At 71.6% G+C, this 40,929-nt stretch carries 39 protein-coding genes, 1 tRNA gene and 1 pseudogene; 22 read left to right on the forward strand and 19 right to left on the reverse strand.

The window, feature by feature from the left end; translation table 11 throughout:
• Nucleotides 1-323 precede the first annotated feature (323 nt).
• The 4 genes from nhaA (at nt 324) to AC069T_RS30760 (ending at nt 3,591) form a co-directional block, all read left to right on the forward strand.
• Nucleotides 324-1,778 (forward strand): Na+/H+ antiporter NhaA, encoded by a 1,455-nt coding sequence (gene nhaA / locus AC069T_RS30745; RefSeq protein WP_478785856.1) that lies wholly within the window; start codon nt 324-326, stop codon nt 1,776-1,778.
• Between the two features lie 43 nt (nt 1,779-1,821).
• Nucleotides 1,822-2,310 carry a phage holin family protein gene (locus AC069T_RS30750; protein WP_478785857.1) on the forward strand — a complete coding sequence of 163 codons (489 nt, stop codon included), beginning with the start codon at nt 1,822-1,824 and terminating at the stop codon, nt 2,308-2,310.
• On the forward strand, nt 2,307-3,257 hold the full coding sequence (locus AC069T_RS30755) for an alpha/beta fold hydrolase (RefSeq protein WP_478785858.1): 951 nt from the start codon (nt 2,307-2,309) through the stop codon (nt 3,255-3,257). The genes AC069T_RS30750 and AC069T_RS30755 overlap by 4 nt, the downstream gene beginning before the upstream one ends.
• Nucleotides 3,258-3,411: 154 nt before the next feature.
• Nucleotides 3,412-3,591, forward strand: a complete 180-nt coding sequence (locus AC069T_RS30760; RefSeq protein WP_358852898.1) for a hypothetical protein — start codon at nt 3,412-3,414, stop codon at nt 3,589-3,591.
• A 57-nt stretch (nt 3,592-3,648) separates the two neighbouring features.
• On the opposite strand, the gene AC069T_RS30765 is transcribed toward AC069T_RS30760, so the two are convergent.
• The 3 genes from AC069T_RS30765 to nth form a co-directional block, all read right to left on the reverse strand.
• Nucleotides 3,649-4,848, reverse strand: coding sequence for a MarP family serine protease (locus AC069T_RS30765; RefSeq protein WP_478785859.1), 1,200 nt, complete (start codon nt 4,846-4,848; stop codon nt 3,649-3,651).
• A gap of 13 nt (nt 4,849-4,861) precedes the next feature.
• Complete coding sequence (locus AC069T_RS30770; RefSeq protein ID WP_478785860.1) at nt 4,862-5,629, reverse strand: NUDIX hydrolase; 768 nt, start codon at nt 5,627-5,629, stop codon at nt 4,862-4,864.
• A gap of 61 nt (nt 5,630-5,690) precedes the next feature.
• A complete protein-coding gene (nth, locus tag AC069T_RS30775) occupies nt 5,691-6,779 on the reverse strand; it encodes an endonuclease III (RefSeq protein WP_478785920.1) in 1,089 nt (362 codons plus the stop codon).
• 386 nt (nt 6,780-7,165) lie between these two features.
• On the opposite strand from nth, the gene AC069T_RS30780 reads away from it, so the two are divergent.
• Nucleotides 7,166-7,840, forward strand: coding sequence for a Crp/Fnr family transcriptional regulator (locus AC069T_RS30780; RefSeq protein ID WP_016642758.1), 675 nt, complete (start codon nt 7,166-7,168; stop codon nt 7,838-7,840).
• Nucleotides 7,841-8,051: 211 nt separating this feature from the next.
• Nucleotides 8,052-8,828 (forward strand): nucleotidyltransferase domain-containing protein, encoded by a 777-nt coding sequence (locus AC069T_RS30785; protein ID WP_478785921.1) that lies wholly within the window; start codon nt 8,052-8,054, stop codon nt 8,826-8,828.
• A 30-nt stretch (nt 8,829-8,858) separates the two neighbouring features.
• On the opposite strand, the gene AC069T_RS30790 is transcribed toward AC069T_RS30785, so the two are convergent.
• The 4 genes from AC069T_RS30790 to AC069T_RS30805 form a co-directional block, all read right to left on the reverse strand.
• Entirely contained in the window at nt 8,859-9,689 is an 831-nt protein-coding gene (locus AC069T_RS30790) for an MBL fold metallo-hydrolase (protein ID WP_478785861.1), read from the reverse strand.
• A complete protein-coding gene (locus tag AC069T_RS30795; RefSeq protein ID WP_478785862.1) occupies nt 9,686-10,555 on the reverse strand; it encodes an NUDIX hydrolase in 870 nt (289 codons plus the stop codon). Before AC069T_RS30795 ends, AC069T_RS30790 begins: the two co-directional genes overlap by 4 nt.
• A 282-nt stretch (nt 10,556-10,837) precedes the next feature.
• On the reverse strand, nt 10,838-11,305 hold the full coding sequence (locus AC069T_RS30800) for a RidA family protein (protein WP_478785863.1): 468 nt from the start codon (nt 11,303-11,305) through the stop codon (nt 10,838-10,840).
• Nucleotides 11,302-11,463 carry a Sp36 family protein gene (locus AC069T_RS30805; protein ID WP_003975360.1) on the reverse strand — a complete coding sequence of 54 codons (162 nt, stop codon included), beginning with the start codon at nt 11,461-11,463 and terminating at the stop codon, nt 11,302-11,304. The genes AC069T_RS30800 and AC069T_RS30805 overlap by 4 nt, the downstream gene beginning before the upstream one ends.
• Nucleotides 11,464-11,535: 72 nt before the next feature.
• Here AC069T_RS30805 and bagA point away from each other — a divergent pair, with 72 nt between their 5' ends.
• On the forward strand, nt 11,536-12,513 hold the full coding sequence (bagA, locus tag AC069T_RS30810) for an ATPase BagA (protein WP_478785864.1): 978 nt from the start codon (nt 11,536-11,538) through the stop codon (nt 12,511-12,513).
• Nucleotides 12,510-14,063 carry an ATPase BagB gene (gene bagB, locus AC069T_RS30815; protein WP_478785865.1) on the forward strand — a complete coding sequence of 518 codons (1,554 nt, stop codon included), beginning with the start codon at nt 12,510-12,512 and terminating at the stop codon, nt 14,061-14,063. The genes bagA and bagB overlap by 4 nt, the downstream gene beginning before the upstream one ends.
• 368 nt (nt 14,064-14,431) lie before the next feature.
• Here bagB and wblA read toward each other — a convergent pair whose 3' ends face one another.
• A complete protein-coding gene (wblA, locus tag AC069T_RS30820; RefSeq protein WP_059133594.1) occupies nt 14,432-14,770 on the reverse strand; it encodes a transcriptional regulator WblA in 339 nt (112 codons plus the stop codon).
• Between the two features lie 409 nt (nt 14,771-15,179).
• On the opposite strand from wblA, the gene AC069T_RS30825 reads away from it, so the two are divergent.
• A complete protein-coding gene (locus AC069T_RS30825; RefSeq protein WP_478785866.1) occupies nt 15,180-17,522 on the forward strand; it encodes a transglycosylase domain-containing protein in 2,343 nt (780 codons plus the stop codon).
• Nucleotides 17,523-17,698: 176 nt separating this feature from the next.
• Here AC069T_RS30825 and AC069T_RS30830 read toward each other — a convergent pair whose 3' ends face one another.
• On the reverse strand, nt 17,699-18,166 hold the full coding sequence (locus AC069T_RS30830) for a GatB/YqeY domain-containing protein (RefSeq protein WP_476753711.1): 468 nt from the start codon (nt 18,164-18,166) through the stop codon (nt 17,699-17,701).
• A 164-nt stretch (nt 18,167-18,330) separates the two neighbouring features.
• On the opposite strand from AC069T_RS30830, the gene AC069T_RS30835 reads away from it, so the two are divergent.
• The 9 genes and pseudogenes from AC069T_RS30835 to AC069T_RS30875 all read left to right on the forward strand — a co-directional run bounded on the left by AC069T_RS30835 (nt 18,331) and on the right by AC069T_RS30875 (nt 24,932).
• The gene (locus tag AC069T_RS30835; RefSeq protein ID WP_478785867.1) at nt 18,331-19,257 is read left to right on the forward strand and encodes a metallophosphoesterase; all 927 of its coding nucleotides are present in this window, start codon (nt 18,331-18,333) and stop codon (nt 19,255-19,257) included.
• Between the two features lie 181 nt (nt 19,258-19,438).
• A complete protein-coding gene (locus AC069T_RS30840; RefSeq protein WP_478785868.1) occupies nt 19,439-20,218 on the forward strand; it encodes a Pr6Pr family membrane protein in 780 nt (259 codons plus the stop codon).
• Between the two features lie 33 nt (nt 20,219-20,251).
• Nucleotides 20,252-20,325 (forward strand) — tRNA-Pro (locus tag AC069T_RS30845).
• Nucleotides 20,326-20,614: 289 nt separating this feature from the next.
• A pseudogene (locus AC069T_RS30850) lies at nt 20,615-20,969 on the forward strand (TetR/AcrR family transcriptional regulator); the annotation flags it as partial.
• Nucleotides 20,970-21,073: 104 nt separating this feature from the next.
• Complete coding sequence (locus AC069T_RS30855) at nt 21,074-21,673, forward strand: RNA polymerase sigma factor (RefSeq protein ID WP_478785869.1); 600 nt, start codon at nt 21,074-21,076, stop codon at nt 21,671-21,673.
• Nucleotides 21,670-22,650, forward strand: coding sequence for a CU044_5270 family protein (locus AC069T_RS30860; protein WP_478785870.1), 981 nt, complete (start codon nt 21,670-21,672; stop codon nt 22,648-22,650). Before AC069T_RS30855 ends, AC069T_RS30860 begins: the two co-directional genes overlap by 4 nt.
• Nucleotides 22,651-23,271: 621 nt before the next feature.
• Entirely contained in the window at nt 23,272-24,168 is an 897-nt protein-coding gene (locus AC069T_RS30865; RefSeq protein ID WP_478785871.1) for a phosphorothioated DNA-binding restriction endonuclease, read from the forward strand.
• Between the two features lie 63 nt (nt 24,169-24,231).
• Nucleotides 24,232-24,510 (forward strand): CopG family transcriptional regulator, encoded by a 279-nt coding sequence (locus tag AC069T_RS30870; protein WP_478785872.1) that lies wholly within the window; start codon nt 24,232-24,234, stop codon nt 24,508-24,510.
• Nucleotides 24,507-24,932: a PIN domain-containing protein gene (locus AC069T_RS30875; RefSeq protein ID WP_478785873.1), complete on the forward strand. Its 426-nt coding sequence runs from the start codon at nt 24,507-24,509 to the stop codon at nt 24,930-24,932. Before AC069T_RS30870 ends, AC069T_RS30875 begins: the two co-directional genes overlap by 4 nt.
• 394 nt (nt 24,933-25,326) lie before the next feature.
• Here the strand turns inward: AC069T_RS30875 and AC069T_RS30880 are convergent, their stop codons facing one another.
• A complete protein-coding gene (locus AC069T_RS30880; protein ID WP_478785874.1) occupies nt 25,327-25,779 on the reverse strand; it encodes a hypothetical protein in 453 nt (150 codons plus the stop codon).
• Nucleotides 25,780-26,145: 366 nt separating this feature from the next.
• Complete coding sequence (locus AC069T_RS30885; RefSeq protein WP_478785875.1) at nt 26,146-26,556, reverse strand: hypothetical protein; 411 nt, start codon at nt 26,554-26,556, stop codon at nt 26,146-26,148.
• 369 nt (nt 26,557-26,925) lie between these two features.
• Between AC069T_RS30885 and AC069T_RS30890 the strand changes: the two genes are divergently transcribed.
• Nucleotides 26,926-27,336, forward strand: coding sequence for a (2Fe-2S) ferredoxin domain-containing protein (locus tag AC069T_RS30890; protein ID WP_478785876.1), 411 nt, complete (start codon nt 26,926-26,928; stop codon nt 27,334-27,336).
• Nucleotides 27,337-27,720: 384 nt separating this feature from the next.
• Nucleotides 27,721-29,811 (forward strand): NAD-binding protein, encoded by a 2,091-nt coding sequence (locus AC069T_RS30895; protein ID WP_478785922.1) that lies wholly within the window; start codon nt 27,721-27,723, stop codon nt 29,809-29,811.
• Nucleotides 29,812-30,098: 287 nt separating this feature from the next.
• On the opposite strand, the gene AC069T_RS30900 is transcribed toward AC069T_RS30895, so the two are convergent.
• On the reverse strand, nt 30,099-31,925 hold the full coding sequence (locus AC069T_RS30900) for a S9 family peptidase (protein WP_478785877.1): 1,827 nt from the start codon (nt 31,923-31,925) through the stop codon (nt 30,099-30,101).
• A gap of 143 nt (nt 31,926-32,068) precedes the next feature.
• Between AC069T_RS30900 and AC069T_RS30905 the strand changes: the two genes are divergently transcribed.
• Nucleotides 32,069-32,875, forward strand: a complete 807-nt coding sequence (locus AC069T_RS30905) for an SURF1 family protein (protein WP_478785878.1) — start codon at nt 32,069-32,071, stop codon at nt 32,873-32,875.
• Here the strand turns inward: AC069T_RS30905 and AC069T_RS30910 are convergent.
• From AC069T_RS30910 to AC069T_RS30940, 7 genes are all read right to left on the reverse strand, one after another.
• Nucleotides 32,845-33,918 (reverse strand): hypothetical protein, encoded by a 1,074-nt coding sequence (locus tag AC069T_RS30910; protein ID WP_478785879.1) that lies wholly within the window; start codon nt 33,916-33,918, stop codon nt 32,845-32,847. The two genes, AC069T_RS30905 and AC069T_RS30910, sit on opposite strands and share 31 nt — an antisense overlap.
• Nucleotides 33,915-34,583 carry a SigE family RNA polymerase sigma factor gene (locus tag AC069T_RS30915; protein ID WP_478785880.1) on the reverse strand — a complete coding sequence of 223 codons (669 nt, stop codon included), beginning with the start codon at nt 34,581-34,583 and terminating at the stop codon, nt 33,915-33,917. The genes AC069T_RS30910 and AC069T_RS30915 overlap by 4 nt, the downstream gene beginning before the upstream one ends.
• A gap of 400 nt (nt 34,584-34,983) precedes the next feature.
• A complete protein-coding gene (locus AC069T_RS30920; protein ID WP_478785881.1) occupies nt 34,984-36,060 on the reverse strand; it encodes an aspartate-semialdehyde dehydrogenase in 1,077 nt (358 codons plus the stop codon).
• On the reverse strand, nt 36,060-37,334 hold the full coding sequence (locus AC069T_RS30925; protein ID WP_358852928.1) for an aspartate kinase: 1,275 nt from the start codon (nt 37,332-37,334) through the stop codon (nt 36,060-36,062). The genes AC069T_RS30920 and AC069T_RS30925 overlap by 1 nt, the downstream gene beginning before the upstream one ends.
• A gap of 311 nt (nt 37,335-37,645) precedes the next feature.
• Nucleotides 37,646-38,305 (reverse strand): DUF5063 domain-containing protein, encoded by a 660-nt coding sequence (locus AC069T_RS30930; RefSeq protein WP_478785882.1) that lies wholly within the window; start codon nt 38,303-38,305, stop codon nt 37,646-37,648.
• Complete coding sequence (gene recR / locus AC069T_RS30935) at nt 38,298-38,897, reverse strand: recombination mediator RecR (RefSeq protein WP_356133870.1); 600 nt, start codon at nt 38,895-38,897, stop codon at nt 38,298-38,300. The genes AC069T_RS30930 and recR overlap by 8 nt, the downstream gene beginning before the upstream one ends.
• 123 nt (nt 38,898-39,020) lie before the next feature.
• Nucleotides 39,021-39,365, reverse strand: coding sequence for a YbaB/EbfC family nucleoid-associated protein (locus tag AC069T_RS30940; protein ID WP_358852930.1), 345 nt, complete (start codon nt 39,363-39,365; stop codon nt 39,021-39,023).
• A gap of 268 nt (nt 39,366-39,633) precedes the next feature.
• On the opposite strand from AC069T_RS30940, the gene AC069T_RS30945 reads away from it, so the two are divergent.
• Nucleotides 39,634-40,377, forward strand: a complete 744-nt coding sequence (locus tag AC069T_RS30945; protein ID WP_478785883.1) for an SLATT domain-containing protein — start codon at nt 39,634-39,636, stop codon at nt 40,375-40,377.
• Nucleotides 40,378-40,929: the final 552 nt, after the last annotated feature.

Consider the following 40,929-nt stretch of genomic DNA (forward strand, 5'->3'; position numbering starts at 1 on the left):
CTGCGTGACGTCGCGGAGAACCGCGAGCTCGGCGACGTCACCACGCTCACCGACTCCACGGTGATGGACCTCATCCAGGAGAAGCTGCCGGCGGCGCCCAGCGAGGACTGAGGTCACGGCCGAGAGGCCTGAGCATGCCCCCGAGGGCACCCGGCGCCGCGCCGGGTGCCCTCTTTGTGTTTAATGTGAAGATCACCGGATCCGTCCCGCAGCACCTTAGGTAAGCTAAGGAACGCATCAACAACGTCATACGTGGACCCAAGGTGCGCCGGGAAGTCTGGTCGGCATGTGCTCAGCCCTGCCCACCGACCGGAGGTCGCCCCGTGACCGCGCCCAGCACCGCCACCCGCAAGTTCCTCGGCCGGCTCTCGCTGCCCGAGCGGAACTTCGTCGCGAACGCGCTGCGCGCCGAGACCGTCGGCGGCATCCTGCTGCTCGTCGCCGCGATCGCCGCGTTGATCTGGGCGAACGTACCCGCGCTGCACGACAGCTACGAGAGCGTCCGCGACTTCCGCCTCGGCCCCGCCGCGCTCGGACTCGACCTGTCCGTCGAGCACTGGGCGGCCGACGGCCTCCTCGCCGTCTTCTTCTTCGTCGCCGGCATCGAACTCAAGCGGGAACTGGTCGCGGGCGACCTGCGGGATCCGAAGGCCGCGCTGCTGCCGGTCGTCGCCGCGCTCTGCGGCATGGCCGTACCGGCGCTCGTCTACACCCTCGTCAACGTCACCGGCGGCGGCTCCCTCCAGGGCTGGGCGGTCCCGACCGCGACCGACATCGCCTTCGCGCTGGCCGTCCTCGCCGTCCTCGGCACGTCCCTGCCCTCGGCCCTGCGCGCCTTCCTGCTCACGCTCGCCGTCGTCGACGACCTGTTCGCCATCCTGATCATCGCGGTGTTCTTCACCGACCGGCTGAACTTCCCGGCGCTCGGCGGCGCCGTCGTGGGCCTCGCCGTCTTCTGGCTGCTGCTGCGCAAGGGGGTACACGGCTGGTACGTGTACGTCCCGCTGGCCCTCGTCATCTGGGGGCTGATGTACAACAGCGGCATCCACGCCACCATCGCCGGTGTCGCGATGGGCCTGATGCTGCGCTGCCACCGGGTGGAGGGCGCGGGACCGGACGGCAAGCCCGAGGAGCAGTCCCCCGGCGAGCGCGTCGAACACCTGGTGCGCCCTGTGTCGGCAGGACTCGCCGTTCCGCTGTTCGCCCTGTTCAGCGCGGGTGTCGCGATGTCCGGCGGCGCCCTGGGCGCCGTCTTCACCCGGCCCGAGACGCTCGGTGTGATCCTCGGCCTGGTCGTCGGCAAGACGGTCGGTATCTTCGGCGGGACCTGGCTGACGGCCCGTTTCACCCGGGCCTCCCTGAGCGAGGACCTCGCCTGGCCGGACGTCCTCGCGGTCTCCTCCCTCGCCGGCATCGGCTTCACCGTCTCGCTGCTCATCGACGAACTGGCCTTCGCGGGTGACCCGGTGCTCGCCGACGAGGTCAAGGCCGCCGTCCTCATCGGCTCCCTGATCGCGGCCGTACTCGCCGGGACGCTGCTGAAGGTACGGAACGCCAAGTACCGCCACCTGTGCGAGGCCGAGGAGCGCGACGAGGACAGCGACGGCATCCCCGACATCTACGAACTGGACAACCCGGCGTACCACTTGCGCATGGCCGACATCTACGAGAAGAAGGCGGCCGAGCACCGCAGGCTGGCCGCGGAAAAGGCGGCCGAGCGACGCGCGCTTGCCGAAGTGAAGGGCGGGGCAGGCGAGGAGAACGCCGGTCCGGCATGATCTGACGGGACCGCACCATTCCATGCAGAAGAGGGAGATCGCGATGAGCGCACCCGACGGCAGCCCGGTCGGCGCCGAACGCAGCATCGGCCAGTTGTTCGCCTCGGCGACGACCGAGATGTCCGCGCTGGTGCACGACGAGATCGCGCTGGCGAAGGCGCAGCTCAGGCAGGACGTCAAGCGCGGGGCGGTCAGCGGGGGCGCGTTCTCCGCGGCCGGCGCGGTGCTGATCTTCTCCCTGCCGATGCTGAGCTTCGCCCTGGCGTACGCCATCCGGACCTGGAGCGACTGGAACCTCGCCGTCTGCTTCCTGCTCTCCTTCGCCGCGAACGTGCTGGTCGCCGGGGTGCTCGCGCTGATCGGTGTCGTCTTCGCGAAGAAGGCCAAGAAGGGCAAGGGCCCGCAGAAGGTCGCCGCCTCGATGAAGGAGTCGGCGGGCGTCCTGCAGAACGCCAGGCCGCACCCGCGTGAGGTGACCGCCCACGAGCGTGTCCCGGAGGCCATCGAGGCTGTGGCACGCTCATCCTCATGACCGACCCCGCCACACCTTCGGCTCCACCCGCTTCAGTCGTACGGCTCGACGTGCCCGGCGGGAAAGAGGTCGTCCACCGGGACGTCGCGGCCAACGGCGCGCGCTTCCACATCGCCGAGATGGGCGACGGGCCGCTCGTTCTCCTGCTGCACGGCTTCCCGCAGTTCTGGTGGGCCTGGCGGCATCAGATGGCGGCTCTCGCCGACGCGGGTTTCCGCGCGGTGGCCATGGACCTGCGGGGCGTCGGCGGCAGCGACCGCACCCCGCGCGGCTACGACCCGGCGAACCTCGCCCTCGACATCACCGGGGTCGTCCGGTCACTAGGCGAGCCCGACGCCGCGCTCGTCGGCCACGACCTGGGCGGCTACCTGGCGTGGACGGCCGCCGTGATGCGCCCGAAGCTCGTCCGCCGGCTGGCGGTGTCCTCGATGCCCCACCCCCGCCGCTGGCGCTCGGCCATGCTCTCGGACGTCAAGCAGACGACCGCGGGTTCCTACATCTGGGGGTTCCAGCGGCCGTGGATCCCCGAGCGTCAACTCGTCGCCGACGACGCCGCTCTGGTGGGCCGTCTGATGCGGGACTGGTCGGGTCCGCGCCTGCCGGACGACGAGGCCGTGGAGACGTACCGGCGCGCCATGTGCATCCCGTCGACGGCGCACTGCGCGATCGAGCCGTACCGCTGGATGGTGCGTTCGATGGCGCGCCCGGACGGCATCCAGTTCAACCGGCGCATGAAGCGGCCGCTGCGGGTGCCGACGCTCCATCTGCACGGTTCGCTGGACCCGGTGATGCGCACGCGCAGCGCCGCGGGCTCCGGCCAGTACGTCGAAGCCCCGTACCGCTGGCGGCTGTTCGACGGACTGGGGCACTTCCCGCACGAGGAGGACCCGGTGGCATTTTCCACCGAGCTCATCAACTGGCTGAAGGACCCCGAACCCGACCGCTGACGAGTCCCGCGGGCGTCCGGTAGATGGGCGTTCGAACCCGTTCGGCATCCAGCAGGGAACGCTTGTCCTTCGAACAGCCAAATGCCTCGCGCATAGGCCAATTGGGGGCCCGGGAGGCGGTTACCGACCATGAGGCCCGGGCAGACGTCGGGGTATGGGCTGGACGCACGACTACAGTGACGCAGCACGCACCCGTCGCTCGGCCACGGGCCTGAGCTACCACCGGAGGGGTGCCCCGCAGCTGCAGGGCACGGACCTCAGGCTGGGAATCCCGCACATCCTGCGCCGCCGGGCCCGCTGGGTCTCGGCGCGGCTGCGTCATCCCCGCGGCTGACCCGCCGACCGGACGCCACGGCTCTTCGGCCCGGCTGGCCGGACAGCTTCCGCCTCGTCAGAGCGCGCAGCTGTCGCTGTCCACCTGCTGGTTCGCCGTACGACCCTTGGTGATGTCCTCCCGGACCTCGTCCGCCGTCAGCGCGTAGCCGGTGTCGTCGTTGTCGAGGGACTTGGCGAACACCACGCCGTACACCTTGCCTTCGGGCGTGAGCAGCGGTCCGCCGGAGTTTCCCTGACGCACGACGGCGTAGAGCGAGTAGACGTCGCGCCGGACCGTGCCGCGGTGGTAGATGTCCGGGCCGTTGGCGGTGAGCCGGCCGCGCACCCGCGCGGGCTGCACGTTGTACGCCCCGTTCTGCGGGAAGCCCGCGACGATCGCGCCGTCGTCCCTGGTCGCGTCCTTGGACGTGAACTGCAGGGTCGGCGCGCGCAGGTTCGGCACGTCCAGTACGGCGATGTCACGCTCCCAGTCGTACAGGACGACCGTCGCATCGTACTTCCGGCCCTCGCCGCCTATCTGGACCGTGGGCTCGTCGACACCGCCGACCACGTGCGCGTTGGTCATGACGCGGCGCTCGCCGAAGACGAAGCCGGTGCCTTCGAGGACCTTGCCGCAACTCTGGGCGGTGCCCATGACCTTGACGATGGACTTCTGCGCGCGCTTGGCCACCGCGCTGTTGGCGAGCGCCGGGTCGGGGGGCTGGACCTCGGTGATCGGTTCGTTCGCGAAGGGGCTGAAGACCTGCGGGAAGCCGTTCTGCGCGAGGGCCGAGGAGAAGTCGGCGAACCAGGTGTCGGCCTGGGTGGGCAGCGCCCGCGACACGCCCAGCAGCACCTTGGAGCCGCGTACTTCCTTGCCGAGCGTCGGCAGCGTCGTACCGGCGAGGGCCGAGCCGATCAGCCAGGCCACGAGCAGCATCGCCACCACGTTGACCAGGGCGCCGCCCGTCGCGTCCAGGGCGCGGGCGGGTGACCAGGTGATGTACCGGCGGAGCTTGTTGCCGAGGTGGGTGGTGAGGGCCTGGCCGACGGAGGCGCAGACGATCACGACGATCACCGCGACGACGGCGGCGGTCGTACTGACCTCCGTGTCCTCGGTCATGGCGCCCCAGGCGACGGGGAGCAGGTAGACCGCGACGAGGCCGCCTCCCAGGAAGCCGATCACCGACAGGATGCCGACGACGAAGCCCTGGCGATAGCCCACGATCGCGAACCACACGGCGGCGACCAGCAACAGGATGTCCAGCACATTCACGGAGGCCACCCTGTCATGCGCGCCAGTCGAGCGGGACCTGCTTCTCCCGGTCCCAGGGCAGCTCCCAGCCCGCGTAGTGCAGGATCCTGTCGATGATCCCGGCCGTGAAGCCCCAGACGAGGGCCGATTCGACCAGGAAGGCCGGGCCCCGGTGACCGCTGGGGTGAACCGCCGTCGCCCGGTTCGCCGGGTCCGTGAGATCCGCCACGGGGACGGTGAAGACCCGCGCCGTCTCCGCCGGATCGACCGCGTCGACCGGGGTCGGACGGCGCCACCAGCCCAGCACCGGCGTCACCACGAAGCTGCTCACCGGAATGTAGAGCCGGGGCAGCACGCCGAAGAGCTGGACGCCGCTCGGTTCGAGGCCGGTCTCCTCCTCGGCCTCGCGCAGAGCGGCCCGCAGCGGCCCGTCGGTCTCGGGGTCGCCGTCCTCGGGGTCGAGGGCGCCACCGGGGAAGGACGGCTGGCCCGCGTGCGATCTGAGGGAGCTCGCGCGTTCCATGAGCAGCAGCTCGGGGCCGCGCTCCCCCTCGCCGAAGAGGATCAGCACGGCGGACTGGCGGCCCGCGCCGTCGGCCGGCGGCAGGAAGCGGCTCAGCTGGAGCGGCTGCACCGTCTCCGCGGCGCGGGCCACCGGTTCGAGCCAGCCGGGCAGGCCGTCCTTGCTCGGCGCGATCCCGTCGGCGGACAGGCCGCGGCCCAGCTGTGTGCCGTGGCCGTGCTGCGTGCCGTTGCCCTGGTGTGTGCCGTGGCCGTGGTGCGTATGGCTCGCGTGCGTCATCGCCACCCCCGTTCTTCCGGTCTCAACGCGTGCGGGGCCGCGGATCGTTCCGCGCCGCAGGTCATCCGGTGCCCAGGGGCGGTGCCGCGATGCCACCTGCGTCCAGGTAGGCCTGCGGGGGCTTGAGGCGCTGGCCCGGGAAGCCGCCCTTCTCGTACTTCAGGAGCTTCTTCGCCTTCTCGGGGTCCGTCTCGCCCTCCCCGTACGCCGGGCAGAGCGGGGCGACGGGGCAGGCGCCGCAGGCCGGTTTACGGGCATGACAGATGCGGCGGCCGTGGAAGATCACGTGGTGCGAGAGCATCGTCCACTCGCTCTTCGGGAAGAGGGCGCCGACGACCGCCTCGACCTTGTCCGGGTCGGTCTCGTCCGTCCACTGCCAACGGCGCACGAGGCGTCCGAAGTGGGTGTCCACGGTGATACCGGGCCGCCCGAAGGCGTTGCCGAGCACCACGAACGCGGTTTTGCGGCCCACTCCGGGCAGCTTGACGAGGTCTTCCAGCCGGCCTGGCACCTCGCCCCCGAAATCGTCCCGCAGCGCCTTGGAGAGCCCTATCACCGACCTGGTCTTGGCCCGGAAGAACCCGGTGGGCCGCAGGATCTCCTCGACCTCCTCCGGGTTGGCGGCGGCCAGGTCCTCGGGCGTGGGGTACTTCGCGAAGAGCGCCGGTGTCGTCTGGTTCACCCGCAGGTCGGTCGTCTGCGCGGACAGCACGGTGGCGATCACGAGCTGGAACGCGTTCTCGAAGTCCAGTTCGGGGTGCGCGTACGGATACACCTCGGCGAGCTCGCGGTTGATGCGGCGGGCCCGACGGACGACGGCGGGATCGGCCTTGGGCTGCTGCGGCGGGGGCTTCTTGACCGCGCTCTTGGCCGTCTTGACCGTCTTCGCCGCCTTGGCTGCCTTCGCCGTCTTCGCCGTCTTCGCCGTCTTCGCCGTCTTGGCAGCCTTCCCGGGCGGGGCCTTTTCGGCCAGCGCCTTCGTCGCGGACGCGGCCTTCGTCGCGGACGCGGCCTTCGTCGCGGACGCGGTCCTCTTCGCGGGTGTCGCCTTCTTGACGGCGGTCTTCGCCTTCTTGACGGCGGTCTTCGCCGGCGCGGTCGTCTGCTCCGCGGGCGCGGTCGTCTGCCCGGCGGGCGCCGGCTTCTTCACGATGGCCTTCGTCTTCTTGTTCTCGGCGGGCTTCTCGGCGGCGGCCTGCGCCGGCGCCGACCCTGCCGCATTTGTCGGTTTACTGGTTCCGCCCGTGGCCTGTTCGCCCACAGCGGAATCGCGACGTACAACCACCCGCCCAGCCCCCTTGGCCTGTGCTCTCACCGGCGATTTGGACACTCGGCCAGCCTAAAGCCCGGCACCGACATCCGCCCCGGACCCTGAAGATCGGCCCCCAATTGGCCCCCTGCCGCACTCGCCAGGACGCCAGTACGGCAGACTTGTGACTGATCACACTGTTTGGAACGCCCGGCAAAATGGGGAACACGGTCCCCTGGCACACGGGGGAGCAAGATCCCCTGAGCAGGTCGACAAGGAGAGAACTCGTGGACGACGTTCTGCGGCGCGCCCCGCTCTTCGCGGCGCTCGATGACGAGCAGGCCGCGGAGCTCCGCGCCTCCATGAGTGAGGTGACCCTCGCCCGCGGTGACGCTCTCTTCCACGAGGGCGACCCCGGGGACCGGCTGTACGTGGTCACCGAGGGCAAGGTGAAGCTCCACCGCACCTCCCCCGACGGCCGGGAGAACATGCTGGCCGTCCTCGGCCCCGGCGAGCTGATCGGAGAGCTGTCGCTGTTCGACCCCGGTCCGCGTACGGCCACGGCCAGCGCGCTCACCGAGGTCAAGCTGCTGGGCCTCGGCCACGGCGACCTCCAGCCCTGGCTGAACGCGCGGCCCGAGGTGGCAGCCGCCCTGCTGCGCGCCGTCGCCCGGCGCCTGCGCAAGACCAACGACCAGATGTCCGACCTGGTCTTCTCGGACGTGCCGGGCCGGGTGGCCCGCGCGCTCCTGGACCTCTCCCGCCGCTTCGGCGTGCAGTCGGAGGAGGGCATCCACGTCGTGCACGACCTGACGCAGGAGGAGCTGGCCCAGCTGGTCGGCGCCTCCCGCGAGACGGTCAACAAGGCCCTCGCCGACTTCGCCGGGCGCGGCTGGCTCCGCCTGGAGGCCCGTGCCGTGATCCTGCTGGACGTCGAGCGGCTCGCGAAGCGCTCGCGCTGACGCCGTCCGCTTCATCGCCGTACGCGACGGGGTCCCGCCTTCCGGAGAGGCGGGACCCCGTCGTCGACGGACGTTTCCCGCCCCTTCGCCCCATCCCGGCTCCGCGCTGACGCGCTCGTCCTGAAATGCCGGACGGGCCGGCCAACACATCGGGCACAGTGGGGGCGTGAGCGGAAGTGAGCAGCGCAGAGGGCTCGACGCCCAGGGATACATGGAGCGCGAGGGATCCCTCGGGAGGATCCCGCCGGCGTTCCGGCCCGTCGTCGCGGCGGCGCGCAGCCGGGTCGGCGAGGTCTTCGGGGCGCGGCTGCACAGCGCGTACCTCTACGGATCGATCCCGCGCGGCGCCGCGCGCGTGGGCCGCAGCGATCTGGACCTGCTGCTGGTCCTGCGCGAGGAACCGACGGAGACCGACCACGCGGACGCCCGCGCGCTGGACGAGGCCCTCGACGCGCGGTTCCCCCAGATCGACGGCGCCGGGACGCTGCTGCTGGGCCGGGAGCGCGCGCTGAGCGACCTGGAGAGGTACGACGGCGGCTGGTTCGTCGCCTGCCTCTGTACGCCTCTCCTGGGCGAGGATCTGGCCGCCCACCTGCCGCGCTACCGGCCCGACTCCCTGCTGGCCCGGGAGACGAACGGCGACCTGGCGGTGCTCCTGCCGCGCTGGCGTGAACGGATCAGGGACGCGGCGGACACCGACGAGGCACGAAGCCGCCTGGTGCGCCTCATGTCACGCCGCCTCGTCCGCACCGGGTTCACCCTCGTCATGCCGCGCTGGAACGGCTGGACGAGCGATCTGCGGGAGATGGCCGGGGCGTTCGGCGCGTACTACCCGGCGCGCGCCTGCGAGCTGCGCGAGGCGGCCGCCCTCGGATACGAACCGCGCGGCGACCTGGCCGTCCTGCGTTCGTACGTCGACGACCTCGGCCCGTGGCTTGCCGAGGAGTACGCGCGCGTGCACGGCGTCAAGGCGCCACGTCCTGAATAGGGCCTGCCCGGCAGTTCCGCGACAGAACAGCTAGATGAGGCCGTGTTCCTGGAGGTAGTCCATCTGGGCCCGTACGGACAGTTCCGCGGCGGGCCACAGCGAGCGGTCCACGTCGGCGTACACGTGGGCGACGACCTCGCCCGGCGACCGCAGGCCGTTCTCGACGGCCGTCTCGACCTGGGCGAGGCGGTGGGCGCGGTGGGCGAGATAGAACTCGACGGCGCCCTGCGCGTCGTCGAGGACCGGTCCGTGGCCCGGCAGGACGGTGTGGACGCCGTCGTCGACCGTCAGGGACCGCAGCCGCCGCAGCGAGTCGAGATAGTCCCCCAGGCGGCCGTCGGGATGGGCCACCACGGTCGTACCGCGCCCGAGGACGGTGTCCCCGGTCAGGACGGCCCGGTCGGCCGGGAGATGGAAGCACAGCGAGTCGGCGGTGTGCCCGGGTGTCGGCACGACCCGCAGTTCGAGTCCGCCGACGGTGACGACGTCCCCGTGGGCGAGCCCTTCGTCGCCGAGCCGCAGCGCCGGGTCCAGCGCCCGCACCTTCGTGCCCGTCAGCTCGGCGAACCGCCCGGCGCCCTCCGCGTGGTCCGGGTGCCCGTGCGTGAGCAGGGTCAGCGCGACCCGCTTGCCCGCCCGCTGCGCGGTGTCCACGACGTTCCGCAGGTGTCCGTCGTCCAGCGGCCCGGGGTCGACGACGACCGCGAGCTCGGAGTCCGGCTCGGACAGGAGCCAGGTGTTCGTGCCGTCCAGGGTCATCACGGACGCGTTCGGGGCCAGGACGTTGACGGCCCGCGGGGTGGCGAGACCGGAGTGGACCCCGCCCCGCGGCTGTCCTGGAAGGGCTGCTGCTTCCGTCATGCGGGGGCTCCCCCGGTCGGGATGTGCTTGGTGAACTCGTCGTGTCCCGGCCAGGACAGGACCACTTCGTCGCCCTCCAGGCGGGCCTGCGCCAGAACGGGCGTCAGGTCGCGGGCCTGCGCGGCGGCGAGGGCGTCGGCGGCCGTGGCGTACGGGAGCAGCTGGCGCAGGGTCGCGATGGTCGGCGGCATCATGAGCAGCTCGCCCCTGTCGTACCCCGGCGCCGCGTCCGCGGGCCTGATCCACACGGTGCGGTCAGCCTCCGTGGAGGCGTTGCGGGTGCGCTGGCCTTCGGGGAGGGCGGCCACGAAGAACCAGGTGTCGTAGCGCCGGGGTTCGAACTCGGGGGTGATCCAGCGGGTCCAGGCGCCGAGCAGGTCCGACCTCAGGACCAGCCCGCGGCGGTCAAGGAACTCGGCGAAGGAGAGGTCCCGGGCGACCAGGGCCGCACGGTCCGCCTCCCACTCCTCGCCCGTCGTGTCGCCGACCACGGTGTCCGGGGTGGGCCCGGCGAGCAGGACGCCGGCCTCCTCGTACGTCTCACGGACCGCCGCGCAGACGACGGCCTGGGCGGACGTCTCGTCGACGCCCAGCCGGTCCGCCCACCACGCGCGCGTGGGACCCGCCCAGCGGATGTGGTGCTCGTCGTCGCGGTGGTCCACGCCGCCGCCCGGATACGCGTACGCGCCTCCGGCGAAGGCCATGGAGGCGCGTCTGCGCAGCATGTGCACCACGGGGGCGCCGTCGGTGTCCCTGAGCAGCATGACGGTGGCCGCCCGCCTCGGGGCGACCGGTGTGAGCGTGCCGTCCGCGAGCGCACGGATCCGCTCGGGCCACTCCGGTGGGTACCACTGCCCATTCGCCATGGCCGGAGGCTATCCCGTGGCGCGCTGATGTTCGAGAGGCGGCTGTCGGCCGACCGGGAGCGGTCCCGGGCCGACAGGCGCCGGGTCCCGGGCCGACAGGCGCCGGGTCCCGGACCAGCAGGCGCCGGGTCCGGGCCGGCAGGGGCGGGTCCGGGCGGCAGGGGCGGGTCCGGGCCGGCAGGGGCGAGTCCCGGACGGCAGGGGCGAGTCCCGGACGGCAGGGGCGAGTCCCGGACGGCAGGGGCGGGTCCCGGACGGAAAGCCTGCTCCTGGGGTGGCGGGTTACGCCCCGGTCAGCTCCACCTGGATCTCGACCTCGACCGGCGCGTCCAGTGGCAGGACCGTCACACCGACCGCGCTGCGGGCGTGCACGCCCTTGTCGCCGAGAACCTCGCCCAGCAGTTCGCTCGCGCCGTTCAGGACACCGGGCTGGCCGGTGAAGTCCGCGGCGGAGGCCACGAAACCGACGACCTTCACGACGCGCGCGATGCGGTCCAGGTCGCCCGCCACCGACTTGACCGCGGCGAGCGCGTTCAGCGCACAGGTACGGGCCAGGTCCTTGGCCTCCTCGGCCGTGACCTCGGCGCCCACCTTGCCGGTCACCGGGAGCTTGCCGTCCACCATCGGCAGCTGGCCGGCCGTGTAGACGTACACGCCGGACTGCACGGCCGGCTGGTACGCGGCCAGCGGCGGAACGACCGCCGGCAGCGTCAGGCCGAGCTCGCGGAGCTTGGACTCGACGGCACTCATGCCTGCTTCTCCCGCTTCAGATAGGCCACCAGCTGCTCGGGGTTGTTCGGCCCGGGCACGACCTGGACGAGCTCCCAGCCGTCCTCGCCCCAGGTGTCCAGAATCTGCTTCGTGGCATGGACGAGCAGCGGCACGGTTGCGTATTCCCACTTGGTCATGTGGCCGACTGTATCCGCTGTTATCCACAGCCTCCCGCGTAGCCCGGGCGCGGACTGGTTAGGCTCGAAGACGTGAGCAGGCTCCAGGTCGTCAGTGGCAAGGGCGGTACCGGCAAGACCACGGTAGCCGCCGCCCTCGCGCTCGCCCTCGCGACCGAGGGCAAGCGGGCCCTCCTCGTCGAGGTCGAGGGCAGGCAGGGCATCGCGCAGCTCTTCGAAACAGAAGCGCTGCCTTACGAGGAGCGGAAGATCGCCGTCGCTCCGGGGGGCGGGGAGGTGTACGCACTGGCCATCGACGCCGAGCTGGCCCTTCTGGACTACCTCCAGATGTTCTACAAGCTCGGCGGCGCGGGACGAGCCCTGAAGAAGCTCGGCGCCATCGACTTCGCGACCACCGTCGCACCCGGCGTGCGGGACGTCCTCCTCACGGGCAAGGCCTGCGAGGCCGTGCGCCGCAAGGACAAGAGCGGCCGCTTCGCCTACGACTACGTGGTGATGGACGCCCCGCCCACGGGCCGCATCACCCGCTTCCTGAACGTGAACGACGAAGTGGCCGGCCTGGCCAGGATCGGCCCGATACACAATCAGGCGCAGGCCGTCATGCGCGTCCTGAAGTCCACCGAGACGGCCGTCCATCTGGTGACCCTGCTGGAGGAGATGCCCGTCCAGGAGACCGCGGACGCCATCGCCGAGCTGCACGCGGCCGGGCTGCCGGTGGGGCGGCTCATCGTGAACATGGTGCGTCCCGGCGTACTGGATCAGGCCGATCTGGAATTCGTCCGGGCCGCTCCCCGGAGCGGCATCGCAAGGTCGCTCTCCACGGCCGGACTCGGCGGCGCCCGTCGCGGCGGGCTCGCCGAACGGCTCGTGGAGCCGCTCGTCCAGCAGGCCGAGGAGTACGCCGAGCGCCACACCCTGGAGCACGAGCAGCGGGCCGTGCTCAGGGAGTCGGGCCTGCCGCTGCACGAACTCCCGCTGCTCGCCGAGGGCATGGACCTCGCGGGCCTGTACGAACTGGCCAAGGAACTGCGTCAGCAAGGGATCTCATGAGTCCGGACCCGGCACGCGCCCAGGGCCACGGCCCTGCATCCGATCAGGCCCGCGCGATCGACTCCGCACGCCTTCTGGAGATCGATCCGCTGATCGACGACCCGAAGACCCGCATCGTGGTGTGCTGCGGCTCGGGCGGTGTCGGCAAGACGACCACGGCGGCGGCCCTCGGGCTGCGCGCCGCCGAGCGCGGCCGCAAGGTGGTCGTGCTGACCATCGACCCGGCCCGCCGGCTCGCCCAGTCCATGGGCATCGACTCCCTCGACAACACCCCGCGCCGGGTGAAGGGCGTCGAGGGCGACGGTGAACTGCACGCCATGATGCTGGACATGAAGCGCACCTTCGACGAGATCGTCGAGGCGCACGCGGACGGCGAGCGGTCGGCCGCCATCCTGAGCAACCCCTTCTACCAGTCGCTTTCGGCGGGCTTCGCGGGCACGCAGGAGTACATGGCGATGGAGAAGCTCGGGCAGCTTCGCTCCCGCGACGAGTGGGACCTGATCGTCGTCGACACGCCGCCCTCGCGTTCGGCGCTGGACTTCCTGGACGCGCCGAAGCGGCTCGGCTCGTTCCTCGACGGCAAGCTGATCCGGGTCCTGATGGCACCGGCGAAGGTCGGCGGACGCGCGGGGATGAAATTCCTGAACGTCGGGATGTCCATGATGACGGGCACCCTGGGCAAGCTGCTGGGCGGTCAGCTGCTGAAGGACATCCAGACGTTCGTGGCCGCGATGGACACGATGTTCGGGGGCTTCCGCAAGCGGGCGGACGCCACGTTCAAGCTGCTCCAGGCGCCCGGGACGGCCTTCCTGGTGGTGGCAGCCCCGGAGCGGGACGCGTTGCGTGAGGCCGCGTACTTCGTCGAGCGCCTGGCCGCCGAGCACATGCCGCTGGCGGGTCTGGTCCTCAACCGGGTCCACGGCAGCGGCGCCGCGCATCTGTCCGCCGAACGGGCGCTCGCCGCGGCGGAGAACCTCGAACTCACCACCGCGGAGAATCGTCACTCCGGAAGCGCCGGGAGCGACGGGAGCGACGGGAGCGACGGGAGCGACGAACTCGCCGGAGCGGACGAAGTCGTCGGTGCCGCCGGGGACGAGGGCCGCACGACCCCGGTGACCGGGGACTCCACGGTCGTAGAAAATCTTGCGGCCGCCCGCATTGTGGATCAGGGCGACGGGAAAGCTGGACTTCGTAACTCTCCCGAAACGTACGGCAGTTCAGAATCTCCCGTCGATCCGGATCCAGCCTCTCCTTCTGTTTCCCCGTCCGCGCCCCGGTCCCTGTCCGCTTCCGCTTCCGCCGAAGGCTCCCCCGCCACGGACGGAGCAGTCGAACAGCTCACCGCGGGCCTGCTGAGGCTGCACGCCGAGCGAATGCAGCTGCTGTCCCGTGAGCGGCGTACACGTGACCGTTTCACCGCGCGCCATCCCGAGGTGGCGGTGGCCGAAGTAGGCGCACTGCCCGGCGATGTGCACGACCTCGCGGGGCTGCGTGACATCGGGAACCGGCTGGCGGCCCATCGGCCGGAGCTGCCCGAAGCCGAGGCATGAGGCCCCAGGCTCGACCCGCGCCGCGCACAACAGCCCCAGGCCGAGCGGCGCACAAGGCAACCGAGGCCCGGAACGCGGACGGGTAGCCGAGGCCCGGAATATGACCGGATAGCCGAGGCCCGGAATGCGGACGGGCCACCAGCCGCGGGCCCGTGCGGCGCCGACGTGACGCGGCGCCCGGGTCCGAAGGCTCGACCAAGCGGCCGGGGCGCCGGCGCCTGATCAAGCCGTCCTGCGCCCGCACCTGAGAGGCCCCTGTCGTGTGTCACAGGGGCGTGCTCTTCATGCCAGGGGGTGGTGGAGACGGATCCGGCGGACCCGCCGCCGCGGCCCGAGGGCACGGCGTCCGAGTCCGAGGGACGGTCCCCTCAGCCCACCGCCGCGTAGTTCTCGTACACCTCTTCCTCGTCGAGGGGCAGCAGGCCGGCACCGCGCTCGTACTCCGTACGCGCGGTCTCCAGCAGCCGACGCCACGACGTCACGGTCGGTCGCCTGCGCAGCAGTGCGCGGCGCTCACGCTCCGTCATGCCACCCCACACGCCGAACTCGACGCGGTTGTCGAGCGCATCGGCGAGGCATTCTGTGCGCACCGGACATCCGGTGCACACCGCCTTCGCCCGGTTCTGCGCTGCTCCTTGAACGAACAGTTCATCCGGATCGGTAGTGCGGCAGGCCGCCTGCGCACTCCAGTCGGTTACCCAGCCCATACCGGCGCCGTCCTCTCCCGAATCGAGGCTCCCCCACGGCGGCAGCGGCATATTCACCGCCGCCAGTTGAGGACGTTACGGAAGGTGGGCACAGCGCAACACCCCCTTCGGGCCCAATCTTGAATGGTCCGAACGGACTATGCGTAAGCGGCAGATCACCCGGGGGAGTGAGCGCAGGACATACGGCAGTTTCCCGGCAGACCGGGACAGTTCAGTTGAGCCACAACGGACGCCCGATGACACACAAGGCGGATTCGGACACGCCCCCAACAAAAATAATGGGAGACGTCCGGAACGATTCGGGGTCGCCGGACGTACTTGATACGTGGCCCTGCTGCTGTGACAGTTGAGAGCAGCTTAGGCCAAGGCATATACGCGTGTCCGGCGAATGAGAACGTAGGCTGCCCTCATGCCAAAGAAGCGCTCGGGCGGTGGTCTGTCCCCATCGCAGCAGGCCGCCAAGTTCCTCGGTGTCAGTGTGCTCGCCGGAGCGGTGCTGGCCGGAATCGCGTTGCCCGCCGCCGGCGCGCTGGGCCTCGCGGCCAAGGGTTCCGTCGAGGGCTTCGACGAGATCCCCGCCAACCTCAAGCGGCCCCCGCTGAGCCAGCGCACCTCCATCCTGGACAACCAGGGCGGCCAGATCGCGACGGTCTACTCGCGTGACCGCACGGTGGTCGACCTCAAGGACATCTCGCCGTACATGCAGAAGGCGATCGTCGCCATCGAGGACTCGCGCTTCTACGAGCACGGCGCCGTGGACCTGAAGGGCATCCTGCGCGCTGTGAACCAGAACGCGCAGAGCGGCGGAGTCGCCCAGGGCGCGTCCACGCTGACGCAGCAGTACGTGAAGAACGTCTTCGTGGAGGAGGCCGGCGACGACCCGACCAAGGTCGCCGAGGCCACCCAGCAGACGCTCGGCCGCAAGATCCGCGAGCTGAAGTACGCGATCCAGATCGAGGAGAAGCTCGGCAAGAAGCGCATCCTCGAGAACTACCTGAACATCACCTTCTTCGGAGAGCAGGCCTACGGCGTCGAGGCCGCGGCCCAGCGCTACTTCTCCAAGCCCGCCAAGAAGCTGAACCTCCAGGAGTCCGCGCTGCTCGCGGGCATCGTCCAGTCGCCCAGCCGGTACGACCCGGTCAACGACGAGGCGGAGGCCGTCAAGCGGCGCAACACCGTCCTCCAGCGCATGGCCGAGGTGCACGACATCTCCCGGCAGGAGGCCGAGAAGGCGAAGAAGAAGCCGCTCGGACTGCACGTCAGCGAGCCGAAGAACGGCTGCATCACCGCAGTCAAGGGCGCCGGCTTCTTCTGCGACTACGTGCGCGAGGTCTTCCTGAACAACACGGTCTTCGGCAAGACCAGGGAGGCCCGGGCCAAGGTCTGGAACCAGGGCGGCCTGACGATCCGTACGACGCTGGACCCGCAGGCCCAGGAGTCGGCCCAGGCGTCGATCAAGGAGCACGTCAACAAGAGCGACGACGTGGCCACCGCCGCGACCATCGTCGAGCCCGGCACCGGCAAGATCCTCGCGATGGGCCAGTCGCGTCCGTACGGCTTCGGCAAGAACCAGACCCAGATCAACCTCTCCGTGGACAAATCCATGGGCGGCGGCGCGGGGTACCAGCCCGGTTCCACGTTCAAGCCGATCGTGGCCGCGGCCGCCGTGGAGGGTGGCAAGCCGGCGACGCAGCAGTACTCCTCGCCGTACGAGATGGAGTACCCGAGCCCGGTCTCCGTGTGCGACGGCAAGAACTGGACCAACCTCCAGAACGAGAAGCTCACGAACGAGAACGAGTCGGAGCACGGTCCGTACGGCATGAAGGAAGCGACCGCCAAGTCGGTCAACACCTACTACGTGCAGCTGATCAGCGACATCGGCATCTGCCCGGTGACCGACATGGCGAAGAAGATGGGCGTGAAGCGCGCCGACGGTTCCAAGATGGCGCAGGCACCGTCCATCGCGCTCGGCACGCAGGAGATGTCCCCGCTGACGATGGCGAACGCGTACGCGACCTTCGCCTCGCGCGGCACGTACTGCACGCCGATCGCCATCGAGTCGATCAGCCAGATCGTGGGCGACGAGAAGAAGTCCCTGCGGGTGCCGAGGACGAGCTGCTCGCGTGCGATGTCCGAGACCACCGCCGACACCATCAACACGCTGCTGAAGGGCGTGGTCGAGGACGGTACGGGTACCGAGGCCGGTCTCACCGGCCGCGCCAGCGCGGGCAAGACCGGTACGACGGACTTCCGCTACGCCGCCTGGTTCGTCGGGTACACGCCGAACATGGCCGGCGCGGTCTGGGTCGGCGACCCCGCCCACAAGCGCCGGATGACCGACATCACCATCGGCGGCGTCTACCGCGACAAGGTGTACGGCGGTGAGGTCCCCGGCCCCATCTGGCGGGACATGATGACGGGCGCCCTGCAGAGCAAGCCCGCGCCCGACTTCACCCTCGTCAACATCCCCGACGGCGGCAGCGGCCGCGGCCAGGACGACGGCGGCAACGGCGACGGCGACGGCGACGGGAACGGGGACGGCAACGGGCACGGGAACGGGAACGGGAACGGGAACGGCAACGGGGGCGACGGCGGCATGACGACCGACGGCGGTATGACCACCATCGGCGGTACGACGACCGGCGGCGGCACCGACGGCGGCGCCTTCCCGACGCCCTCCTTCTCGATCCCCGAGGGCTTCATCCGGGGCCAGGGCAACGGCGGCAACGGGTTCGGGGGAAGGAACGGCTAGCCGGGCCGCCCGGCGGGGCTCCGCGTTCCACGTTCCTCTACGACACGGCGGTGGGGGCGCCCCTGGTGACCGGGGCGCCCCCACCTTTTTCGCACGTTGCCCCTCTGGGGTGAGCCGGGGCTCAGCTGCCCGCGGGAAGCTCTCGCGCGCGTTCGACCCATGGATGGGCCGGGGGCTCAGCTGCCCGCGAGGAGCTGCTTGACCACGGCGGCGACGCGGCCCCCCTCGGCCTGACCGGCCACCTTCGGGTTCACGATCTTCATGACCTGGCCCATGGCGCGCGGTCCCTCGGCACCGGCCGCCCGGGCCTCCTCGACCGCCTGGGCGACGATCTGCCGGAGCTCCTCGTCCGACATCTGCTTGGGCAGGTACGTGGCGAGGACCTCGCCCTCCGCCTTCTCCCGCTCGGCCGACTCGGCACGCCCGCCCTGCGCGAAGGCGTCCGCCGCCTCGCGGCGCTTCTTCGCCTCGCGGGTGATCACCTTCTGTACTTCGTCGTCGGAGAGCTCGCGCTTCGTCTTGCCCGCGACCTCCTCCTTGGTGATCGCGGCGAGGGTCAGCCGGAGCGTCGAGGAGCGGAGCTCGTCGCGCTCCTTGATGGCGGAGTTGAGGTCTTCCTGCAGCTTCGACTTGAGCGTGGTCATGTCGTCGATTGTCGCAGGTACGGGGAGACGAACGCCCGTCGATTTCGCGGGGGCCGTCCCGTTGCCGTGCCGGGAGTTGCTGCTGGGACGCCTCGGGAGGTGCGGGCCCCGAAGGTTGTCCACAGGCGGGCGTCGGTCCCTCCGAGGTCTGACACGATGGACGCATGCGCGCGCTATACGGAGTACCAATGGGAATCACGGCGGTGGGCGCCGCCGGTCTGTTGTACGCGGCGGGTTTCGAGGCCCGCTCCTTCCGTCTGCGACGGGTGACGGTCCCGGTCCTGCCACCGGGTATGCGTCCCCTGCGGGTGCTCCAGGTGTCCGACATCCACATGGTGAGCGGTCAGCGCAAGAAGCAGCGCTGGCTGCGCTCCCTCGCGGGGCTGCGGCCCGACTTCGTCATCAACACCGGGGACAACCTCTCCGACCCGGAGGGCGTCCCGGAGGTACTGGACGCGCTGGGTCCCCTGATGGAGTTCCCCGGGGCGTACGTCTTCGGGTCGAACGACTACTACGGCCCCAAACTCCGCAACCCCGCCAAGTACTTGTTCGAGAAGGCCCAGGGCCGGCACGGCCTGAACGGCAACGCGCCGGCGGTCAACGCGGTGCACAACCCGTGGGAGGACCTGCGGGAGGGCTTCGACGCGGCGGGCTGGCTGAACCTGACCAACGCACGCGGGACGCTGAAGATCGAGGGCGCCTCCGTCGAGCTGACCGGCCTCGACGACCCGCACATCAAGCGCGACCGCTACGCGCGCGTGGCGGGCGGCCCGTCGGAGTCTGCGGACTTCTCGATGGGCGTCGTGCACGCTCCGTACCTGCGCAGCCTTGACGCGTTCACGGCGGACGGCTATCCGCTGATCCTGGCGGGCCACACCCACGGCGGCCAGCTCTGCCTGCCCTTCTACGGCGCCTTCGTCACCAACTGCGACCTGGACACGGACCGGGTCAAGGGCCTGTCCGTGCACCACGCGGAGGGCCGGACGTCGTACATGCACGTGTCGGCGGGCTGCGGCACGAACCGCTACACACCGGTACGGTTCGCGTGCCCGCCGGAGGCGTCGTTGCTGACGCTGGTGGGGCGGAAGTAGGCGGGGGGAGCCTTGGCGCGCGGCTCGGCTGACCCGGACTGCCCGGGGGCCGGGGATGTCGGGCCCGCCAGGGCTGCCGGCCCGGGAGGCCGGGACCGCCGGGGGCGGGCCTGCTGGGCGTTGTAACCCGCTCGGCTTGTCCCGTATCGCCCGATTCGCGGCATCCACTTAGCGTGAGCTCATGACCGCCCCGATACCCAAGGACATGCCAGACCTCCCTGCGATTCCCGGTATCCCCGCGCCGGCCCCGTTCATCGTCCCAGCGACCGCGGTGGTGGCCCCTGTACGCCGCCGCGCGACAGCCGTCTACCGCCTTCTGGTGGTCCTGGCGGCCGCGGCCGGCGTGGCCATGGAACTCCGCTGGGGCAGCCCCGTCCGGGTACTGAGCTACTTCACGATCCAGAGCAATGTGCTGCTGGCCGTGGTGCTCCTCGCCTCGTCGCGGCGCGCATGGACGGCCCGCCGCCCCCTGCATCCGCTGGTGAACGGCGGCGCCCTGCTCTACATCGTGATCACGGGCCTCGTGTACCACATGATCCTGGCGAATGCCGCCGGCCCGTTCTCGATGACGGGCGACGCGCCGAGCGGCTGGCACGCGGTCGCGAACCATCTGCTGCACACGGTGACGCCGATCGCAGCGGTGGTGGACTGGCTGCTGCTGACGAGCCCGGCGCCGGTGCGGGTGAGCCAGGCGGCCGTCTGGCTCGTCTACCCCGTGGCCTACCTGGCGTTTTCTGTCACCCGCAGCGCGATGATCCCCTCGACCTCGCCGGTACGGTACCTGTACCCGTTCCTGGACATGGACCGGCACGGTCACCTGGGCGTTCTCAGCAACGCCCTGCTCCTGGGCCTCGCCTTCTACGCCCTCGCCCTCCTGCTCGTGGCCGCCGACCACCTCCGCCCGGACCCGGTCCGCCGCCGCGCCAAAACCGGATTTCGTCTCCAGCCACCGGTGGGCTAAAGTAAACGACGTCGCCGCGACAGCAGCGACAATCGGGGTGTAGCGCAGCTTGGCAGCGCGCTTCGTTCGGGACGAAGAGGTCGTGGGTTCAAATCCCGCCACCCCGACAGTGAAACACCAGGTCAGGGGCCTGATCCGCTTAGCGGGTCGGGCCCCTGAGTGGTTTCCGAGGCTCGTTGGGAGAAATTTGGGAGAAGATCCTGGAATTTCGCTCCCCCGACAGCGCCTATCGACGCGCTCTCAGACGCTCCCGCAAGAGGTCGTTGAGCACCGCGACCGGCGACGTCGGGCACATCGCGATCCGGGAATCGAGCGACGTCTCCCACTCGGTGGTGAGGTCCGCCAACAGCTCCTGCCGCATCTCGCGGGTGACGTGCCCGTGGGACACCCTCAGGCCAGGCCAACGAGGGGTCCGCGAAGGTTGTCGCGGCGCGCGGCTCCTTCCAGGACCCGGCGCTCGACCTCGCCGACGAGCTCGCCGGGCTGCTCGGCGAGTGGCTCGCCGGGGACCGGGTCGGCGTGGAGCTGGGGAACGAGCTGTACCTCGCCGCGCTGCGCAATCCCGCGTTGCGCCCCGTCGCCGCCGAGTGGTGCCAGGAGCTGTCCGACGCCCTCGCCGAGCGCATCGATCCCGTCACGGCACGGGCCCTGGTCGCGCTCATGGACGGGATCTCGCTCTAAGGTGCTGCTCACGGGCGGGGTGTACGACGCCAGGTACGCACGGGAGATGCTGGCGCGGCCGATCCCGTAGGGTCGCGCCCGTTCCCTGAGAAAATCCTGTGCGGGCGTGAACTCTTCGCGGGGCAGCGGGGAACAACGGGTGACACGCTCGACCCACCCGCTGACGGAGGACCCGTGACTGGACCACCGGCGCTCGACCCCGGCGACGAGCGCGACGGCCATGTCATCGCGCAGTCCCTGGAACATCCGGAGCTGTTCGCCCGGCTCTACGACCGGTACGCACCCGACATCCACCGGTACGCGGCCCGGCGCCTCGGCGACCACGCGGCGGACGACGTCACGGCCGACACGTTCCTGACCGCGTTCCGGGTGCGTGCCCGCTACGACGCCTCGCGGGCCAGTGCCCGGCCCTGGCTGTACGGGATCGCCGCGCACCTCATCGGCAAGCAGCGCCGGAAGGAAGTACGCGGTCTGCGGGCGCTGGCCAGGACCGGCCAGGACCCCGTCGCGGCCGGCTGGGTCGAGGACACCGCGGACCTGGTCGCCGACCGGGCCCCGCTCGCGGACGCGCTCGCCGCGCTGTCTGCCGCCGACCGGCATGTGCTGCTGCTCGTGGCCTGGGCCGACCTGACCTACCAGGAGGTAGCCGAGGCTCTCGGCATACCCGTCGGGACCGTGCGGTCCCGGCTCAACCGGGCCCGCCGCAAGGTACGGGCCGCGCTGGGTGCCGACCCGGCTTTTCTGGGTGGAGTGGCGGAGGTGGTCCGGTCGTGAACGTGGACGAGATGAAGGACGTACGGGAGTTCCGGGCCGGGGTGCCGAAGCCCGACCGGGCACGGCTCGCCGAGGGGCGGGACCGGCTGAGCAGCGCCGCGGGGCGTGGCCGGGGACGCCGGCTGCGGGCCGACTGGCGGCTCGCAGCGGGTGGGGCAGCCGCCGCGCTCACCGCGGTGGCCGTGCTGGCCTCCGGCGTCGGAGGGGGCGGCCACAGTGGTGCGGAGCGCACGGTGCCGACTACGACGCGGACGGTGCCGGGTCCGGTGAAGGAGGTGCTGGAGCGGGCCGCGTCCACGGTGGAGCGGGCTGATCCGCCGCCCACGCCGCACGCGGGCCAGTGGGTCTACGTGAAGAAGCTCTCGGCCAGTCCCGGAATCTGGCCCCCGAGCGCCGCCCCCCGGCCCGAGCCGAAGCCGAAGCCCCGGGAGCACTGGACGCGGTACGCGGATCCGCGCTTCGAGAACGGCAAGGAGGGCGACGACCGCTCCATGCGCGAACGGCTCCGCTTCCTCGACGAGCTGCCGGACGACCCGGCCGCCGTGCTGAAGAAGGTCCGCGCCTACTACCCGTCCGGGAAGGGCAGCGCCGAGTCCGAGGGGGAGCAGGACATGGGTGCGCTGAGTGTGCTGTTCGCCTCCCAGCCCATCCCGCCGCAGGCGCTCGCCAAGCTGTACCGCGCGCTGGCCGCGGTCCCCGGCGTCGAGGTCACCGACCATCTCGTACGGGACCTCGCGGGCCGGGACGCCCTCGCGGTCGGGCACGACGAGAAGGGGCAGAAGGTCCGCCGCGAGATCCTGATCGACCCGCACACATACCAGTACCTCGGCGACCGACAGATCGTCGTCAAGGACTACAAGGATTCGTTCCCGGGCGCCGACGACACCCCTGACCGGCCCTGGAAGGCGGGCGACCTCATGTTCCAGAACGCGCTCCTGGCCACGGGAGTCGTGGACCACAGGGGCGATCGCCCCTGATATCCGGCGAGGGCGCCGAAGCACCGACTTCACCCAAGACCTGACGCTGGGAGAAATCCGGGGGAGCCGACTTCGGGAGCGGCTCCCCTTGGTCCCCAAGGGGTGGCCTGCTGACCGCCATAACGCCAGGCACGCTGCCCTTGTTGGGTACCGTCGCGTCCCGGGCTCTACTCCTGAACGAGGTCGTAGAAAGCCCGTTGAGGGTCGGTTTTGACGATGAGCCCGTCCGTGCACTGGTCTCGCAGGAGCTGCCGGACCCGCTTCTTTTGCCTACGCCGCGGCGAAGCTGCAGCGGGCCCTGTGCTTCCACCACGCCGTCCTCGACGCCCGGGACGACCTCGCCACCGCGATCACATGCCTGCGCGAACTCACGCGGAACGGCGGCTACTCCTATTACGTCGACACCGCCCACTCCATGGCCGGACTTCCGCTTCCCGAGGACACCGCGCGAGCACGGTGGATCAGCGGAGAACAGCAGACCCGCGAACGATGGCACCACCTGGTTACGACACGTCGCAATCACCTCGCCGCGACTCGTGAGGCTTTCCACGAATCAGGCCCGGTGCTGATTTCTACATACGCAGATCGCTGGTCAACGAGGCGCGACTACGATCGCCGGTCATGGACTGGCTGGAGCGCACCGCGAAGCTGAGGCAGTGGAGCAGAAACGGGACCCGTGCTCCGCACAAGCCGTTGCTGTTGCTGTACGCCCTCGGTCGGTTCCAGCAGGATGCCGCCGGCGAACTGCGGTACAGCGCGGTGGAGGAGGATCTGCAGCGGCTGCTGACCGAGTACGGTCCGCCGAACAGGACGACTCCGGCCTACCCGTTCCACCACATGGTGAGCGACGGCGTGTGGGAGGTGCGCACCGATCGCGGACCGGGCAGTCCCGGCAGCGGGGTGCGGGAGTTGCGGGCCGCGGGGGCCGCGGGGCGGCTGGCGCCGGAACTGCGGGCGGCGCTGCGGCGTGAGCCGGAGCTGCTCGGCCGTATGGCACGGGTCCTGCTCGACCTGCACTTCCCGCCTTCGCTCCACGGCGACCTGTGCGAAGCCGTCGGCCTGGAACTGGAGCCGGCGGAGACCGGACAGCTCTCGGCCGCCGTGCGGAGGCGGCGGGATCCCCGGATGCGGGAGCGGGTCCTGACGGCCTACGAGTACCGGTGCGCGTTCTGCGGCTACGACGGCAGGATAGGCGCGGTGCCGGTCGGGCTGGAGGCCGCGCACGTGCGCTGGTGGGCGTTCGACGGACCGGACGACGTCGACAACGGACTGTGCCTGTGCTCGCTGCACCACAAGCTCTTCGACAAAGGCGTCCTCGGCATCGGTGACGGTCACCGCATCCTGGTCTCGCAGCTCTTCGTCGGCCACAGCCCCGCCGCCCTCGAACACGTCATCGCGCTCGCCGACCGACCACTCATCGGACCTCAGCCCGGCGCCCACCCCGTCACCGCGATCCACCGTTCCTGGCACACCAGCCAGGTCTTCCACGGCAGCCCACGCCCCGCCCCGGCCACCTGACCGTCGAATCGCCGGCCGCGCCTCACTGGTAAGGAGCGCGATACCAAGAGTATGGTCTCTTGTATGGCGACGAAGAAGGTGACCGTGACGATCCCCGAGGATCTCCTGGACGAGATCCGCGCGGACGCGGCCGAGCGGGGCCTGTCGGCGTACGTCGCGGAGGCGTTGCGCTTCAAGCGCGACCGGGACCGGCTCCTGGAACTGGTCGACTGGCTGCAGGAAGAGCACGGCCCCGTGACCGAGGACGAGCGTGAGGCAGCCCTCGACGAGCTGGAGGATCTCGACGCCGAACACGAGCGGCGCCGCACCTCCGGACAGCGCAACGCCGGAGAGACTGCGTGAAGAAGCGGGTCGGCGAGTACGGGCAGAGGCCGCTCCGTGTCTTCGTCCTGGATTGTGAAGCTCTCTCCCTGGCCGTGCGCGGTGATCGGAAGATGATCGCCTGGCTCGACCTCGCGGCGCGAGGTGAGGCCGAAGTGGTGACGTCACCGATGACCCTGGTCGAGGCGTACGACGGCAGAACGACCGAACAGCGCTGGGACTGGGTACTGTCCCGGCTCCAGGTCGCCGACATCGGGAAGGACGAGGCCCGCCAGGCACGCCGGCTCCTGGCCGACGCCGAGTTGCACGGCCACAAGTACGCGATCGATGCCGTGCTCGCCGTGATCGCGCGACGGCAGAAGGGACAGGTCACCGTCTTCACCTCGGACGTGGACGACCTGGAAAAGCTGGTCCCGGACACGATCGTCGTCAAGAAGGTGTGACCCGACCCGCGCCTCTCGAGGGCCCGCAGCTGGGATGGCACCAGGCCGGGAGCGGGACATGCCGCACGGCTTCAAACCCCGGATCCTGGCCAGGACAGACGCGTCAATCGCCCTACCTGACGGGGCTCTCAACACTCAGTGTCCCGTCAGCTTTCACACGGACTCGGCGCGCTCCCGTGCGTCCTGCGCACCTGCCGCCCTTTTGCTCACGGCCGGGAAACCGAAGAGCTCAGCCTTCAGGTGCCTTTGGTCTACCAGCCGTTGCTACCGGCGCCCTGGCTGGAGCTGTCGTGTGCGCAGGACCTCGAAGGTTCTGCGCACACGACGAAGCGCCCGTGGAAGATTAAGCCACTGAGGCCCGTTCAGACGGCCGGAGGGATCCCCGCTGGGGCGCTCACTTCATCCGCTTCAGGTCTCGGGCGCTCATGCCGAACAGCACATTCGGCTGCGCGTACTTGAAGGTGTAGCCGACGACGAGAGCGGCGGCAATGAACTCGCCGTTGGTGACGTACCTGCGGGTTACCCGCTCCATCACGTGCTTCACGCCGTAGCTGCTGACGGCAGGATTCTTGATCGGCGTGACGTTCTCACGCAGCCACTCGGCCGTCTCCATCACCACGGCCACACCTCCCACCAACTCCTCGCGGCCGGCTGCGAGGTCGGTCCAGCGCTGCTCGGCCGTCTTGCGAAGGGGATCGAAGACGCCGATGCCGAAGGAATTGAGCCGCGGATGCTGCTGCATCACCTCGGCCAAGGCAGCGATCTGTCGGCGGGCCACCAGATACGGCATTCCTGTGACTGTCTGGTGGGCGTGAATCTCAGCCTTGCTGCGACGGTTCCTGGTCATCGTGTGCTCCATCGGACGGGATGCCCCACGTCCACCCCGCCGCGGATACTTGGATGACTTGGCGGAACGCTGCTGCGCGATTCGGGGAACCTTGTCTTCGCCGTCACGATGGACGTGGGCCACCATGACTCGGAGCGGGCAGGCGCGATCTGCCATGCACAGCATATGCCCCAACCCAGCCCCGTCCCGGCAATTCAGGGAGATCCGCTGCCGCCATGCCAGGACCAGCACAAAGGCCACCGAGACCGGCTGCGCCAAGCACGGGGCAGCTCCCCCATCACCACCGAGCGCTACGTCCTCGACCTCGGTTTGCATCCGCGAACCTGAACCCGTCGGTGCAGGCGACCTCATTGACAGGCGCGTGCCCTAGTGGGACGTCGTCGGGTGGGGGCCCTTTTGTGTGAGCGCCGCTGTCACCGCCGTCGCCGCCGTCGTCCCCGCCAGGGTTCCGAGCATGACCAGGGCGACTCCGATCGCGAAGAGGCCGCTCGCGTCGTCCGACCAGTCGTAGTAGGCGGCGACGGTCAGGCCGGCCGTTGTGCCGAGTACGGCGCTCACGGTGTGGCGTCGGGACGCCGCCCAGTACACCGGCGCCGGCAGCGTCAGCGCCAGGCCGATCACCTGCCATGCCTCGTACGGGCCCGTCGTCGAGCCGTCGGGGTGCACGTCGCGGTGCTGGTCCCAGCCCAGCCAGGCCGCCCAGAGTGCCGCCGCCACCACGGCGAGGAGGAAGCCCGGTATCGGGCGGCGGACGAGGTTCGGAAGTCGTTGCTCCATGGCTCCAGGGTTTCGGCTCGCCGGCCCGCCGGCCAGAGCGCACGTACTCAGCTGCGACCGAGTACTTCGGACCGGCGGGCGGGATCGTGCCGTTCGCTCCGGGGCTCAGGCAGCTGGTCAGTCCCCCGACGCCGGTGGTTCGGGTTCGGTCCGCTCAACCGGGCTGCCCGTCAGGTGAGTTCGTGGGCGTTCTCGGTCGCTCTGCCCCGGTGACAGCGGCCCCGCGGGTCGCCGCCCGCGGTGATCTCGTACGGTGACGTCGGTGACGCCCCACCCTCGTGCCCGGCCGGGCTCGTGGTGTCGCCCGGTGTTCTTCGCGAAAGGTCTTTCACGGTGACAGTCAACGCCCCGCGCCAGAGGGTCCGTTCGGTGGCTGTCGGTGCCGCCGGGGGTCGGCCCTGCACGCTGGTCGTGTGCCGGGGGTGCTGCTGCGGCAACCCGCGCAAGTATCCGGGCACCGACCACGAGTGGCAGTTGGAGCGGCTGCGGGCCGGGGCCGAGGCGTCGGGCGGGCGGTTCGCCGTGCGCACGACTGACTGTCTCGGGCCCTGCGACCAGGCCAACGTGATCGTGGTGCAGCCCTCCGCCGCCGGGCGGCAGCGCGGCGGCCGGGCGACCTGGGTCGGCTTCGCCATGGACGACGACTGCACGGAGGAGCTGATCGGCTGGGCCGCGGCCGGGGGCCCCGGCATCGCCGCGCCGCCGACGGCGCTGGAGCTGCAGTTCGTACGGCCGCCGGGCGAGACCCGCGGCCGTGCCCGTTCACGCTCCCGCCGCTGATCCCCGGGACCGGGGGGCCGTCGACGGGCCGGGCGTCCGTCGCGTGGACGAGCCACGTCAGGGTGAGCATGAGTCGAGTCGGCGGCGGGGGTCCCGGAAGGAGTGTCCGGTCGGTTCGGTGATGCGGCGGACACGTCCCGGGGCATGTTCGGCGTGGTCGCGGTGATCCCCGGTTTCGTGTCGCCGCAGGCGTGATCATCGGTGGTGAGTCCGTGCCCGGCGCCCGCACCGGACAACAACATCAGTCAGTACAGGGACACTTGTCCCAGCGGCTGACCGCCGGCCGCGGCCCGCCGGTGTGGAACCGGTGGTGCTCGTGCGGCAGTCTTCTCCTGTGTGGGAAGCCTTCCGAGTCAGAGCGAGCCGCCCGAGACCGTCGCGCACATGGTGGTGTGCGGCGACGACGGTCTCGCGCACCGGCTCGCCGCCGAACTGCGGGGTGTGTACGGCGAGCGCGTGACCCTCGTCGTGCCGCCCGCGGCCCGGCGCGTCCAGCCGCCCGTCGTGGGCCGGACCCGGGCGCCGGGCCTGTTCGACCGGGTGTCCGCCGCCGTCACCCGAGCGGCGGGCAACGGCGACGCGGCGAGTGCCCGTACGACCGGGAACCGGGACGCAGGTACCGCCCGTACGGCGGGGAGCCGGGACGCGGGAGGCGCCCGTACGACCGGGAACCGGGACGCGGGGAGCGCCCGTACGACGGCGGACCGGGACGCGGGCGCGGCTCACGCGGCGGGGCTCCGGGGCCCCGAAGCCGTCCGGGGCGCCGAACCCCCGGGCGCCGAGCGGGTGCTGGAGGCCGCCGAGGCCACCGAGGCCGTGCTCGCCGAGGCGGGGGTGGAGCGGGCCGCCGCGCTGGCGCTGGTGTACGACGACGACGAGACGAACATCCGGGCCGCGCTGACCGCGCGTCGCCTCAACCCCCGGCTGCGGCTGGTGCTGCGGCTCTACAACCGGCGGCTGGGCCAGCACATCGAGGCGCTGCTCGACCAGGCCGCCACACTGGCCGCGGCGGGCGCCGACGAAAGCGCCGGCGGGTTCGACGGCTTCGACGCGTCCACCACCGTCCTGTCCGACGCCGACACGGCCGCGCCCGCGCTCGCCGCGACCGCCGTGGCCGGCACCAGCAAGGTCGTCCAGACGGACGGGCTGCTGCTGCGGGCCGCCGAGCGCCCGCCGCCGGGGCCGGGGCAGGTCGCCGACCCCGGCCTGTGCACGCTGGCGCTGCTGTCCGCGACGACCAGCGACCCGGCCGGCGCCGACGGCTCCGAGAGCAGCGGCGACGAGGGACCCCGGCTGCTGCCCGACCAGGGAGCGGTGGCCGCGGCGACCGGGCGCGGGACCATCGTGCTGGAGACGGTGTCGTACGCCGGGCCACCGCTGCCCGCGGGACGCAGCGTCGTGCCGTTCGCCTCGCTGCTGTCACGGCGGCTGCGATGGTCGTTCGTGGGTCTGGTCGCCTGCGTGGTCGCGCTGGCGGTGGCGTCGATGGCGGTCACCGGGGAGAAACCGGTGCACGCCACGTACCTGACCCTGCTCGACCTCTTCGCGATCAACGACCCGGCGATCGGCAAGCCCCTCGGCCGGCAGCTGCTGCAACTCCTGTCCGGACTCGTCGGGCTGCTGCTCCTCCCGGTGCTGCTCGCCGCGGTGCTGGAGGCGCTCGGCACCTTCCGCAGCGCGTCCGCGGTGCGCCGGCCGCCACGGGGGCTGTCCGGGCACGTGGTGCTGCTCGGGCTCGGCAAGATCGGTACGCGGGTGCTGACCCGGCTGCGGGAGCTGCACATCCCGGTGGTGTGCGTCGAGTCCGACCCGGAGGCACGGGGGCTCGCGACCGCACGGCGGCTGCGGGTGCCGGTGGTGCTCGGTGACGTCACGCAGGAAGGCGTCCTGGAGGCCGCGAAGATCCACCGGGCGCACGCGCTGCTCGCGCTGAGCAGCGCGGACACCACGAACCTCGAAGCGGCCCTGTACGCCAGGTCGTTGCGCCCCGACCTGCGCGTCGTGCTGCGTCTGTACGACGACGACTTCGCGACCGCCGTGTACCGGACCCTGCGGGCCGCACACCCCGGGGCGCTCACCCGCAGCCGCAGCGTCTCGCATCTCGCGGCGCCCGCGTTCGCCGGGGCGATGATGGGGCGGCAGATCCTCGGGGCGATCCCGGTCGAGCGCCGGGTGCTGCTGTTCGCCGCCGTGAGCGTGGGCGGGCATCCGCAGCTGGCGGGGCGGACGGTGGGCGAGGCGTTCCGGGCGGGCGCGTGGCGGGTGCTGGCGCTGGACACGGCGCCGGGGGAACGCCGGGCCGGCCCGGCGGCCTGCCCGGGTGGCTCCGCCCGCGGCGAGCGGCCCTCCGGGCTCGTCTGGGACCTGCCGTCCACGTACGTCCTGCGCCCCGAGGACCGGGTGGTGCTGGCGGCCACCCGGCGTGGTCTCGCGGAACTGCTGGGGCGCCGCCCCCTGGATCGGGCGGGGACCTGACCGGCTCCCCGTCGGCAGCGGCCCCGTCGGCGGCTGTCCTCGCCTGCAACTGAGTCGGACCGGGGCCGGTCGACCCCCGAGCCGCCAACCCGTCCACAGCTGCCACAAGCCCCCGGCGAACGGCCCCCGCGAGCCCCGCCCGCCGACCACTGCCAACCCCGCCCCCGGCGATGAGCGCCACCCGGCGCCCGCCCCGAGCGCCGGTCGCCCCGCCCGCCGCCGTCCCGGCCCACCCCCGAGGCGCCCCCGCGCGAAGACCACCCCCCGAGGCGCCCCCGCGCGAACACCTACCCGAGGTGCCGCCGCGCGAAGTCCAGTTCCAGTCTCACCTGCTTGATGCGCTCCTCCACGACGAGTGACCCGTGGCCCGCGTCGTAGCGGTAGACCTCGTGCACGGCGTCGCGGGCGGCGAGGCGCTCGACGTAGTTGTCGACCTGGCGGATGGGGCAGCGCGGGTCGTTGACCCCGGCGGAGATGTAGACGGGGACCTTGACCGCGTCGACGTACGTCAGCGGGGAGGAGGCCTCGAAGCGCTCGGGGACCTCCTCGGGGGTGCCGCCGAGCAGCGTGCGGTCCATCGCCTTCAGGGCCTCCATCTCGTCGTGGTAGGCCGTCACGTAGTCGGCGACCGGGACGGCGGCGATGCCGAGGGTCCACGCGTCCGGCTGTGTGCCGAGGCCGAGCAGCGTGAGGTAGCCGCCCCAGGAACCGCCGGTGAGGACGATGCGGGAGGGGTCCGCGAGGCCGGACGTCACCGCCCACTCGCGGACGGCGGCGATGTCCTCGAGCTCGATCAGACCGACGCGCTGCTTGAGCGCGTCCGTCCACGCGCGGCCGTACCCCGTGGAGCCCCGGTAGTTGACCCGGACCACCGCGTACCCGTGGTCCACCCAGGCTGCCGGGCCTGCCGCGAAGGAGTCGCTGTCGTGCCAGGTCGGGCCGCCGTGGATGTCGAAGACGGTGGGCAGGGGGCCGGTCGTCCCCGCCGGCCTCTGCACCAGGGCGTGGATGCGTCCGCCGGGGCCGTCCACCCAGACGTCCTCCACGGGCACGGATCCCGGGGACTTCATGCCGGGCGGGTCCAGGACGACGTCACCGGTGGTCGAGCGCACCGCCGACGGCTCGGCCGCCGACGACCACAGGTACTCCACGGTGCCGTCGGGGCGGGCGGTCGCACCCGACACCGTGCCCGGCGGCGAGGGCACCCGGGTCAGCTCGCGGCTCACCAGGTCGTACCGGAAGAGCTCGCTGCGGGCCTCGAAGCTGTGCCAGACGAGGAGCGCGGAGCCGTCGGGATACCACTCGGCGCCGACGTCACCGGGCAGGTCCAGGGCCAGGTCGGTCTGCTCGCCGGTCGTCACGTCCCACACCAGCGGCTCCCAGCGACCGCGCCGCTGGTGCCCGATGAGCAGCCGCGCGTCCCCCTCGACCGGGGCGAAGCCGAGCACCTCGAGGCCGAGCTCGACGGTGCCGCCCTCGGTGTCGTCGAGCTCGGCGACGGGGGCTCCGTCGGGCCGCAGCACGCGCAGCGCGGAATGCATCGCGTCGCCGTGCTCGGTGTGCTCGACGGCGATCAGGGAGCCGTCGTGGGAGAGGTCACCGACACCGGCGGACTCGCGGTGCCGGTAGATCTCCAGGGGGGCCTCGCCGGTCCTGGCGAGGTGGATCGTGGAGCCGTCCTCGTCGGTGGAGCGGCCCACGACCGCCGTACGCCCGTCCCTGCCGAGGGCCAGGCCCGACGGGTAGGACGGCTCGAGGCCGGGGACGGCGGCCTGGTCGGGGCCGCCGCCGAAGGGCTGGCGCCGCCAGACGCCGAACTCGTCGCCGTCCTTGTCGTCGAACCACCAGATCCACTCGCCGTCCGGCGAGAGCACGCCGTCCGTCGTGCCGTTCGGCCGGTCGGTGACCTGGCGCTGCTCCCCCGTTTCGCGGTCCCACGCGTACAGCTCGTACGTCCCCGTCGCGTTCGAGACGAACAGCGCGCGGTGCGGGGCGTCCTCCGCCCAGTCCGGCAGGGACACCCGTGGTGCCCGGAAGCGCTTCTCCCAGTCGGGCATCTCCACGCCGGCCTGCGTGGACCCCTGCTCCTGCGTGGTCCCGTTGCTCTCAGTCATGGCCCCATAGTGCCTGGCCCGTCCGACAGCGCGCCGAGGAGTCCCTCAGCCTGTGGAAAACTCCCGCCACGGCCGGGACGCCGAGAGGGAAGGGACCCACCCCGCGGCCCGCCTCCGCGCCGCGGCCCCGTACCGTTGACGGCGTGTACCGGTTTCTGCTGACGCCCCGCTGGTGGGGGATCAACGTCTTCGTGCTGTTGGCCATCCCCTTCTGCGTCTTCATGGGGTCGTGGCAGCTGGGCCGGTTCGAGGACCGGGTGCAGGACCACCGGACGGCGACCGAGCAGGCCGCGTCCGCCGAGAGCCAGCCGGCCCGCCCCCTGGACGAGCTGCTGCCCGTGGACCGCGACACGTCCGGCGCCCGGGCCACCGCCACCGGCCGGTACGGCAGGCAGCTGCTGGTGCCCGGCCGGGAACTGGACGGCAGGCGCGGCTACTACGTGCTGACGCTGCTGCGGACCGACGCCGGCCGGGCGCTGCCCGTGGTCCGGGGCTGGCTGCCCGGCGAGGCGGACCCGGCGAAGGTCCCGGCCGCGCCCGCCGGCCAGGTCACCGTGACCGGCGCCCTCCAGGCGTCCGAGAGCCCCGGGGCGAACGGCGCCGGCGGCGGCCTGCCCGCCGGCCAGACCGGCGCGATCAGCACCGCGTCGCTGGTGAACCTCGTGCCGTACGACGTGTACGACGCCTGGATCACCCTGGACCGCGCGGACGGCGGGATGCGGGCGGTGCCCGCGACCGCGCCCGAGGGCACGGGCCTGGACCTGAAGGCGTTCCAGAACCTCGGCTACACCGGCGAGTGGTTCGTCTTCGCGGGCTTCGTCGTCTTCATGTGGTTCCGGCTGCTGCGCCGTGAGGCGGAGTTCGCCCGGGACGCGGCGCTGGGCCTGGTCCCGGACGAGGAGCCCGCCGGGCGGAACGCTCAGGAACCGGCGAGCAGCCCCGTCCAGTAGACCGTCCCCGCGCAGGCGTTGGGCACCACGGTCGAAGCCGAGGGAGCCCCGCCGGGCGCCGTGTGCGACACCACGACCTTGCCGTCGACGGTGTCCTCCCTGACCATCTGCGTCGAGACGCCGGAGTCGGTGGAGGTGCCGCCGCCGCTGTCCGCCGTACCGCCCGAGGGTGTCGGGTCCGGCGAGGGGTCGCCGCCGCCGACGGGGGGACACGCCTGCGAGGGCACCCAGGCGAACTTCACCACGTACGAGCCGCCGGGCCGGAGCACCAGGGTGGCGGCCTCCTGGGACGGGTCGGGCAGCGCCGGGGCCCCGTCACCCGCCGCGTGCCGCATCGCCGCGGTCTTCGACGGGTCCGCGGCACCCGTCGCGGTGGCGCCCACGCTGCCGGGGCCGGTCACGGTGCAGTCGGTGCCGGAGATGTTGGAGACGGAGAAGCTGCCGTAGACCGCGCCGGCCGCGTCCGGGGCGCCCGCCGAAGCCGTGGGGCCGCCGAGCTGCGCGGCCGTGCAGGGCGCGGCGCCCGCCGCGGAGGCGCTCGGGGCGGCGCCGCCGGTGACGCCGCTGCCGGCGCCCTTGCCCTTGTCCTGCTTGCCCTTTTCCTTCGTGCCCTTGTCCTTGGACTTGCCGGAGGGGCCGCTCGTGCCGCCGCCGTGGCCGTCCTCGCCCTTGCCTTCGCTCTGCCCGCCCTGCGTCGCCTGGCTGTTGCCCACGACGGAGGGGTGGGCGTCCGACCCTGTCGCATTCGAGACGTGGACCAGGGCCGGGACGGCGGTGCCGATGAAGAGCGCGGCGGCCGCCATGCCGACCATCGCCTGGCGCTTGCGGGCGCGCCGGGCCGGCACAGCCCGGCGCAGGTGGTCCAGGGTGCCGTCGGCCGGTTCGATCTCCTCGACGGCGCTGTGCAGCAGCCTGCGCAGCGCCAGTTCGTCGGAGCCGAGCCCTTCGGGGCCCTGTTCTTCGGGGCCGTGGTTCACAGTTCCGTTCCCAGCGTGCGATTGCGTGTGATCGTGCTCGGGGCGCCGCTCGTGGTGCTCGCTCATGCCGGTGCCTCCATGGCGACGCGCAGCGCCGCGATGCCGCGCGAGCCGTACGCCTTGACGGACCCGAGCGATATCCCCAGCGTGTCGGCGACCTGGGCCTCGGTCATGTCCGCGAAGTAGCGCAGCACCAGCACCTCGCGCTGCCTGCGCTGGAGGCCCTTCATCGCCTTGATCAGGGCGTCCCGCTCCAGCAGGTCGTACGCGCCCTCCTCGGCGCTCGCCATGTCCGGCATGGGCTTGGAGAGCAGCTTCAGGCCGAGGATGCGCCGGCGCAGCGCGGACCGGGAGAGGTTCACGACGGTCTGCCGAAGGTAGGCGAGCGTCTTCTCGGGGTCCCGGACGCGTTTGCGTGCCGAGTGCACCCGGATGAAGGCCTCCTGGACGACGTCCTCGCAGGACGCGGTGTCGTCGAGCAGAAGTGCTGCCAGACCGAGGAGCGAGCGGTAGTGCGCGCGGTAGGTCTCGGTCAGGTGGTCGACGGTGGTGCCCGCCGCCGTGGTGTCCTCGGCGCCGTCGCGCTGGTTCGGTATGCGGGCCTGCCGCGTCGCGGGCATGGGGGCGATCACCGGCATGCCGCCGGGCGCGCCGGGACTGCGGGGTCGGCGGGGTGGACGCAGGGCGGTGCCCCTCGTCTGTACCGCGGTGAAATCGAGTACCTCTGCCACGCCAGTTGGACACGTCTGCCCCCGTCAGGGTTGTACGCGTCAGGCATCGCATTTGCGTCAGGCACCCCGTTTGACATGGTGTCAAATGCCCTCATGCGTACCAGCTCTTCCCTTGTGCCCCGTGTGCCGTGAAGTTCGGACGCGCCGAAGTGCGTCCGCAAAGACGCTCCCCGCCCTCCGCGCGGTTGCGGAGAACGGGGGGAAGAATCTTCGGACGGCCGGCCGGTCCGTTTCAAGTGGTCCGGACCATTTGCCGAGCCACAGTTCCGGCACGATCTGCACAGATCCTACAAACGAACGCGTCGCCGGCCGACGGAATTTGCGGCCCCGGGGCGCCCGGAGCGTCAGACCTGCGTGCCGGCGGGGGCGGGGGACCTGCGTGCCGGCGGGAGCGGGGGACCTACGCGCCGGTGATCTCCGCCGCCACCAGCTCCGCGATCTGCGCCGTGTTCAGGGCGGCGCCCTTGCGGAGGTTGTCGCCGCAGACGAACAGTTCGAGCGCCGTGGGGTCGTCGAGCGACCGGCGCACCCGTCCCACCCAGGTCGGGTCGGTGCCCACCACGTCGGCGGGGGTGGGGAACTCACCGGCGGCCGGGTTGTCGAAGAGGACGACCCCGGGGGCGGTGGCGAGGATCTCGCGGGCCTTGTCGACGGTGACCTCGCCCTCGAAGCGGGCGTGGACGGTCAGCGAGTGCGTGGTCACGACGGGGACGCGTACGCACGTCACGGCGACCTTCAGTGACGGCAGGCCGAGGATCTTGCGGGACTCGTCGCGGACCTTCATCTCCTCGGAGGACCAGCCGTCGTCCGCCAGGGACCCGGCCCACGGCACCACGTTGAGCGCCACCGGCTCCGGGAACGGCCCGGTGTTGTCCCCCACGGCCCGCCGTACGTCACCGGGCTTGGTCCCCAGGTCCGTGCCGGCGACGAGCGCGAGCTGCTGCCGGAGCGTGTCGATCCCGGACCGCCCGGCGCCGCTCACCGCCTGGTAACTGGAGACGACCAGCTCACGCAGGCCGAACTCGGCGTGCAGCGCGCCCAGCGCGACGATCATGGACAGGGTGGTGCAGTTCGGGTTGGCGATGATCCCGCGGGGCCGCAGCCGGACCGTGTGCGCGTTGACCTCGGGCACGACGAGGGGGACGTCGGGGTCCATCCGGAAGGCTGCGGAGTTGTCGACCACGATCACGCCCTTGGCGGCGGCGATGGGCGCCCACTGGGCCGCCACCTCGTCGGGCACGTCGAACATGGCGACGGCGACGCCGTCGAAGGCGGCCTCGGTGAGCGCCACGACCTCGACCTCCTCGCCGCGCACGGTCAGCTTGCGGCCGGCCGAGCGCGGCGAGGCGATCAGGCGGATCTCGCCCCAGATGTCCGCGTGCTGGGACAGGATCTGGAGCATGACGGTGCCGACGGAGCCGGTCGCTCCCACGACCGCGAGCGTCGGCCGCCCGCTCCGCGACCCGGACGGGGACATCAGCGGCCCGTGCCTCCGTAGACGACGGCCTCGTCGCTGTCGGAGTCGAGACCGAAGGCGGTGTGCACGGCGCGCACGGCCTCGTTCACGTCGTCGGCGCGGGTGACCACGGAGATGCGGATCTCGGACGTCGAGATCAGCTCGATGTTCACCCCGGCGTCGCTGAGTGCTTCGAAGAAGCCCGCCGTGACGCCCGGGTTGGTCTTCATGCCGGCGCCGACCAGCGAGATCTTGCCGATCTGGTCGTCGTAGCGCAGCGAGTCGAAGCCGATCTTGTCCTTGGCCTTCTCCAGCGCGTCGATGGCCTTGCGGCCCTCGGTCTTGGGGAGGGTGAAGGAGATGTCCGTCAGGCCCGTGGCGGCGGCGGATACGTTCTGCACGACCATGTCGATGTTGATCTCGGCGTCGGCGATGGCGCGGAAGATCGAGGCGGCCTCGCCGGGCTTGTCCGGGACGCCGACGACCGTGACCTTGGCCTCGGAGGTGTCGTGAGCGACACCGGAGATGATGGCCTGCTCCACCTTCTGGTCCCCTTGCTTCGGCTCGTTGCTGACCCAGGTGCCCTGCAGTCCGCTGAAGGACGAGCGCACGTGGATCGGGATGTTGTAGCGGCGGGCGTACTCCACGCAGCGGTGGAGGAGCACCTTGGAGCCGGAGGCGGCGAGCTCCAGCATGTCCTCGAAGGAGATCCAGTCGATCTTCTTCGCCTTCTTCACCACGCGCGGGTCGGCGGTGAAGACGCCGTCCACGTCGGTGTAGATCTCGCAGACCTCGGCGTCGAGCGCCGCGGCGAGGGCGACGGCGGTCGTGTCGGAGCCGCCGCGTCCGAGGGTGGTGATGTCCTTCTTGTCCTGCGAGACGCCCTGGAACCCGGCGACGATGGCGATGTTGCCCTCGTCGAGCGCCGTCCTGATCCGGCCCGGCGTGACGTCGATGATCCGCGCTTTGTTGTGGACCGAGTCGGTGATGACACCCGCCTGGCTGCCCGTGAACGACTGGGCGCTGTGGCCCAGGTTTTTGATCGCCATCGCCAGCAGGGCCATGGAGATCCGCTCCCCGGCGGTCAGCAGCATGTCGAACTCTCGTCCGCTGGGCATCGGAGATACCTGCTCGGCGAGATCGATCAGCTCGTCCGTCGTGTCGCCCATCGCGGAAACGACCACGACCACCTGGTGGCCGTTCTTCTTCGCTTCCACGATCCGCTTGGCGACGCGCTTGATGCCCTCGGCATCGGCTACGGAGGAGCCTCCGTACTTCTGCACGACAAGGCCCACGTGCGCTCCTCGCTCAATCCGTCTCTGCACCGCACAACTGCGGTCGGCTCAGTCTATCGAGCGGCCGGAATTCCCCTTCCCGGTATCGCATGGTGAGATGTCCCGCTCAACACATGATCACCGGGCCGGTCTTCCGGCCGCTCCAGGACGGCACCTGCCCGATGCCGGCGCGGGTCACTCGCAAAGTGCGCCGTGTCACAGGGGGGGGCGGTGCGGGCCGCGCAGACCCGCGGGGGCGGTGCGGGGCCTGGCAGACCGGCGGGCGGCCGGCGGGTCCTGGCAGACCCGCGGGCGGCGCCCGGCCCGGGCCGTCACTTGAGCTCGCGCAGCCCCAGCGGTCCGCCGATCTCCTCGGCCATGACCCGGCCGGCCTCCTCGGCGAGGGCGTCCTCGCTCAGGTCCTGGTCGGTGTCGAGGCCGTCCAGCTCCTGGAGGGGCTGGTTCAGCCGCACGTGCGCCACCAGCGACTGGAGGGCGCGCAGCGCCGCCGACGCGGTGGAACCCCAGTTGGAGAAGTACGAGAACTGCCACCACCAGAGCGCCTCGGTGGTACGGCCCGCGCGGTAGTGGGCCATGCCGTGCCGGAGGTCCGCCATGACGTCGACCAGGTCGTCGGAGATGCGCGCCGGGACCGGGGCCTTGCGGGGCTCGTACGGGTCGAAGACCTCGGAGTAGACGTCGACCGGGTCGAGCATGGCCGCGAGGCGCAGGCGCAGGTCGTCCACGTCGGGCTCGGGGCCCATGTCCGGCTCGTAGCGCTCGTCGGGGAGGATGTCCTCGTGCGCGCCGAGGCGGCCGCCGGCCAGCAGCAGCTGGGAGACCTCCAGCAGGAGGAAGGGCACGGCCGAGTCCGGCTCGTCGCCCTTGGCGACCTCGGTCACGGCGACCAGGAAGCTCTCGATCTGATCCGCGATCTGGACCGCGAAGTCAGCGGGATCGGGAGTCGTCGCATGCAGCATGGCGTCAGACATCTAGGAGTCGTCTCCCCTCGAAGGCGCGGCCGAGTGTGACCTCGTCCGCGTATTCCAGGTCGCCGCCCACAGGGAGGCCGCTGGCCAGGCGGGTGACCTTGAGGCCCATGGGCTTGATCATGCGGGCGAGATACGTGGCCGTGGCCTCGCCCTCCAGGTTCGGGTCCGTGGCGAGGATCAGCTCGGTGACCGTGCCGTCGGCCAGCCGCGCCAGCAGCTCCCTTATCCGCAGGTCGTCCGGGCCGACGCCCTCGATCGGGCTGATCGCGCCGCCCAGGACGTGGTACTTGCCCCGGAACTCACGCGTCCGCTCGACCGCGACGACGTCCTTCGGCTCCTCGACCACGCAGATGACCGAGAGGTCGCGGCGCGGGTCGCGGCAGATGTTGCACAGCTCCTCCTGCGCGACGTTGCCGCAGGTGGCGCAGAAGCGGACCTTCGCCTTGACCTCCATGAGGCACTGCGCGAGCCGGCGGACGTCCGTCGGCTCGGCCTGCAGGATGTGGAAGGCGATCCGCTGCGCGCTCTTGGGACCGACGCCGGGCAGCCGCCCGAGCTCGTCGATGAGGTCCTGGACCACGCCTTCGTACAACGGACTGCCTTTCCTGTGCTTCGTCGGTACGCATCAGTGTCCTGGTACGTACGGTAGTTGGCCGCCGCCGGTCTCCGATAGGCGGGCCGGGCCCCGATACGGCGGGCCCGGCCTCGCCGCCCGTCAGAAGGGCAGACCGGGGATGCCGCTGCCGCCGCCGAGCCCCTGGGTGAGCGGGCCCAGCTTCTGCTGCTGGAGCGTCGACGCGTTCTCGTTGGCCGCGTGGACGGCCGCGACGACCAGGTCGGCGAGGGTCTCCGTGTCCTCCGGGTCCACGGCCTTCGGGTCGATCCTCAGCGCCCTGAGCTCGCCGGAGCCCGTCACGGTCGCCTTCACCAGGCCGCCGCCCGCCTGGCCTTCGACCTCGGTGCGCGCCAGTTCCTCCTGCGCGGTCGCGAGGTCCTGCTGCATCTTCTGGGCCTGCTGGAGCAGCTGCTGCATATTGGGCTGGCCACCACCGGGAATCACGATCAGCTCCTGGTTTCGTACGGCTGTATGGGCGAGGGTTTCCCGCTGGCACGAGCCTACGTGGTCGGGGGGGCGGCCGCCCAAGCACTCTTTCGGGTGAGGCGGCCCGGAATCCTATACCTGATCAAGGCCCACTTCCGGGCGGAACAGCCCTGAAACCCGGTCCATCGCCACCCATTGGGCGGTAGGAAAGGGTCCGGCGCTCCAGCATCAGCCGTCACAGGCCATCGAGCAGCCGTCACGCAACGTCAGCAGTAGGGAGTGCCGGGTGAGCCAGCCGGAGATGCCGCCCGAGGGGCCGCCCCGGGACGGAGGGGGCGAGGACGCCGCGGGTCCCCGGCCGGGCGACCTCGGCGGACGCGCGTTTCCGCTCGGCGACTGGGGAGAGCCCGCGGAGCGTCTCCACGAGCTGTATCTGTGGGTGGAGCGGGGCGCGCTGGACACGGCGTCCTGGTATCTCGCGGACCGCGTGTGGAAGCGGCGCGGGGCGCGGGCGCTGCGGACCGGGGCGGCGGCGGGCGCGGTGACCGGCGCGGCGCTGCCGCTGCTCGACCTCACCAGGGTGGTGGGCGGGGTCGCCGCCTGGGGGTATCTGACGCTGCTCCTCGCGGTCGCGTGCGTGGCCGGCGACCGGTTCTTCGGGTTCACGTCCGGCTGGATGAGGGACGTGGCGACGGCGCAGGCCGTACTGCGCCGACTTCAGGTGCTCCAGTTCGACTGGGCGTCCGAGAGCGTGCGCGAGGTGCTCGGGCCCACCGAGGGGACGGCCGGGGAGGCGGCGGAGCGGTGCCTCGGGGTGCTGCGGCGGTTCTCCGAGGACGTGACCGAGCTGGTCCGGACGGAGACGGCGGACTGGATGGTGGAGTTCCGCACGGGGGCGTCGGCACCGCTGGGGATGCAGGCGTCCGTGGCCGGGACGCCCCGGGTGGACGGAACCCCGCAGAACCGGTTCCCGCTGCCGCCGGGTGTCCGGCCGAACATGCCCAGGCAACGCCCACCGGAGCCGCGGTGACCTCCGCCGGAGCGGCGGTGCCGTTCCGGGGTGACCTTCGGGACCCCGGGGGTGCGACCCTCCGGGGCCCCGGCGGTGTGACCGGCGCGGGGAGGCGGGGGGCGCCGCGCCGGGGGCCGGGCGCGCGGCAGGCGCCGGGTACGGCGCGTGGGAGCCACCCTGCGGGGGCAGGGCGCACGCGGCGGGTGCCGCAGGGTGCCGGGTACGGCGCAGGCCTGGGGGCCGCCCTGCCGGGACCGGATACGCGGCAGGCGTGGGAGCCGCCTGCCCGAGAGGGCGGCACGCGGCAGACGCCAGGCACGGCGGAGGCTTGGGCGCCACCCTGCCCGCGAGGCCGGACGCGCGGCAGGCGCGGCAGACACCGGGTACGGCACAGGCGCCGGGGCCACCCTGCCCCGGGGGCCGACGCGCGACAGCCGCGGCGCCACCTCGCTCGAGAGGGCGGCACGCGGCAGATGCCGCAGGCGCCGGGTACGGCACGGGCGTGGGAGCCACCCCGCCCGGGGACCCGGCGCGCAGCAGGCGCGGCGAGCGTCGCCTCGTCCTCCCTCG

This window comes from Streptomyces sp. NPDC043867, assembly GCF_056435845.1.

What these genes read in the sequence shown, in the direction of transcription:
- AC069T_RS30750 (WP_478785857.1), top strand. Translation starts at nt 1,822, where the DNA reads ATGAGCGCACCCGACGGCAGCCCGGTCGGCGCCGAACGCAGCATCGGC.
- AC069T_RS30755 (WP_478785858.1), top strand. Translation starts at nt 2,307, where the DNA reads ATGACCGACCCCGCCACACCTTCGGCTCCACCCGCTTCAGTCGTACGG.
- AC069T_RS30760 (WP_358852898.1), top strand. Translation starts at nt 3,412, where the DNA reads ATGGGCTGGACGCACGACTACAGTGACGCAGCACGCACCCGTCGCTCG.
- AC069T_RS30770 (WP_478785860.1), bottom strand. Translation starts at nt 5,629, where the DNA reads ATGACGCACGCGAGCCATACGCACCACGGCCACGGCACACACCAGGGC.
- AC069T_RS30785 (WP_478785921.1), top strand. Translation starts at nt 8,052, where the DNA reads ATGGAGCGCGAGGGATCCCTCGGGAGGATCCCGCCGGCGTTCCGGCCC.
- AC069T_RS30790 (WP_478785861.1), bottom strand. Translation starts at nt 9,689, where the DNA reads ATGACGGAAGCAGCAGCCCTTCCAGGACAGCCGCGGGGCGGGGTCCAC.
- AC069T_RS30795 (WP_478785862.1), bottom strand. Translation starts at nt 10,555, where the DNA reads ATGGCGAATGGGCAGTGGTACCCACCGGAGTGGCCCGAGCGGATCCGT.
- AC069T_RS30800 (WP_478785863.1), bottom strand. Translation starts at nt 11,305, where the DNA reads ATGAGTGCCGTCGAGTCCAAGCTCCGCGAGCTCGGCCTGACGCTGCCG.
- AC069T_RS30805 (WP_003975360.1), bottom strand. Translation starts at nt 11,463, where the DNA reads ATGACCAAGTGGGAATACGCAACCGTGCCGCTGCTCGTCCATGCCACG.
- bagB (WP_478785865.1), top strand. Translation starts at nt 12,510, where the DNA reads ATGAGTCCGGACCCGGCACGCGCCCAGGGCCACGGCCCTGCATCCGAT.
- wblA (WP_059133594.1), bottom strand. Translation starts at nt 14,770, where the DNA reads ATGGGCTGGGTAACCGACTGGAGTGCGCAGGCGGCCTGCCGCACTACC.
- AC069T_RS30825 (WP_478785866.1), top strand. Translation starts at nt 15,180, where the DNA reads ATGCCAAAGAAGCGCTCGGGCGGTGGTCTGTCCCCATCGCAGCAGGCC.
- AC069T_RS30830 (WP_476753711.1), bottom strand. Translation starts at nt 18,166, where the DNA reads ATGACCACGCTCAAGTCGAAGCTGCAGGAAGACCTCAACTCCGCCATC.
- AC069T_RS30835 (WP_478785867.1), top strand. Translation starts at nt 18,331, where the DNA reads ATGCGCGCGCTATACGGAGTACCAATGGGAATCACGGCGGTGGGCGCC.
- AC069T_RS30840 (WP_478785868.1), top strand. Translation starts at nt 19,439, where the DNA reads ATGACCGCCCCGATACCCAAGGACATGCCAGACCTCCCTGCGATTCCC.
- AC069T_RS30865 (WP_478785871.1), top strand. Translation starts at nt 23,272, where the DNA reads ATGGACTGGCTGGAGCGCACCGCGAAGCTGAGGCAGTGGAGCAGAAAC.
- AC069T_RS30870 (WP_478785872.1), top strand. Translation starts at nt 24,232, where the DNA reads ATGGCGACGAAGAAGGTGACCGTGACGATCCCCGAGGATCTCCTGGAC.
- AC069T_RS30880 (WP_478785874.1), bottom strand. Translation starts at nt 25,779, where the DNA reads ATGACCAGGAACCGTCGCAGCAAGGCTGAGATTCACGCCCACCAGACA.
- AC069T_RS30885 (WP_478785875.1), bottom strand. Translation starts at nt 26,556, where the DNA reads ATGGAGCAACGACTTCCGAACCTCGTCCGCCGCCCGATACCGGGCTTC.
- AC069T_RS30895 (WP_478785922.1), top strand. Translation starts at nt 27,721, where the DNA reads ATGGTGGTGTGCGGCGACGACGGTCTCGCGCACCGGCTCGCCGCCGAA.
- AC069T_RS30900 (WP_478785877.1), bottom strand. Translation starts at nt 31,925, where the DNA reads ATGACTGAGAGCAACGGGACCACGCAGGAGCAGGGGTCCACGCAGGCC.
- AC069T_RS30910 (WP_478785879.1), bottom strand. Translation starts at nt 33,918, where the DNA reads ATGAGCGAGCACCACGAGCGGCGCCCCGAGCACGATCACACGCAATCG.
- AC069T_RS30920 (WP_478785881.1), bottom strand. Translation starts at nt 36,060, where the DNA reads ATGTCCCCGTCCGGGTCGCGGAGCGGGCGGCCGACGCTCGCGGTCGTG.
- AC069T_RS30930 (WP_478785882.1), bottom strand. Translation starts at nt 38,305, where the DNA reads ATGTCTGACGCCATGCTGCATGCGACGACTCCCGATCCCGCTGACTTC.